Raw genomic sequence first — 57,003 nt, 5'->3', positions numbered from 1 at the left:
GTAAACCAAAGACTGGCCGTGGAATACGAGCCCATATACAGAGGGGCCGAGGAAAGCTATATCCGTGCAAGGTATTTTGATGAAGCTTATTCCTTTGATCCGGCTGCGAGCCTCGTTTTAAAAATCAGGGACAGCAGCGGTACCGCAGAGCGGGAATTCCCTATGTCACTGGGAAAAGATGTCTATCAGACAGACATCAGTTTTCTGGATCCCGGAAGTTATTCTTTTGCGGTGGAGTTACAGGATGGCAGTCTGAGACAAACGGGCAGCTTTAGTTTGCAGCGGGCATCTGTTGAACAGCAACCGCTTCCCTCCGATGTGGACTGGCTATCTAAACTGGCCCTGGAGAATAATGGGAGTGTGATTTTCCCGGATCGCCCCGAAGTGCTTACCGATAGTCTGCTCAATGCGGAACGCTATCGTCCCGTACAGAAAAGCCGCAGGAATATCGTATCTTTGCTGGAATATTATTGGCTGATGGCTCTTATTCTCGCAGCCTTTGCTGCCGAATGGTTTATCAGGAAATACAACGGATTACTATAATTAAAATATACTATGGATAAGTTACCTAAAATTGCCTTGCCGGCAATCGTTATCATTATTGTACTGACAATCTTAATTTCAAAATCTGCCATAACCATTGGCTCCGGAGAGGCCGGTGTACTATACCGTACTTTCGGGGATGGGGTGGTTATTGACGAACCTCCGCTGGGCGAAGGTTTCCACCTGGTAGCGCCCTGGAACAAGGTTTTTGTCTATGAGGTAAGGCAGCAGGAAGTTTTTGAAAAAATGAAAGTGCTTTCCAGCAATGGACTGGATATTCAATTAGATGCGTCTGCATGGTTCCAGCCGAACTACGGAGACCTTGGAAAGCTGCACCAGGAAAAAGGGGAAATGTATAAGGAACGCATCCTTTTGCCCGCCATCCGCTCTGCCGCACGCTCGGTAGTAGGTAGATATACCCCGGAGCAACTCTATTCCAGCAAAAGGGATGCCATACAGAACGAGATTTATCTGGAAACCAAAAAAATAGTGGAAGACCAGTATATCCAGCTTAATGAAATACTGGTAAGGGACGTTACCCTGCCGGAAACCATTAAGAACGCCATTGAGAGAAAACTCAAGCAGGAGCAGGAATCCCTGGAATATGAATTCCGACTGATAACTGCAGACAAAGAAGCACAAAGACAGCGTATTGAGGCACAGGGGAAGGCAGATGCCAACCGAATCCTGAGCGCATCCCTAACAGATAAAATCCTTCAGGACAAGGGAATAGAAGCAACTCTGAAGCTCTCGGAATCTCCCAATGCAAAAGTTGTGGTTGTAGGTTCAGGAGAATCAGGGCTGCCTATTATCTTGGGGAATAATTAAGTTTTAGGATTTTTATCTTTAAGATTTAAGTTATATTTTTGGCCTCATTATGAAACAAACTTTTTTACATCATCACTTCAATACTTGCACTCAGGCGAGGTAGGAAGGTATGATGTAAAATCAAGATGTTTCCAAACCCGTTTGAGTATTCAAGCGGGTTTTTTTGTTTTTAAAGCGTTATCGGGTAGTACTATGAGTAAAATTAAAATTGCAATTCAAAAAAGTGGCCGTCTCAATGAAGATTCCCTGGCGATATTAAAGGACTGCGGGATCTCCATAGATAACGGTCGGGATCAGCTAAAGGCTGCCGCCCGAAACTTCCCTATGGATGTGCTCTACCTGCGCAACGGGGATATTCCTCAATATTTACGTGACGGGGTAGTAGATATTGCCATCATAGGCGAAAATGTACTCTTTGAAAAGGGAGAAGATATTGGAGTAGCCGAAAAACTTGGTTTTTCAAAATGCCGGGTTTCCCTGGCCGTACCAAAATCAGATTCCTATGAAGGGATAGAGGATTTGGCTGGAAAGCGCATTGCTACATCTTATCCGAATACTGTGCAAAAATTTATGGATAAGGCCGGCATAAAAGCAGAACTGCATATCATTAATGGGTCGGTTGAAATCGCTCCTAACATCGGCCTGGCGGATGCCATCTGCGATATTGTATCCAGCGGCAGCACCCTGTTTAAAAACAACCTGAAGGAAGTGGAAGTACTGTACCGCAGTGAAGCGGTGCTGGCTGTTTCCCCCGGGATTGGAGCCGAACAAAAAGCAATTTTAAGCCAATTGCAGTTCCGTATCCAATCCGTCCTGGAGGCACGCAAAAACAAATATGTACTGATGAATGCACCCAATGATAAACTGGATACGGTCATTAAACTCCTGCCAGGGATGCGGAGCCCCACCGTTCTGCCCCTTGCGGAAGAAGGCTGGAGCTCAGTACATACCGTGATCAATAAAGACACTTTCTGGGAGGTTCTGGACCAGCTTAAAAAGGCAGGGGCTGAAGGTATTCTGGTCTGCCCTATTGAAAAGATGATTTTATAGCATGGCAACTATGCAATACATAAAAAACCCTGAAAAGGCGGATTGGGAACAATTGCTGCAAAGGCCGGCAGTAGATTCCTTTCAGTTGGAAGACCAGGTCCGGGAAATATTCAATGCTGTTAATGATGAAGATGATGCAGCTATAAACCGGTATACCCGGAAATTTGATGGCCTGGTCCCGCAGGAAATCGCCATGAGTCAATCCGATATTACAACCAGGGCTGCTTTAACGGAAGGGTCGCTCAAAAAGGCCATAGACCTTGCGTACCGGAACATTACGGCTTTTCACCGTGCGCAACAAACCAAAAAAGTAAGGGTGGAGACCAGCAGGGGGGTGGAATGCTGGATTGAGAAAAAGGCTATTCAGAAAGTGGGTTTATATATCCCGGGGGGTACTGCTCCCTTATTTTCTACAGTACTCATGCTGGGTGTTCCGGCTCAGATAGCAGGGTGCCAGGAAATAGTGCTTTGTTCCCCGCCCGGGGCCGAAGGAAGGTTGCACCCGGCTATTCTTTATGCGGCTCAGCTCTGCGGCGTTACTACTGTTTGCAGCGTTGGGGGGATACAGGCTATTGCAGCAATGACTTACGGGACGGTTAGTGTTCCGGCGGTTTATAAAATATTCGGACCGGGGAATCAATATGTCACCGCTGCCAAGCAGTGGGCCAGCCGCCTTGGGGTGGCTATTGACATGCCTGCAGGTCCCAGCGAACTTATGGTGGTTGCAGACGATACTGCAAACCCGGACTACGTAGCCGCAGATTTGCTGAGTCAGGCAGAGCACGGCAAAGACAGCCAGGTAGTCCTCTTAAGTGATTCTGCAAAACTGCTGGAGGCAGTACATCAGGCCCTGCCCGCACAATTACAGGCTTTGCCAAGAATAGAAATAGCGACCGCGGCAATTGCCAACAGCCGTTCCATCTTACTGCCATCTAAAAATGAAATTGCAGAAATGGTTAATGAATATGGCCCGGAGCACCTGATTATTTGCCATAAAGATGAAGGGTTTCTGCTGGAGGCTATCGTAAACGCCGGCTCCGTCTTTCTGGGAAATAACACCCCTGAAAGTGCAGGCGATTACGCCTCCGGCACTAATCATACCTTGCCAACCAATGGTTATGCCAAGCAATACAGCGGGGTAAACCTGGATAGCTTTATGAAAAGCATCACCTATCAGCGCCTGAGTCCTGAGGGGATTCAGCAGATTGGTCCCTCAATTGAAATAATGGCAGCCGCCGAAGGGCTGCAAGCCCATAAAAATGCCGTAACCCTGCGCCTTGAAAATGCAGGTAACACAAAATGAAGTAGCCGGAAATCCTATGGAATCGATAGACAAATTGGTGCGCCCTACCATTAAAAGCTTAAGGCCGTATTCATCCGCCCGGGACGAATTCAGTTCTGCAGGCGGGTCCATGACTTTTCTGGATGCCAATGAGAACCCATTCGAGAATGGGGTAAACCGATATCCGGACCCGCATCAGCGGAAATTAAAGAAGGTGATAGCCAGCCTGTGGAAGGTCTCTCAAGAGCAGTTGTTGCTTGGAAATGGAAGCGATGAAGTACTGGACTTGTTGTTCCGGGTATTTTGCGAACCTTATAAGGACGCTATCGTAAGCTTACCGCCTACATATGGTATGTATAAGGTCCTGGCTGGAATAAATGCCGTTAAAAATATTGAAATACCACTGGATAAGCATTTTCAACCGGATGTTTCTGCCATATTGAAGCAGGCAGGCCCTGAAACTAAAATGCTGTTCCTGTGTTCACCAAACAACCCCACTGGAAACACGCTCTCCCGGGACCTGGTAAGGGAATTGATACAGGGTTTCCCGGGCCTGGTGGTGATAGATGAGGCCTATGTCGATTTTTCCGAAGAAGGCAGTTATACTGAATTATTGGAGGCACACCAAAATCTGGTGGTAACCCGTACCCTTTCCAAAGCTTATGGGATGGCAGGGATACGGCTGGGTATCTGTATGGCATCCCCGGCGATCATTTCATACCTCAAATTAATAAAGCCTCCGTATAATGTTAATGAATTGACCCAGCAGTTTGCCATTAACCGCCTGGCTGACACAGCAGCAATTGAGAAAGAAATTGGAATACTTAAAGCAGAGCGTGAGCGACTGAGGTCCTTACTGGAAGCCGTACCATTTGTCCGGTATATTTTTGCAAGTCAGTCCAATTTTTTATTGCTTCGGGTAGATGATGCCGGCCTGCGATATAAGCAGCTGATCGATGCTGGAATTGTGGTTCGCAACCGCTCTACGCAGCACGGCTGCGAGCAGACGCTGCGCATTACCATCGGGACCCGTGCAGAAAACGACCGCATCCTAGAAACCCTGAATAAACTGTCTCAAACCCCTTCCCAATGAAAGCAAAGAAAGTATTATTTATCGACAGGGATGGAACCCTTATTCGGGAACCGGAAGACCAACAAATCGATTCCTTTGAAAAATTGGAATTCTACCCTGAGGTTTTCAGATTTCTGGGCAGGATTGCCCGGGAAATGGAATACGAACTGGTTATGGTAACCAATCAGGACGGCCTGGGAACCGATTCGTTTCCGGAAGAACAGTTTTGGCCGGTACAGCAGTTTATAATCGACAGTTTTCACAACGAAGGAGTAAACTTTAAAGACGTTTTTATCGACAAAACCTTTCCGCACCAGGGGGCAGATACCCGTAAACCGGGAACGGGGATGCTTCAGGAATACCTCACAGATGCGTACGACATGGCCGGGAGCTATGTGATAGGGGATCGCCTGACCGATATGGAGCTGGCTAAAAACCTTGGGGCCCGGGGGCTTTTTATCAACAACAATGAGGGGTTGGGCTTGGATGAGCTGGCCCACAGCCCGGATGCCCTCTCGGATGTAATTGACTGGGAAGGCTCCAGCTGGGAAGGCTTATATACTTTTCTTAAACTCGGAAGCCGTACGGCCCTTGTAAACAGGAAAACGGCAGAAACTGATATTCACATAGAATTAAACCTGGACGGCAAGGGGCAAAGTCATATCCAAACCGGCCTGGCATTTTTTGACCATATGCTGGACCAACTGGCCAGGCATGGCCAGATGGATCTCATTATACAGGTTAAGGGGGATCTCGAGGTTGACGAACACCATACTATTGAAGATACCGCAATCGCACTGGGAGAGGCTGTATACCAGGCCCTCGGCTCTAAATTGGGGATTGAACGATACGGCTTCTGCCTGCCCATGGATGATTGTCTGGCGCAGGTTGCTCTGGATTTTGGTGGCCGGAACTGGTTGGTATGGGAGGCCGAATTTAACAGGGAGATGATCGGGGATATGCCAACGGAAATGTTCCTGCATTTTTTCAAATCGTTTACCGACGCGGCACGCGCCAACCTAAATATTCAGGCGGAGGGCACCAATGAACACCATAAGATTGAAGCTATCTTTAAAGCTTTTGCAAAGGCCATAAAAATGGCAGTAAGGCGCGACCCGGATAAGATGGTTTTGCCTACAACAAAGGGAATGTTATAGCTAAATAGCCGCGGGTTCTGTTTATGAAAGTCATAATAATTAATTACGGGGCGGGAAATATTCAAAGCATTCAGTTTGCTTTTGAACGCCTTGGGGTACATGCCGGGTTGTCATCAGACCCTGAAGAGATCAGAAAGGCAGATCGCGTTATCTTTCCCGGAGTGGGGGAGGCCTCCAGTGCGATGCATAAATTGAAACAAAGTGGGCTGGAAACACTCATTCCGGAGCTCAAGCAACCCGTTCTGGGGATATGTCTGGGGATGCAGTTAATGTGCCATCACTCCGAGGAAGGAAACACCACTGGGCTTTCCATTTTCGATGAGGAGGTCATTCGTTTCGGTTCCGGATTAAAGGTGCCGCAAATAGGGTGGAATAAGATTGAAAAGCTGAAATCCCCATTATTTAAAGGGGTTCAGGAAGGTGCTTTTGTCTATATGGTACACAGTTATTATGCAGCTGCAGGAACAGATACCATTGCCAGCAGTACCTATGGGTTAGAATACAGTGCGGCCCTGGCCAGGGATAATTTTTACGGAGTTCAGTTTCACCCCGAAAAAAGCAGTAAGGCCGGAGCCCGAATCCTGCGTAATTTTTTAGAATTAACAGTATGAGGTTATGCGATTGATCCCTGCCATAGATATTATAGGAGGCAAATGTGTCCGGCTCACCCGTGGCGATTACGCAACGGAAAAAGTTTATAATGAAGACCCCCTTGAAGTTGCCCGCCATTTTGAAGGAAGTGGAATTGAGTACCTTCACCTGGTTGATCTGGACGGTGCACGCTCCAGTCATATTGTAAATTACAAGGTGCTGGAGGCTATATGTTCCGGCACTTCTTTAAAAGTTGATTTTGGCGGAGGCCTTAAGTCTGATGAAGACCTGCGCATTGCATTTGAGTGTGGGGCAAGGCAGGTTACAGGAGGTAGTATAGCGGTTAAAGAACCCGAGACTTTCCTGTCCTGGCTACAGAGCTATGGGGCGGCTAAAATCATTTTGGGGGCGGACGTCAAAAACGGCAACATTGCCGTTTCGGGATGGCAGGAAGGATCTTCCAGCAGCCTGATCCCTTTTGTGCAAAAATTCCAGAAAGAAGGCATACAGTATGTCATTTGCACAGATGTGAGTAAGGATGGTATGCTACAGGGACCGGCAACCGAATTGTACAGGGAATTATTGGAGGCGACCCATGAAAGCAATGGCACTGAGGCATCCGGCAAAGCAATTAAACTAATTGCCAGTGGGGGGGTTAGCTCTGTTGAGGACCTCAGGGCACTAAAGGAAACCGGATGCGAGGGAGCCATTATCGGGAAAGCGTTATACGAAGGGAAGATTTCATTAAAACAACTACAGCGCTTTATTTCAGAAAACTGAAGCAATGGAAACGGATTGGGCAGAAGAATTCAAAAAACAGGCAGATTACCGGATTTCAGAATCGGTACGGATGCTGGAGATATGCCTTAAGGGGATTGATAATGATTTTTTCTGGCACCAGGATAATGAAAATACAAATTCCATAGGTACTCTGCTCCTCCATTTAGAGGGGAATATCAGGCAGTACATACTCAGTGGGCTGGCAGCTAAGAAAGATACCAGAAACAGGGATTTGGAATTTAGCAATAGCAGTAAAGAAGAGGTTTCACAGGTCTGGGATAAATTAGCTGAAACCATAAATGAAGCGAGGGAAATTATCAGTTCCTCTTCCGCAGAAAGGCTTTTGTCCTACAGTTTGGTTCAGGGTTTCTCACTGAGCGGACTGGGAATGGCAATGCACGTAGTGGAACACCTGAGCTATCATACCGGACAGATTGCCCATATGGTAAAGGTTCGAAATGGGAAAGCCCTTGGGTTTTATAAGGGAATTGACTTAAACACCCGTAATTCAAAATAGGGAATGCTTACAAAGAGAATCATACCCTGTCTGGACATAAAGAATGGCAGGACGGTAAAAGGGGTAAATTTTGTGAATCTAAGAGATGCCGGAGACCCGGTTGAACTGGCCGCTGCCTATGCAGAGGCCGGGGCTGATGAGCTGGTGTTCCTGGATATTTCCGCAACTGAAGAAAGGCGCAGGACTCTGGCTCAGCTGGTTCGGCATGTGGCCGAAAGAATTGATATTCCGTTTACGGTTGGAGGTGGTATTTCCTCTTTGGAAGACGTGGAAGTACTACTACATAACGGGGCAGATAAGGTTTCGGTAAACTCTGCCGCCGTGCGTAATCCGGATTTGATCGACACCCTGGCTTCGCGTTACGGGTCTCAGTGCATAGTTGTAGCCCTGGACGCAAGGGAAGTAGAGGGAAAGTGGAAAATACACCTGGTAGGAGGCAAGGTGCCAACGGAGCTCGATCTTTTCGAGTGGGCCCGGGAAGTAACCGACAGGGGAGCCGGGGAATTGCTTTTTACAAGTATGGACCACGATGGTACCAAGGCCGGCTTTGCAAATGATGCCCTCAGAAAGCTGTCTGAGCTGGTCAACATCCCCGTTATTGCCTCTGGCGGGGCCGGGAACATGGAACACTTTGCAGATGCATTCCTGCAAGGAAGAGCAGATGCAGCATTGGCTGCAAGTGTTTTTCACTTTAAGGAAATACCCATAATCGATTTGAAAGAATACCTGGATAAAAGAGACATCCCGGTACGGATTTAAACTATTTTATGAATATGGAAGCGATTGATTTTAATAAAGGAAAGGGGCTGGTTCCGGCTATTATTCAGGACTCGCAAACCGGCAGGGTACTGATGATGGGTTATATGGATGAAGCGGCCTTTGCACATACCCAAAAGACCGGTCGCGTTACTTTTTTCAGCCGTAGTCGCAAGCGCTTATGGACCAAAGGCGAGGAGAGCGGAAATTTCCTGAATGTAAAGGAAATAAAGCTGGATTGCGACCGGGATACCCTGCTGATTAAGGCCATACCCGAAGGCCCGGTATGCCACACCGGGCAGGATACCTGCTGGGGAGAAACCAATAAGGCCGATGGAGTATTTGTAAAGACCCTGGAGGATCTGATCGCCTCCAGACAGGAGGTGGCCCGTTCGGAAACAGCCTCTGACAGCTATGTTGTTTCTCTATTTCGCAAAGGGATCAACAAGATTGCCCAAAAAGTAGGGGAGGAAGCCGTGGAAACGGTTATAGAGGCTAAAGATGATGATGATTCCCTTTTTTTAAATGAAGCATCAGACCTCTTTTTCCACCTGCTTATATTGCTGCAGGCCAAAGGTTTTCGCATGCAGGATATTATAGGAATATTGGAAGAGCGCCACCAGGAGAGACGTTAAGATTTCTTAATTTCTTGATCCCCATGGCGTAAATAGTTTATTTTTAGGACAGCTATGGAAAAAAGAAGTGGATTTCGTTTTACAGCTTATCAAAAACCGGAACTTTCCCCTTTTGAAAAGCTCTTCGATATATTTCAGGAACTCATCACCCATACTTCCGGGGACGTGGATGAGGCCCTGGACTGGCTTCGGGAGCTGGACAAGGAATACGAGCTAACCGATGAGGACTACACAATTGATGACTTTATAGAAGACCTCAAGGCTAAGGGTTTCTTACGTGAGGAACCAAAATTCGGGCCTGAGGGTGAAGGGGAAGGAGAAGAGGGAGGCCCCTCGCTTTCGATCACCTCTAAATTAGAACGCATGCTGCGGCAGCGGGCACTGGATCAGATTTTTGGTAAACTCAGGCGGAGAGGCTCGGGAAACCACCGAACCGGAAAGGCCGGCAGGGGAGATGAACATACCGGAGACTTCCGGGCTTACCGCTTCGGAGATGGGCTGGAGCATATATCCATGACCGAAAGCCTGAAAAATGCCCAGGTCAACCACGGAATGGACCAATTCCGGCTTGATGAAGGCGATTTGGTAGTGGAAGATACCCACTTCAAAGCCCAGATGAGTACCGTGCTTATGATTGACATCAGTCACAGCATGATCCTCTACGGGGAAGACCGGATCACACCGGCCAAAAAGGTTGCCATGGCCCTGGCAGAACTGATTACAACCCGCTACCCCAAAGACACCCTGGATATACTGGTTTTTGGCAATGATGCCTGGCCCATTACCGTAAAAGAACTTCCGTATTTGAAAGTAGGTCCCTATCACACTAATACCGTTGCAGGATTGCAGCTCGCTTTGGACCTGCTAAGACGCAAACGCAATACCAATAAGCAAATCTTTATGATAACAGACGGCAAACCTTCCTGTTTGAGGATGCCCGATGGAACCTATTATAAAAATAGTGTGGGGCTGGATGATTTTATTGTGGAACAATGCTATAATATGGCCAGCCAGGCCCGCAAACTACATATTCCGATAACCACCTTTATGATTGCCAGGGATCCCTATCTCATGCAATTTGTCCGCCATTTTACGGAGGCCAATAAAGGAAAAGCCTTATTTACAGGTATAAAAGGTTTAGGGGAAATGATTTTTGAAGATTATGAACAAAACCGCAAAAGGCGACTTCGCGGATAAACATAAAACATTTGATAATTACATGAAGGAAAAGAAACTTACCCCTCCCGCCATAAAGACCCTGGCTGAACTCAGAAAGTCAGGTTACCAGTCCCGCTCCATCAAGGATGAGCTCAGAGCCAATTTGATTGATCGGATCAAAAGTGGGCAGGAAAGCTTTCAGGGGGTATGGGGTTACGAAAACTCGGTTATTCCGGAACTTGAACAGGCCTTGCTTTCCAGGCACCATATTAATTTACTGGGCCTCAGGGGGCAGGCCAAAACAAGGCTGGCCAGGCTGATGGTAAACCTGCTGGATGAATGGATACCAGAAATTGCCGGGTCTGAAATACACGACGACCCATTAAACCCTATCTCGCGATATGCCAGGGAACAACTGGCAGAGCATGGAGAACAGACCCCTGTTAGCTGGTTACACCGCAGCGAGCGATTTTATGAAAAACTGGCAACCCCGGATGTCACGGTAGCCGATCTGATCGGGGACGTGGACCCAATCAAGGCAGCGAATTTAAAACTATCCTATGCAGATGACCGGGTGGTGCATTTCGGGATGATCCCCAGGGCCAACCGTTGTATTTTTGTAATCAACGAACTGCCAGATTTGCAGTCGCGTATTCAGGTGGCCCTCTTTAATATACTGGAAGAGGGTGATGTCCAGATACGCGGATTTAAAGTCAGGCTCCCGCTGGATTTACAATTTGTTTTCACAGCAAACCCCGAGGATTATACCAACCGGGGAAGTATAGTCACCCCTCTTAAAGACCGAATTGGCTCCCAGATCCTGACGCACTATCCTGAAGATATCGCCACAGCCCGAAAGATTACGGCTCAGGAGGCTGCCCTGGACGGACCGCAGCTGGAACGGATACACCTCCCTGAGATTTCACGCGACCTCTTGGAGCAAATCAGCTTTGAGGCCCGTAATAGCAGCTATGTTGATGCCAAAAGCGGGGTTAGTGCAAGAACGAGTATAACCGCCCTGGAAAACCTGATAAGTACGGCCGAACGACGAATGCTCAGGGCCGGGCTGGAGCGAACCACTGTCCGCCTGTCGGATTTCCTGGGAGTGATCCCATCGCTCACGGGTAAAATAGAGTTGGTGTACGAGGGGGAACAGGAAGGCGTGGATGCCGTTGCGCTCAATATTATTGAAGAGGCTATAAAGACTATTTTTTCGAACATATTTCCCGAGATCAGAAAGCTCGAACGAAAAGACCAGGATTCCCCATATGATGATCTGGTTTTGTGGTTCTTTGAAGGGGCTGGGGTAGAAATTGCGGATGCAGCTTCAGAGGATCAGTATACCAAAGCCCTGGACCGCGTAGAACCCCTGGATAAGCTGGTAAGGGAGTATCAACCAGACCTGAAGCAAGCAGACAGCTACTTCGTTAAGGAGTTAGTCCTATGGGGCTTAGTGGGCTATGAGAAGCTCAGTAAGAATCGTTTTGATGAAGGTTACCAGTTTAAAGACCTTTACGGGAGCTATATAAGCGGCTTATAATTCATTATAGACTACCAAACATTCTTTGTACTAAAAAACCCCGGGATATTCCCGGGGTTTTTTCTCTGCCACAACACAAGGGTTTCCCGGCTAGGATGGCCAGGAATCAATATTTTCATTTATCTGATCAAAATTAAATGCCCCCACTTCCTTTTTACGGTACCAGAAGGCAATCAGTGTTGCCATCATCAGAATACCCTGAAGTAAAAGCGTAAGTAAACCAACCGGTAGAAAGGTATCCGGAAGGAGGGTTACATCATAATCATTAAAACTCAACAGGATGTAAAGGGTTTCCAGGCCCTTGAACAAATGGATGAGCAGCAGGGCGTATACCCCGTATTCGAGATTTCTAAGGGAAGTATCTGCGTATTGGGAGTGCTTTATTTTCTCGTTCAGAGCATTAAGGTATGTTACCTGCAGAATACTGACCAGCGGAAATATGTAATTGTCTATTTTCTGGAAGTAAAACTGATTGCTGTACAGACCATAAAAATTAAGGATAGTCAGAACCAGCAGGAGGATGTAATTTAAATACAAACAGGTCTTCCAGGAAATCAACTGTTTTAAGGTATTGTTCGAATTATGGGGATTCACAGATTTGGGAACTTTTATTTCTCTTTAAGAACGGGAGTGCATTCCGGATATTACAAGCTTTTCGATGAACCGCCAGCGATGTTGCGAACAGGCAAAAAGCTGTTGTGAAAACGAGGTGTAGGTTAAAAGAATCCCAAAATTATTTGCGTTTCATCGGATATGCACGGAAAAAAGTCAGGCTCCTCCAGACCCATTCCAGTGGGCCATAGTAAAATCGTTTCAACCAAACTTTACTGAAGCCCATTTGCAGGCCAATAATCAGCAGGGCCATCAGAAATACATACGAATTGCGGATAGAGGTAAGATACCCCAAGCCCCAACCGTAGAAAATAAAAGTACCTAAAAGGCTTTGGGCTACATAATTGGTAAGGGCCATCCGGCCATAGGCAGCAAATGCATTCAGGAATTTGGATAGCCTTGAATGTGTAAAAAGCAATACAAAACTGCATACAATAAGGGCTGTCATGCCCAGGTTGCTCAGGTCCATGGCTGTAAGGGCAAACATGGCTTTCCAGCTATCGAAGGCTACAGCAGGGCCCATTTGTGAGAAAAGAACGCCCATCAGTACAGTACCGACCAGAAAAACACCCAGTGAAATCCAGAAAACGAGCCAGATTTTCTCCCGATAATCTTTAAAGTTTCTAAAAAATTTAATGCGCCCTACCCATAATCCTATCAGAAAAAACGCAAAGGTGAGATAACCGCGACCGAATATGCCCACCTGGAAATCCAGTTTCATCAGGTGCCCGGATGTAGCATTGCTCTGGAAAACTTCCCATAAGCTTCCATTTTGAAGCAATTCATAATAGGACAGGATCAAAGGATTGTTCGGGTTGATCAAACCTTCCATGAGTAAATCAGGTCCCTCATTAATCCAAAAGACAAGGTATCTGCCGATACCTAAAAATAAGAAACTGGCCAGTGCCAGTATCCAGTCCGATTTTATCCGGTAAAATGGAATCAGTAAAAGTCCCAGTATGGCGTAGATGGTAAGGATGTCACCCCTGTAAAATAAATGGTGCAGATATCCGATTGCAAGCAACAGGCAAAGTCTCCATGCAAATCGAGAGGCAAAATTTTCCCCTCGGGCGTTTGCACTATCCATCTGAATAAAAAAACTCAAACCGAAAAGAAAAGAGAATAAGGCGAAAAATTTACCCCTGAGAAAAAGAAAGACAAACACATTTACCAACTGATCGGCTATCCCTGTTGCAGTTGCCGCGAAAGCATCTTCAGGGGCTGGCCCCCCGATATAATTTTCCACCATATGCACAATTACGATCCCTGCCAGTGAGAAGCCCCGAAGCGCATCAACTATGGCTAATCGTTGTTTGGTTGACCCTGAGATTTGTCCAGTCATTTTTTAGGTGTTTATTATTAGAGGCAGGCAGCGGGTTATTGTTACATGATTCTCTTAAATTTATAAAAATACAAAGAGGAAACCTCGCTTATGGATACCATCGAAAAACATCACTACCTGCTTCGCCTGGAATTTCTGGGTTTCCGCTACAGTGGGTGGCAGCAGCAGCCCGGAGTAAAAACGATAGAAGGCATGTTGCATAAAACCATTCGCTTTGTACTCCCGAAAAGATCGGTAAAATTGCTGGGGGCCGGGCGGACAGATGCCCTGGTATCTGCGGAAGATTTTGCGGTGCAAATGATAGTAAAGGGAAAAGCGCTGCCAGATTTACCACTGCTGGCTCAAACCCTGAATGAGAATTTACCCCCGGATATCCGCCTGCAATCCCTTGAAGCGGTTTCACGCGAATTCAACGCTATCCGCGATGCAGGAGAAAAAACGTATCGTTATTATTTTTGCTTTGGCGAAAAGCCGCACCCCTATGCAGCTCCCTTTTTTGGATATTTCCGCGGGCCATTGAATCTTGAGGATATGCGCAAAACTGCCACCCTTTTCAATGGCAGGCACAATCTTAGGTCATTTATCGCAGGGGCGGGTGAAACAGGAACATATGTGCGGACCATTGAAAAATGCCAGGTAAGGGAGAACCTGGATTTTACAGCGGTTTTCTTTCCGGCTGTATCCTATTTTCTGGAAGTGACAGGAAAAGGCTTCGGCCGCTATCAAATCCGTATGATGATGGGAGCCCTGGCGGCAGTTGGCAGGGGGGAGCTGGGCCCCGCGGACGTAAAGAACGCCCTGTCAGATCCTGATAGCCTCCAATTGAAAAATCTTGCCCCGGCCTCCGGATTGCAGCTTAGGTGTGTCAAATTCAGCAAAAGCTCCGTATAGATTCTTATCTTTAAAAAAAGCAGAAATATGTCTAAAAAAAAGGCAAGCCGCATTCGCATTCGGGCCCCAAAAATTTCCAAGAGAGGTCGCAAACTTGGCAAAGCGCCGGGAACAGTTACCTATATGGGAAACAGGGAAGGGGGCACTTCCAGCATTCAACAAATTGTTTATAACGATGAATTCCTCGAGAAAAAAAACATAACTGCTGATGATGTACATAAGGGGCCGGCTGAAGGGCTGACCGAGTGGATTAATATTACAGGACTCAGTGAGGAAGCAATTATGAGCAGGTTGGGAGATCAAATAGGCTTGAATGCCCTGGTAGTTGAGGATATTGTGAATACTGAACAACGCCCCAAAGTGGATGAATACGAAGACCACATTTTCGCAGTTTTTAAAATGCTGTACCTCAATGGGGATCGCAAAATCGTAAAGGAACACGTTGCCCTGGTTCTGAAGAAAGGACAGGTTTTTCTCTATCAGGAAATAGAGGCTGATGTCTTTGGAGGGGTGCGCGAACGGATAGAGGGAAAATCAGGAAGAATCCGCAGCCGTGGGGCAGACTACTTGTTTTTTGCACTTATTGATGCACTAATAGACAATTATTTCCTGGTCCTGGACGCAATGGAGGAACAAATAGACGAGCTGGAAAATGAGGTATATACTACTCCTACCGCCCAAACAGCAGCAAAAATTCAGACGATCAGGAAAGAAGTAATTACATTAAGGGGATGGATGGCACCTGTTAAGGAGCTCGTAAACCGCCTGATTGAAAGTGACTCTGAATTGATAGGCAAAGATACCCGGGTCTTTCTAAGGGATGCCCTGGACCACTCCATAGAAATCAACGAAAACCTCCAAATACATCGGGAAATGGCTTTTAGCCTAATGGATATGTATATGAGTAATGTCAGTAATCGTATGAATGAGGTGATGAAGGTACTCACCATAATGGCATCTATCTTTATACCCCTCACCTTTGTAGCGGGGATCTATGGTATGAATTTTAAGAATATGCCTGAACTGGAAACAGAAAATGGTTATTTCGTAGTGCTTGGGGTTATGCTGGCACTCTTTATAGGCATGATTATCTACTTCAAAAACAAGCGCTGGCTCTAAGGTTTTCTTAGGATATTGTTAAGAAGGGTTAAAAATGTTAAAATGCTTGTTTTCAAGTAGATATCTATTATATTTATAAGTGATAGTTGAATACAAACATTGCAGAATGCAATGGCTAACTTACAAATCTAAAACCTTTAATTTAATATGAATTATTTAAACATTGACGAGAATAAAATTCAACCAGTAGTAAAAGAACTGAATTTCCTTCTCGCCGATTATCACTTATATTACCAAAAACTCAGAAATTTTCATTGGAACGTACAGGGAAAAAACTTTTTTGACTTACACGAAAAGTTTGAGGAAATGTACGTGGATGCCCGTTCCAAAATTGATGAAATAGCGGAACGTATCCTGACCCTGAGATCGCGTCCCATGAGCAACCTGAGCACATACCTGAATGTTTCCTCCATCGAAGAGAGTGAGTCTGCTCTGACAGATACTGAAATGGTGCGGGAATTGTTGAAAGCACACGGTTTGTTGCTCAAAAGAATGAGTGCAGTGGTAGAGGAAGCCACAGAAATCGGAGACGAGGGAACTATAGACCTCATTGGCGCCTATATCAGAGAGCTGGAGAAAACCAGCTGGATGCTGGACGCCTGGAATACAGACAAAGTAGATAAACTGCTTGAAAGCATAGCCTAATCTGAGGTAGACAACTTGAAAAACGCTCCAAATGGAGCGTTTTTTTTGTGATCAATCAAATAAATCCGATGAGAGATACCTGTCACCCCGGTCGCAGACGATTGAAACAATAACCCCCTGTTCGAGACTTGCTGCCAGACGGAGAGCTGCAGTGGCGGCACCTCCGCTGCTCATACCTGAAAAGATCCCCTCCTCAGAAGCCAGCCTGCGCGCCATGTTTCGAGCCTCGGCTTCGGAAACTTCCAGTATGGAATCCACAACTGAAGGATCGTAAATTTTTGGGAGATAAGCTTGTGGCCATTTTCGGATACCCGGAATACTTGCCTCATCGTCCGGTTGTACTCCAATGATTTGGAGGTTCGGATTGCGCGATTTCAGGTATCTGCCCGTTCCCATGATCGTTCCGGTAGTGCCCATAGAGGAAACAAAATGGGTTACTTTCCCCTTGGTATCATCCCAGATTTCCGGTCCGGTAGTTTTAAAATGTGCTTTCCAGTTATCCGGGTTTGCAAATTGATTCAGCATAAAGTATCCGGAATTTTCAACCTTTTTCTCTGCGTAATCCCGGGACCCTTCTATTCCCTCTGAAGCCGGGGTAAGGGTAACCAGAGCACCGTATGCCCTCATGGTTTGCACCCTTTCCCTGGTTGCATTTTCAGGCATCACCAGTTCAATATTCAAATTCACCATTTTGGCAATCATTGCCAGGGCAATACCGGTGTTTCCACTGGTAGCCTCGATCAGTTTAGTATTCGGGTTAATCTCTCCCCGTTCCAGGGCCGAACGGATCATATTGAGGGCTGGACGATCTTTTACGCTTCCTCCGGGGTTTTGTCCCTCCAGCTTAAAATACAATTGCACCCCTGGTTTATTCAGTAGTCTTTTTGATTTTACCAGGGGCGTATTACCAATAAGTTCCAGTACGCTTGAGGGCATTGTTCTACTTGGTTTTGATGCTGATTTCCGGATTGTGGAATACTTTTGAATTGGCCGGTACAGACGCTGTTAACCATGCATTTCCCCCAATCACTGAATTGGCGCCAATTACGGTTTCTCCACCCAGAATAGTTGCATTGGCATAAATGGTAACGTTATCTTCAATAGTGGGATGCCTTTTGGTTTGTTTCAGGTTTTTAGCTACATAAAGGGCGCCCAGAGTAACGCCCTGATAGATCTTTACATTGTTTTTTATCACCGCTGTTTCTCCAATTACAACGCCGGTGGCGTGATCTATAAAGAAGGATTCCCCGATCTGTGCCCCGGGATTGATATCTACCCCTGTTTTCTGGTGGGCATATTCCGTCATAAGGCGCGGCATCATCGGGAAGCCACTTTTATAAAATTCATGCGCCAGCCGGTAAATAGCGATTGCGTAAAAGCCCGGGTAAGCCATGTAAACCTCTTCCAGGGAGAGGGAAGCTGGGTCACAATCAGAAATAGCCTGGGCATCCAGATTCAGTTTCTCGAGAATCCGAGGCAATTCCTGCACATATCCCTGCCAAATATCCCGGCAGGGCTGGTTTACCTCCCAACAGGCTAAATCTACCAGCTCGTCAAAACGGTTTTCGAGGACATCAAGATTTCCGCTAACGGAAGTTTCGCTGTCAAAGAGGGTCAGGAATAACAAATCTGTAAATTGTTCAGTGCGCTGCTTAAGCCTGAAGCGCAATCTGGAGTGTGCCTTATGGCTTTCAATTTGCCTGATAACTTCCTTTTTCCACATAATAATTGATAAGGTCTTTCAAATGTAGCCATTATTGAAAAAGAGAATGGATCAAAAAGGTTAACTTTAATTAAAAATTTTGCCGCTCCCGGCGGCTGGTATTTCTATATAAAAGCGATCCATGAATAGTCCGGTAATATCTGAAGAAGCTCTTGAGTTCTTAAAGAAACTGAAAGAAAATAATAACCGCCAGTGGTTCGAAGCGCGGAAAAAGGAATTTAAAAAACATCAAAATGCTGTAAAAGAATTCTATACAGCCCTCTCTGACCGGCTAAGGGAGCACGATGAGATAGACAAGGTCAAGCTTTTCCGCATTTACAGGGATGTCCGCTTTTCTGCCGATAAAACTCCCTACAAACCGCATTTTGCAGGTTCCTTTTCACGAATGGGGGAAGCGCTCAGGGGAGGCTATTATTTGCGGATTCGCCCCGGGGAATCTTTTATAGCCGGTGGCTTCTGGCAGCCTAATAAAGAAGATTTGCTGCGCATTCGCAAAGAACTGGAGATGGATGCCGCATCCTTCCGTCATTGCATCGGGCAAAAAGGATTCAGGGAAATCTGGGGGCAACTTCAGGGAGAGGAAGTCAAAACTGCTCCCAAGGGTTTTGACAGGAATCACCCGGATATTGACCTGATAAGAAAAAAAGCCTTCATATTTACAAGGGAATTCAGTGATAAGGAAGTACTGGCTCCTGATTTCATGGTCCAGGTCAATGAGAGTTTCAAAGCTATCCGGCCGTATTTTGACCTGATGAGTGAAATCCTCACCACAGATCTTAATGGGGAATCCTTATTGAGCTAAAACAGGGGGGTGTAAGCCTTGCAGCTGGTCTTTGAGCCGTTCAATGACCATATTCATCATCCTTTTGTTCAGGGCCGAGGAATTTTGAATATAAGTTTCGTATTCAGCCACTGTAAACTGCCCAATAATCATACCCTTGAGGGAGTTTCGGAATTTTATATCTTTCTGAATCGCATTTTCAATGTACCCCATTTTCTTTTCAGGACTCATCTCAAAAAAATGCCCTTTGTGTTTTGTTGCATAATTGCGGAACGCCGCCAGCAACAATTCGTTTTGCAATTTAAGAACGGGTCTTAGCGTATTGTTCTGAAAATACTCATCTGCAGACATTTCAGGACTGATCTTGACATTCTTTAAAACCGGGCGAATACGCAGCAGATCGGATGACCTAGTACTCATGAGAAGTAGTTTTTTTAAAATTACATATTTCCGGGAGTGGCGAAGAGCTTGTAAATTATAGTTGTCAACGGGGTTATGAACACAAGACATACCGGCAATACAGGAAGTTGGTCCTGATTAGTGCCGAATTGGAGTTAGGATCGCCTCCATGGCGCAAAACCCCCTTAACTTTAAAACCAGTGCTCCAGAAACACGAGGGTAAGTGCAATTATCAGTTTTACGATGGCTTGCATTGTTTGTTCTTGTTTAGGTTATTCCAATTTATGATATTAATTATCAGCTCATTATCATTTTATGAAAAGTTTATTTTGAACTTAACAAACTTTAAGATTTCGCAAAAATCCTCGATAATCGAAGTTTCATTTCGGCTTGTGGAAAAGTGAAAATATCTTTGAAAGAAAAAAATGAGATTTCACACCCGGAAATGGGTCAAGCCAGAAGACCTGAACCCAAATGGCACTTTGTTCGGTGGGCGCCTCCTCTCCTGGATTGACGAGGAAGCAGCCCTTTACAGCATTATACAGCTGGAGAATAAGCGAGTGGTCACTAAATATATGTCAGAAATCAATTTTATGAGTTCTGCCGCCAAAGGAGATATCGTGGAGATTGGGATTGAGGTAGTTTCCTTCGGGCAGTCTTCCCTGACCCTGAAATGTGAAGCCCGCAATAAGATGACCAGGGAAACCATCGTTACCGTAGATCAGTTGATAATGGTAAACCTGGACAAAGACGGCGCTCCCAAGCCACACGGGAAAACAGAGATAGAATACGTAAAGGATCGACTAGAGAAGGAAGATTAGTCCTGCCCCCAGCTAGCAGCAATGGCCTGTACCTCGTCCAGGACCCTGAGCAGGTTTCCTCCCCATAGTTTGGCTATTTCCTCTTCGCTATAGCCCCTTTTGACCAATTCCAGGGTTACATTGAAGGTCTGGGAAGCATCCGACCAGCCTTCTATTCCGCCGCCCCCGTCAAAATCGGAGCTGATACCCACATGGTCAATCCCGATAAGATTTACCATATAATCTATATGGTCTGCAAAATCACTTACATTCACCGCAGCTGGCACACCGGTTCGCTGGCTGGCCAGGGAATCTGCCAGTTCCCGCACGCGGGGATAGTTCTCCATATACGCCTCCTGCTGATCGTCTGTTAACTGATTAAATTCTGACCTGCTATACCATTCCAGGCCCAGGGAATCTGCAACCTGGGCTCTCAATTGCTTCATATATTCCGAGCGAAGGGCACTTTTTTCTTCATTCAGGTAGGAGGAAAAGGCAACCGTCTGTACAACACCCCCATTTTCCTTAAGTTTCAATAATTGTTCATCATCCAGATTCCTGCTGTGATTGCAAAGGGCACGGGCCGAAGAGTGGGAGGCAATTAGAGGGGCTTTGGAAAGCTCCAGCATTTGCATGATTGCTTGTTTTGAAGGATGTGAGATGTCAATCATAATACCCAGTCTATTCATCTCAATAACAGCCTTTTTACCCAGCTCACTTAAACCATTGTGTAACCATACGCTGTCTGCTTCCCCCGTATTGGAATCCGAGAACTGGCTGTGCCCGTTGTGGGCCAGGGAAATATAGCGGGCACCCATGTTATGGTAGGCCTCAAACAGACTCAAATCCTCCCCAATGGGATATGCGTTTTCAACCCCTATCATCGCAACTTTCTTTCCGGACTGATGTATCTTACGAACCTGTTCCGAATTAAGCGCAAGCCCGATCTGCTCTGGGGCTATTTCCTCACAGAGGCTGTGAATGGCTTCGAACTTGGACATAGCGTTAGCTGCTGCCCGCTCATACCCGGCTGCATTGAGCGAATCCTGTCCGGTATAAACAATGAACCAGGCCACGTCCAGGCCACCCTCTTCCATTTTAGGCAAATTAACCTGGGTGCCCAGGCGCTGGGTGTAGTTTACGCTATCTGTGAAATTTTTGACATTGATGTCTGCATGGGTATCTATGCTGATGACTTTCTCGTGTATGGACCGGGCTTTTTCCATTACATTTTCGGTATTCTCGTTCTTTTCCTGTCCGCATGCTGCAAGCAGTATTACAAGGGGGAGGAGCAAAGACTTTCTCATTTATAAAAATTTAACCAACAAGTATTAACGGTTTTACAACAGAATTGGAAAGATAGGGAACAAATAATTGTGGGCGGCCAACCAATTACGGATTTTTAGGGGAATAATGTATTTAATCGATAAAAGCCAACCTTTAATCCCCCAAAATGCCGCTTAAATCCAAAGATTTACTTGACCAGATTGAAGACCTGCAACTGGCACTGGAGCACTTTTCCTTTGCGAATATGAAATCCGAAGAGGCTATGCAATTAAAAAGTACTTTTCAGGACTTTCGAAAGCGTCTGGAGGATCAGATCTGGAAACCGGAGGGCAGACTGCCCAGCCCGGCCACGGAAAGTGATTCCCCCAATTCAGAATCCAAAAATGAATCGGCTCTTTTGATTGCCACTGTAAGCCATGAAATGCGGACCCCCCTCAATGGAATTATCGGATTTACAGAATTGCTGGAGGAGGCCAATTTGGGGAAAGGACAACAAGAATATGTAAATGCTATACGTTCGGCTTCCCAGTCTTTATTGGAAATCGTGAACGACCTGCTGGAATATTCAAAATTGTCAGCAGGCCTGGATAAAATTAACAGCATAGCCTTTGAACCGCTACGCCTGATAAATGAAGTCGGGTATTTGTGCCGTACGCTTATTGTTGAATCGGACGTTCATCTGGAAATACAACTGGAATCGGATTTCCCCAGGGTTCTGAAAGGTGATCCTTCCAAACTCTCACAAATCCTGATAAATCTGCTGGGCAATGCCATAAAATACGTTAAGAAGGGCAGGATTACCCTCAGGGTTTCTCATAAAATCAGGGGGCAGCAATGTGAAATGCATTTTTGCATTGAGGACACCGGTGTTGGCATTGCATCCGAGGAGCTCCCTTATATTTTTAATATTTATCACCAGGGAAAGCAACCCATATCTTCAAACAGAAAAGGCCTGGGCCTGGGGCTTTCTATTGTAAAAAAACTAATTGAACAACAAGACGGGAAGGTGTCCGTCAAAAGCCGGCCCGGAATCGGAACTACTTTCAAGCTCGCCATTCCTTACAGCATTGTCCATACAGAGGTTAAAGCAACCCCTGAGGAGAAGACGCTGCCAAAAAAGGAACTGGAAGGGCTTCGGGTATTTGTTTTTGAAGACAACCCGCTTAATCAGAAGCTAATAGAGACCCGCCTTAAATCCTGGGGGTGCCAGGTTACCAGTACCGACCGGGTGGAATACGGGTTAGGCCTATTGAAAAAACTGGAGACAGATATTATTCTGATGGACCTGAGAATGCCCGGAATGGATGGATACCAGGCCAGTGCGCAAATACGAACCCATCAAAACCGAAACATCCGCAAAATTCCAATTATAGCGGTCACGGCAGATTTCACTGCCGAAGATAACCGCCAGTTTACGGAGTCCGGGATCGATGATGTGATCTTAAAACCGTATAGTCCGGATGAATTGTTTTCTAAGCTAAAATTCTATTCCACAAAATCGAACAGTGAAGCCACGGCAACTGAACCAACCCGCCCGGACAGAAGCACAGAGATTACTGGGCATAGCAGGGATATTGACCTGAGTAACCTGCTGGACGAATGTTCCGGGGACCTCGATATGCTGGAAGAGCTTCTGGGACTGTTTGACAATAATATCCTTGAATTTCTGGGAAAGGTGAAATTATTTCTGGAGACCTCAGATTACAAAGGTATTGCCGGTGCTGCCCATAAAGTAAAAGCAGGATTAAAACTAGTGGAAGCAGAGAAACTCGTAGAACTAACTGAAACGATGCATCAACTAGCCAAAACCGGTACAGGCCTGCATGAAATTCGCAGGGCATTCGAGATGTTTATCAATGAATACCCCCTGTTTCATGAAGAAATAAAGACCGCTTTCCAACACTTAAAAGATTCTGAATGAACCCAGGCAAACTACTTCTATTGGCCGACGATGATGAAATGTTATCCACGCTCCTTAAATACCGTCTTGAAAAAGGAGGGTTCCAGGTGGTTCTGGCCAAGGATGGACGGGAGGTGAAAGAATTCCTGAGCCGGCAGTTACCTGATATTATCGTTAGCGATATTATGATGCCTTACTTCTCGGGGATAGAATTACTGGAGTTCCTTCGAAATGAAATGGGCTCCAACATTCCTGTGATTATTGTTTCAACAGCAGGCAATGAATCCAACATTCTGAACGCCTTTGAACTGGGTGCAGATGATTTTATAACCAAACCCGTTAGCCCTTCTGAACTCCTGGTTCGGGTAGGGAAACTCCTGAGAAGCTAATCGTATTTGAAATATACAGTGCTTACATACCAGTTTTTACCCCTTTTGGAACTACCTGTTCTTGAAACGGGCCTCTTATGGAAGCTGTGTATCCTCTTTTCCGGAATAGCGGGACTGTATTTCCTGCTTATTTTCAGGTTGCGTAACCGTATTTCGGCCCGAAAGGAGGCTATTATCCAACAAAAAAGGATGCTGGCACCCATGATCAGTAATTTCCTTTTTTACGAGCAGCAGGCTGATCGGGAGGAGCAGGAAGAGTACATCCGAATGAAAATAGAGATTCGGGAATTACTTAAGAACCCACTGAACCGGGAAGTCATCACAGAAGTTTTGATGGACCTTAAAATGGATGTGTCCGGGGATGCCCGTACAAAGTTGCTTGAACTATATGTGAATCTGGGATTGCAGCAGGACGCCTTTGAGATGCTCAAAAGCAGGCGCTGGGAACGGATATCAAAAGGGATTAATCAACTTGCTGAAATGCAGGTGGTTGAATCCTATATATTCATACGAAAGTTTATCAACCATCGCCGGGGAACTATCAGAAAACAGGCACAACTTGCCACGGTAAGCCTTAATGAGGAGGGGATTAAATATTTCCTGGATAAGGCCCGCTACCAAATCTCCGAATGGCACCAACTGAAGCTCCTGGAAATTCTCAGGCAAAAGCAGGATTATATCCCCCCCAAATTCCATAACTGGCTCACCTCTGAGAATAAAGACGTGGTCCTTTTCAGCCTGAGGCTGATCAGGCATTTCCGCCAAAGCGAGGCAGAAGAATTAATCATCACCCTGCTCAGACATCGTTCGCCCATCATTAAGTACGCAGCCCTGGAATGTATCCGGGATTTTGGTTTTATAAAGGCACGTCCTCATTTAAAAGTATTGTTCAAAAGGTCCGGAGAGGAATTAAAATTGCTGATTCTGGATGTACTGGCACATTTCGGGAATTCAGAAGATGTGGTTTTTCTGAAAGAGAAGGCGGCTAAAGACTGGAATTTTGTGGTTCGAAGCAAGGCCCTCTCTGCCATTAATGCCATAATACCCGGCGCAATTCTCCCTCAAAATGACCTTGAGAAGGGATTTCCCCAAATGGATACCGAGGCAACTGAGCAGGAGGATTTAGAGCCTGATTTGTTAACCGATGCACAACAAACTGCTGTAACAGCCTTCGATGAAGAAGAATTACAAGAACAAAAGCCCGAAAAAATGCATGAGGATCCCCAGGCAGCTACAGAGGCTGATGCTACTAAAGAAGTCAGTGAGGCAGAACAGCCCTGTGAAGATGAAGAACAACCAAATCAGACTGATCCCGTTGCAGCACAGGAAGATGCGCAGAACCCGCAGCCCTGGGATATTGAAGATGAAACCATATTTGATCAGTGCTTTCTGGAAGAATTGAATGAAATCCTATCCCATACTGAAGACGATCCGAACCAGCGGGAACTCCCGCTGGAGTTTTTACCCCTGGTTACCCATAACATCAACCCAACTCCCATGAAACCATCAAACAATCCTGCTGACCACAACCACCTTATGCAAATAGAGGTCATGGACCCGCTCGTGGTGGAACCCGATAATTACAATGAGCAGCTCAGGGAAACACTATCCGGGGATTATCCAGAGCTAGCTGAGATATTTGACCTCAGCTTTATCCCCTGGATAACCAATAAAGCGGAAGCGCTATCTGCAGATGAGGAAACGCAGACTGAAGCAGTAGTGGAGCAGCAAGTGTCGGAAGAGGCGTCTATAGAAGCGGAAACAGCAGTGAACATGCCCCTAAAAGAGATTTCTGAGGCTCAGCCCGTACAATCCATAAGGGAAGAACAGAAGGAAAAAGAGCCATCAGATTCCGGAATAACAGCAGATTCAGCATATGGTGATTCTTCGGTGGTTCCCTCTGAGGAAATCGCAGGGAATACCGACGGGCCTGAACCCGCAGATGAAGCATTTGAAAAGGTTACGGAGCACTCTGAAGAATCCATGGATCCGATTGATTTTATGGATGAAACTTCTCAGGCAGAAGAAGTGGGAAATGAAATGGAGCCAGCAGAACAGCAGATGCCCCATTTTTCAATTTTCCAGGAATATTTCCGGAAATACGATACCGAATCAAAATTGATCATGCTTGATGAAATAGCAGCTATTGGGGAAAGAAAGGAGTTGCTTTTCCTCCAAACCCTGTTTAAGGATCCGAATCGAAAAATAGCGCGCAAAGCCCAAATGGTTAGCCAGCAACTACAAAAGAATCTGAAGGGGCAACTGCAGGCACAGACAAGTTCCGAAACGGCTCAGGTTCCTGAAGAGTCAGTAACGAGCGGAAAGGTGAAAGATAATTCTAATGAAAAAAGGAGGATGCCTAAGCCCGGGAAGGCCGCATCAAGACCATTTGTAAGCGGAGGCCATTTGGATTTCACACCCCATTTTGACCAAACCGTCGCAATTTCAGATTCCCGTGAAGGGCATTCGGTCAAAAGAAACAAAAAAAACAAAAAGAGGAAGCAGAAAAATATTGACTGGCCTCTGATCTGAACCACTGAATGGATACAAATATTTATCAAATATTACTGGAGTATATAAACATCGTTTTCCTGGTGTTTACAGGATTTTTGTTTGTATTCTTTACCCTAATGGGCTATTTATCTGCCCGGAATTCCATCCATTACCGGCACAAGAACAGTTTTGGTGATATCTCCAGAATAATGGGTTCGCCTCTGGCTCCAAGCATTACTATTATCGCCCCTGCATACAATGAAGGCCTAACTATTGTTGAGAACATCCGTTCTCTGCTTTCCCTGCAATACGTCAACTATGAGGTAATGGTCATAAACGACGGGAGTAAAGACGATACCCTCCAGAAAATGATAGAAGCCTATGATCTGGTACGGGCAGACCGCAAAACAGATCCTGACTTAAAATGCAAACCCATCCGGGGGGTCTATAAGTCAAAACATTCCTCCTTCTCCAAGTTAACGGTTATCGATAAGGAAAACGGTGGGAAATCGGATGCGCTCAACGCGGGCATCTTCCTGTCAGAGAGTAAGTACGTAGGCTGTATAGATGTGGATTGCCTGCTGATGCCGGAAGCCTTGTTGCACGTGGTTAAGTCCTTTTCACAAAGATCCAAAAAAAGGGTAATTGCAGTAGGAGGCGTTATCCGGATTGCCAATTCCTGTAAAATCACCGGGGGAACCCTGGAAGCCATCAGACTGCCAAAAAATTGGCTGGCGCGTTTCCAGTTACTGGAGTATACCCGTTCCTTCCTGTTGGGAAGGATGGCATGGGGGCGAATAGACAGCTTGCTGATCATTTCCGGGGCTTTCGGGTTTTTTGATAGGGAGATAGCCCTTTCTGTTGGCGGTTACGATACCGAAACGGTTGGGGAAGACATGGAAATTGTTTTCAGGATGCGCCGGTATATGCATGAGCGCAAACTTCCCTATACCATAGAATACATGCCCGATCCACTCTGCTGGACAGAGGTGCCGGAAGACCTGGGGATTTTCATCAACCAGCGCGACCGTTGGGCAAGGGGCAACCTGGAGACCCTGTACCGACATAAGGATATGTTTTTTAACCCGAAATTCGGCCGCCTTGGGATGCTGAGCTATCCCTATTGGTTCTTTTATGAATGGCTGGCTCCGCTCCTGGAATTCCTTGGTTTTTTCTGTGTATTGCTTTTTATATATCTGGGGATTCTGAATACTGAATTCTTTATAGCCATCACCGCCATGGTTTACGGCTTCGCCATCATGTTCTCATTCTATGCGGTCCTCTGGGAAGTATGGTCCTACAATCAATACACCCGTACCAGGGACATCTTGTTGTTGTTGCTCTGCGCAATAATAGAGCCCATAAGTTTTCATCCTCTTGTGGTCTGGTCTGCAGTAAGGGGGAACTATAAAAAGTTATTTAATATTAAATCTGGCTGGGGATCGCAGGTCCGCAAAGGATTTGCCAAAGCATAATAATGAAGGTAATCAAACTACATACCACCCGCGAATCCAAATATACCCTTCGGGACTACACCCGTCTGGTCTTTGCGTTCTTTGGCTCGCTGGTCCTGATTGCTTTCTACCAGCAATTCAGGCTATATGCCGATGGGGTGCTGGATACGCTATTGAATAAGAACCTCTTGCTTTTATGGTTGCATCACTGCGGTTTTACGGCTATTCTGTCTTTGTTTCTTGTTTTTATTTTCAAGGGACTGGAATCAAAAAAAGCCGGCTGGGGCTTTAAATTTTCCGTTTTGGTTTTTATGGGTGTTCTGCTTCTGGAAGTGTTGCTTACGGAATACTATACGGAACACTACGAAATCCTCGGGAAAGGATTTTTGGAGCGCTACTTGTACTTCGAAAACACGGGCTCCTTTTTGATCCAGGCCTGTATTGGGTTACTGATCCTTGGAACAGCTTTCAGGACATTGTATAAGGTCACGGATAAATTGTATACGGTTATCGGAAAAATGTATCCCTTTACAATCATTCTTTTTACGCTATTCCTCGCCACCCTCTTTTCTGATAAGAAGGAAGTAAACCTGAACAAAACCCAATACCTCTTTACCGATTATTTCAACGAGCTCACCGGTTCAAGGGTCTACAGGGGAGAAGACCCCTATCCGCTCTGGAAGCCCTGGAAGCCATCGTCCAGCCTTCTGAGCAGGCTTGACTGGCCCGAAACGCCTCCTAATATTGTTTTGCTGTCTATTGAAGGCCTCAGCAATGACTTTGTAGGGGAAAAGGCCGCTTTAAGGATTTTCACGCCTTTCCTGGATTCCCTTAGCAGGCAGTCCCTTTATTTGGAAAACCACCTCAGCAATATAAAGGAATCTGCCAATTCACTTCCGGTAATCAGTGCTTCTTTGCCCATGGGGGAGGCAAATTTTACAAAGCTCCGAAACAGTCCGAACCGCCTCAGTCTGTTCGCTATACTAAAAAAGAACGGATATCGCACTGCTTTTCAGTTCGGTGGGAATTTATCATTAAAAGGCTGGGGAAAGTTTTTATTTGAGGAACGGGTAGATGAAATTATCGACCGCAAGTCTTTCGGGAATGACTTTGACGTGCTGCCCGAAGATGCAGCAGTAAGCTCCCTCGGCTATCCGGATACGGAGCTCTACAATCGCTACTTGGATAATCGCATAACCACAGGGGAGCCCCGTTTTGATTATTTCCACAACCTGAGTTCTTCTTTTCCGTACCACTTCCCCAATAAGGAGACGATACTGAAGGAAGTACGGCAAATGCTGGAAAAAAACGATTTTGATTCCAAAAAGAGGCGTTTTATCAGAAGGAATCAGGAACTTATTGCATCCATGCGGTATGCAGACAGAAGCCTGAAGGATTTTATTTCGGCTTTTTCAAAGCGGCCGGAGTACCAGAACACTTTATTGATCATAACCGGATCTCATCATTCCAATGAATTCCCTGCATCAAATACCCTGGAGGAATACAGGGTGCCATTCTTCTTTTTTGGTCCGCTGCTTAAAAAACCAGAAATCATTGAAAATATCAGTTCACATATGGATATTGCACCCGGGCTTTTAGGTAATCTCGGAGAACAATATGGCTTGGAATTACCCGAAAAAGCCTCCTGGCTGGGGCAAGGTTTTGAATTGGACACCCCGGAACGCCCTAAAATGATTCCGCTTTACCGATTTGACGGGAGCTTGCGGGATATGGTCAATGATGGAATTTTCCTGAACGGGAACAGAATCTATAAAGTGGAGGAGGGACTAAAGCTCACGCGTCAGGCTTCAGGGAGCTTAAAAGATTCCATAAAGGACATAGTGAAAGACTTCAGGGCTATCGGCAGCTATGTTACAGCTTCCGATAAGATTATCCCTGCCTCAGCCGTACCCTTTGAGAAAATCTTCATAAAACCGGATAAAAAACAAATGGTATGGATTCAGAGTGTTTTTAACAGCCGGGATTTTGACGATGCCTATACCATTGCCCGTGAATTAGCCCTGGACGGGGACCGGGAAAAAGCTTTGCTTATGTGTAATTACATCCTGACTGAAGTTCCCGGGCATGTAGATACGGAAATTCTGATGGGTCGGATCAATGCCTGGAACGGACAGTACGATGAGGCTATTGCCATCCTGGAACAGGTTGTTCAGAAATATCCGGTCTACGATGATTGTTACTCGGCACTGCTGGATGTTTATTTCTGGTCTGACCAAAACGGCAGGGTCCTTTACCTGAAGCCCTTAATAGACAAGCACATGCCCGGGAATTCAAGACTGAAAGCAAAGATGAAGTTGGCCATGGAGCATTTGGCGAAGCAGCAGGCCAGCGAGGCCTCTGCCGGATCTAAAAAGGAGAGCCAGGAGCTCATTGCCAAAACCACAGAACGATGAAAGGAATAAAAACAATACTTATCGCATTGGCGTTACTGCTAAACCTTCAGGCAAATGCACAGCAGGGGGCTTACGATCCTGACCGTGCCCTGAAGTATGCTCAGGGGCTTGCCTTTGAGGGGCATTATTCAAAAGCCAGGGATACCTTAACCCGCATCCTTTCGGATTATCCGGACTATGCAGACATTGAAAACCTGCTGGCCAAGACCTATAGTTGGGACGGGCAGTATGACCTTGCCCGCAGGCACTTTAACCGGCTCACATCCCGGGAACGCCAGCAGGAAGACATATGGGTAGCAGCTGTTAAAAATGAGTTATTTGCGGGAAATACTTCCATTGCCCTGGGACTCGCCAATAAGGCCCTGATATATCTGGGATCCAGTCCGGAGGTGGAAAATATACGGGAGGACCTATTGTCCCGCTCGTCTGAGAATGCAGAATCCACTGCAGTTCAGGATAGCATTCAAACTGGAAATAGAGGGTATCAAAACTGGATAACCCTAATGAGTGCAGCAGAGGTATTTGATGAATTTTACGATCCCATGCTATACGCTGGGGTTGAATACCAGGGTATTACGGCATATGGAAAGATTATACCGCGGATCAATTACAGCAATCGTTTCGGGGAAAATGGCCTGCAGTATGAAGTCGATTTGTATCCAAAATTCTCAAAAACATTTTATGCTTATTTGAACTATGGGTTTTCAGAGGCCGGAATTTACCCGAATCACCGGGCAGGAATGGAATTGTATGCAAATCTGCCCAATGCACTGGAAGCCTCTGCGGGGGTTCGTTACCTGGACTTCCGTGAAACCCAGGCCATGCTGATTACCGGTTCGTTCGGACTTTATAGGGGAAATTACTACCTGAGCCTGAGGCCTTTTGTAACCCTTATTGATACCAGAGACCCGGGGTTTAGCGGGAGTTTTCTCGCTCGAAAGTACCTGAAGGATCCGCTGCACTTCCTCAGTATTCGCGGCAGTTATGGTTTTAGCCCGGAATTGCGTCAATTGCGATCCGGGGGGACATTGTTAGCCGAAACCGCTTTATTTGTGGAGTCTCAGCAGCTTTTATTGGAATATCAGTTCCATGGGAATTCTTCAAAACAAGCCTACAGGGCAGAACTGGGCCTGAGCAGGCAGGAATATATTTTTGATCCCGGATCTTTTTTCTGGGTTTTCCGTGCGGGATTCAACTTTTTGCTTGGTTTTTAAGCCTGCAATACCACCGTCAGAGGCGAATTGTCAACAAAAAAAAAGGGCTACACCACAAAATATTGGGGAAAAAATATAATAGTACTAGGTTTAGTAGCGTTAAAGATTCATCCACAATCTTAAGCCATTTAACCGATAAACCGATCTTAACATGTTATACGACACCTACGGCGAGGAATATCTGACATTTCTTCGGGAATTGAATGAAATCCTAAGTATAAATGAACTCGCAGAATTGGACTATCTATAGTCTGAGGAAGCGGATAACCCAAATCTCAACAATATGGCAAATCAAAATCAGGACAATGCAGCCTATCTGGATTTTATCCAGAACTTAAATGAAATATTGATGGATTATAATATCAGTCGCTTAAATTGCTCTTAAACTGATATTAATATACTGATAACAGAAGCGGCCCCTGATGAGGCCGCTTTTTTATTTATCCTAAATACGCTTTGAGAAGCTTCGAACGGGAGTGGTGCCGTAATTTGCGTATGGCTTTTTCCCGAATCTGCCGTACCCTTTCCCGGGTCAGATCAAAGGTTTGTCCAATTTCGGCCAGGGTCATCGATTGCTGATCCCCGATTCCGTAGTACAGTTTAACAACATCAGCCTCTCTGGGAGAAAGAGTTTCCAGGGCTCTGTTGATTTCTGTGTTCAGGGACTGCCGCATAAGGGACTTGTCCGGTTTTGGAGATTCCCCGGACCTGAGTACATCATAAAGATTGGAATCTTCGCCCTCTTTCAGAGGCGCATCCATAGATACATGACGTCCTGAATTTTTAATGGATTGTTTTACCTCGCTAACGGTCATATCCAATTCCTTGGCAATTTCTTCAGCAGAGGGTGGTCTTTCATGTGCCTGTTCCAGATAGGAAAAGGTCTTTTTGATTTTATTGATGGACCCAATTTTGTTCAGTGGTAGCCTTACAACCCTTGATTGTTCCGCCAGGGCCTGCAGGATGGACTGCCTGATCCACCATACGGCATAGGAAATGAACTTAAAACCCCTTGTCTCATCAAAACGCTTTGCAGCCTTTACCAAGCCGACGTTTCCTTCATTTATGAGGTCGGGTAGTTTTAATCCCTGGTTTTGATATTGTTTTGCAACAGAAACCACAAAACGCAGGTTCGCTTTCGTTAATTTTTCGAGAGCGGCCTGGTCTCCGGCTTTGATTCTCTGTGCAAGTTCTACTTCTTCATTGGCTGTTATCAGATCTATTTTACTTATATCCTGCAGGTATTTATCGAGGGATTTGGACTCCCGGTTGGTCACCTGCTTGACAATTTTAAGTTGCCTCATGTACGTATTTTGGATTATAGGTTAACATCCTCTCAGTATACACTTTTATTATCATTTTTCCAAAAACAATCAGGAAATCTTATACATTAATTATGAGTAATTTTGAAAACTTTAAGAATTAAATGGTATAATCGACGGATATAATAGGGTATCAATTCCCTATTTATAATAAATATGAGTAAAAGAGCTCTTAAAAAATACCTGGCCGAGCTTGGCCCAGCCGAACTTTCTGAACAAATCCTGGACTTATATGAACGTTTTCCGGTAGTAAAGACCTATTACGATTTTGCATTCAACCCCAAAGAGGATAAATTGATTCAGGAAGCCAAGAGCCGCATAGGGGAGGAGTATTTTCCAAAGAGGAGAAAGAAGGCCAAAGCCCGGCGATCTGTTGCCCAAAAACTGATAAAGCACTACACCACCCTGGGTATGGAGCCTTTCTTACTGGCAGACCTTATGGGGTATAACCTGGAAACGGCCCTCAAATACGAAAAAACCAGGAACTGCCCGGCAGCTTTTTACACAAGTATGTACAAATCATGCCGGGAATGGGTGACTTTTATGGTTCAGGAAGGGGTCTACCCTGAATTTCAAGAGCGCTTTATCAGCTATATGCGGGCCGTTCAAGCCGGTAACTGGCCCAACTCCTATGACTTTGCTGCATTGGAAGAACAACTTTAATACAGGCATCAAATGGCTATTCTCATCCTGCGAAACGATACCAAATCCCAGCAATGGAAAAATGCGCTGTCAGCAGTTGCTTCGGACATCCGGATCTATACCCTCGCTGATGCCTACCCTCCCGAGGAAATAAAAATGGTAGCCGTATGGAAGCATCCCAAAGGATCTCTGAATGCATTCCCAGAACTTCAGGCCATCCACAGCCTCGGTGCCGGGGTGGATTTTATCTTTGAAGATACAGGCATTCCGGCCGACATCCCTATTATTCGGGTGGTAGATCCTTTCCTGGCTGCAGATATGGCAGAATTCGTACTCGCACAGGTAATGGCCAGCCTGAAGAGGTTGCTTGCCTATAAAACCGATCAGCTTCACAAACACTGGAAACCGCAGCCCTATAAGAGAATTAGAGAGGTAAGGGTAGGCATTATGGGGCTGGGGACGTTGGGGAAAGAAACAGCCAGCCTATTGAAAAAATCTGGTTTTGCGGTTAGTGGCTGGACCCGCAGTTCCCATCCTGAGGAGGAAATTCCTTTATTTGCGGGGGAAGCTAAACTGCAACCTTTCCTGAATCAGACCGATATCCTGGTTTGCCTGTTGCCTTTGACCGAGCAAACCCGGGGCATTTTGGGCAAAGATTGCTTTGACCAGCTTCCTAGTGGAGCCTACCTGATCAACGTTGCCCGAGGCCCTCTGGTCAGAGATGAGGAACTGATAGCCGCCCTGGATAAGGGGCATTTGTCGGGGGCCAGCCTTGATGTTTTCCATCAGGAACCCTTACCGGAATCGCATCCCTTTTGGCATCATTCAGGTATTCATATTACCCCTCATATTGCCAGTGTATCCGATCCGGCCTCGGTTGCTCCGCAGATCATCGAAAATTACAGAACAATTTTAAAGGGGGAAGTTCCTGTAAATCAGGTGTCGAGGAAGCTGGGCTATTAATCCTTTCTGAATTCCGGGGTCCGAAATTTCTTCAAAGCACAAAAAACGGCTAGTTTTGCAAAATTAGGCCGGTTATAACGGAATGGCCTGCCGCGAACACCTTAAATACCAATTTTTTGCGTACCAATACCACATACAGCGAAAAAACACTGTACGATTACCAGCTGGAAGACCTCAACAAGATCTTTGCCTGTCTCGAGGAATCCCCGGATAACATAAACCTGCTCTATCAGCTCCCTACCGGAGGAGGGAAAACAGTGGTTTTTTCGGAAATAACCAGCAGATACATTGCCAAACAACAAAAAAAGGTGGTGGTACTGACGCATCGGATCGAGCTGAGTAGTCAAACCTCCAGGATGTTAAGTGGTTTCGGGGTCCGGAACAAGATCATCAACAGCGAAGTAAAGCATTTGGACGAAGAAGAAGATGACCACCAGTGTTTTGTGGCCATGGTGGAAACCCTGAACAACCGATTGCAGGAAAAAGCAATAGAGTTGAAAGGGGTGGGCCTGGTAATTATAGATGAGGCCCATTATAATTCCTTTAGGAAACTCTTCAAATATTTTGAGGATTCCGTGATCCTGGGCGTAACAGCCACCCCCTTAAGTTCGAATATCAAACTTCCGATGAAGGATCATTATAAAAAACTGATCATCGGAGAGTCCATAGAATCACTTATTAAGAAAAAATTCCTGGCCCGGGCAAATATGTACAATTACGATGTAAGCCTGAAATCGCTGAAGTTGGGGATAAGCGGGGACTACACCGTAAAATCTTCCGATAGCCTGTATAGCAACCAGAACATGCTGGGCAAACTGATCGGGGCCTACGAGGAACTCGCCAAAGGCACCAAAACCCTTATTTTCAATAACGGGATCAGTACATCCAAATATGTTTATGAGACCTTTAAGCGGGCCGGCTATCCCATCAGGCACCTGGATAATAAAAATACCGCTTCAGAGCGGAGAGAGATACTGGAATGGTTTTCCAATACCCCTGATGCCATCCTGACTTCCGTAAGCATCCTTACTACTGGTTTTGACGAGCCTTCGGTGGAAACCATTATCCTGAACCGTGCTACCCGTTCCCTTACCCTCTATTTTCAGATGATTGGAAGGGGGTCCCGGATTACGGAAAACAAGGAGGAGTTTAACGTGATTGACCTGGGGAACAATATCGCCCGCTTCGGACCCTGGGATGCCCCGGTAGACTGGCAGGAAATTTTCCACTTTCCGGATTTCTTCCTCGAAAACATCCGAAATGATGAGGAAATTGAAAGGGAGTTTGTTTACGAAATGCCCGATTCGCTCAGGGAAGAATTTAAGAATTCAGAGCAGATAGACTTTGATGTTAAAGCCGAATATAAAAAAGTGTTTGCAGAGGGGAAGAAATCCAAGCTGGTCCTCGAGCGAAGTATAGAGCAACATGCCCGCATTTGCATGGAAAACAGCGAGGATGTTTTTGAGGCGCGTATTCTGGCGAAAAAACTCAAGGAAGAGATCGAGTATCGTATCAAACAGTATTCCTACTGTATCATGAATAACACCAAAAATTACAAGGAATGGTTGCAGGAGGACTATGAGCGTAGATTACGCCTGCGCATTTCACAATTGTTCGCAGCCCGAATGTAACTTTTTTCCCGGCCCGAATGCTTAAAAGATCCAAATTACTGCTGATTGGAAAAACCTGGCCGGAGCCTAGTGCCACTGCTGCTGGTGTGCGCATGATGCAGCTGCTGGGATGGTTTAAAGCCAGGGGATACCGTATAACTTTTTGCTCAGCTGCCACCCGGGGCCCGTATAGCTGTGATCTGGAGGCAATGGGAGTCAGAACCCGGGAGATTGCGCTAAATGATCCTTCCTTGGATCAATTCTTAAAAGAAGAGGGCTTCGATATTGTGGTTTTTGATCGGTTTATGACCGAAGAACAATTCGGATGGCGGGTAATGACGATACTTCCGCAATGCATTCGTATCCTGGATACAGAAGACTTGCATTCCCTCCGCAATAGCCGGGAACAGGCCTTTTTGAATAAACAACAGTGGAACCAAACTCTCTGGACGGCTGACCCTGTTTTTTACCGGGAAATGGCCAGTATCTTCAGGTGTGATTACAGCCTGATCATCTCGAGCTATGAATTACAGGAGTTACAACAAACCTTTCCGGTACTTGCGGAGCGACTGCAATATCTGCCTTTTCAATTTAGTAAACCCAAGGAGTCACAGCCGGGCTTTGAAGCCCGTAAAGACTTTATTTTTGTGGGAAACGGAAAGCACCTCCCGAACCTGGATGCAATAGAGTTGCTGTTGGAAAAAATCTGGCCGGAACTACGCAGTAAAGTACCGCATGCGGAATTGTTTATTTACGGAGCATACCTCCCCGACAGGCTAAAGCGAGCTGCCGTTAAAAAGAATAATCTGCACGTGATGGGCTGGGTGGAAAACCTGGCACCTGTAATGCAGGGGGCAAGGTTGCAACTGGCACCCCTGCGCTTTGGGGCAGGCGTAAAGGGAAAAATACTGCAGGGCCTAAGATTGGGGCTCCCTACCCTGACTACTGCGATTGGGGGTGAGGGAATATACAACGCGGCAACTTCTCGCTTATTGAGTGCGGATACGCCAGAAACCTTTATAGTAGCAGCTGAAAAGCTCTATCGGGATCAGCAGCTATGGGGGCAGGCACTTCATTTGGCCGGCAAGGCTGCAGAAGACCATTTTCAGGCTCCGCAAGTCTTTGGCTCCCAATTCATTGAAAAACTTCAGCAACCCCGGCCCGAATACCCCGGTACGGAAAGCGGCCTGCTGGCCAGCCTGCTAGGTAAAAAAGCTTTTGACAGCAGCCGGTACCTTTCTAAATGGATCAGTGAGAAAAAACAAAAAGGGCCGGTTGAAAGGGAGAATCCGCTATAGCCCTTATATTTATAGTCAATTAGATAACAGGAAGATGAAACGAGAAACACCAGAATGGAAAACCGTTGGCAATTTTGAGGATATTACCTATAAGAAATCCAATGGAGTAGCCCGGATAGCCTTTAACCGACCGGAAGTTCGCAATGCGTTCAGGCCCAAAACCACCAGAGAATTATATGAGGCCTTTTACGATGCCCAGGAAGACACCTCCATAGGGGTGGTTCTCTTATCCGGAGAAGGGCCTTCGCCCAAAGATGGGGGTTACGCCTTTTGTAGCGGGGGGGATCAGAAAGCAAGGGGGCATAAAGGCTATGTGGGGGAAGACGGGTATCATCGCCTCAATATCCTGGAGGTGCAGCGCCTGATACGGTTTATGCCCAAAGTAGTAATTGCCGTGGTCCCTGGTTGGGCAGTAGGCGGGGGGCACAGCCTGCATGTGGTCTGTGATTTGACCCTGGCTTCCAAAGAACACGCCATCTTCAAACAAACCGATGCCGATGTTACCAGTTTTGACGGGGGCTATGGATCTGCCTACCTTGCGAAAATGATAGGTCAGAAAAAGGCACGTGAAATATTCTTCCTGGGGAGAAACTACAATGCAGAGGAGGCCTTTCAGATGGGGATGGTCAATGCGGTTATCCCACATGATCAACTGGAGGCAACGGCCTATGAATGGGCACAGGAAATCCTTGCCAAATCGCCTACATCTATTAAGATGCTGAAATTTGCAATGAATCTGACCGATGACGGGATGGTGGGGCAGCAGGTATTCGCCGGGGAGGCCACACGACTGGCTTATATGACAGATGAAGCCAAAGAAGGACGCAATGCATTCCTTGAAAAGCGCAAACCAAATTTTGGCAAAAATAACTGGATTCCTTAATCGGCTGCCTTGGCAACGGAGGATCATAAACTAAAAAGAGCCCTGATTTGGAACCAGGACTCTTTTACGAGAACACTATATGAAAATGAAAAAAATTAACTCCGTTTGTTTTGTTTTACATGGTAAACCTAGCTCCATTTTTTAAACTGCACTACTTTTTGTTGTGAAACGGCGCTGAGATGTGGTAAGCGGAACAAACCGGGTTATTTTTTCAAATTCTGACCCTTTATTTCTATTGAAAAGCCTGCATCAGTGCAGCGAAGAAGGCGTCTGCTTCAAAATCCGGTTCTTCGGCCAGCCCGGTGCGAACCACCACCAGCTCTTTTGAAGGAATTATAAATACATGTTGCCCCTGATAACCATTGGCAGAATACAGGTCAGCCGGGGCACTGGGGTATGCCCCGTTGCGGTTTAGCCAGAAATGGGCCCCGTATATCCCGTTGGAACCCTGGGTTGGCCGGCTTACATAGTCTGTCCAGGCAGGGTCAAAAAGCCGGTCACCAAACCAATCCCCTTTTCTTAAGTATAATAAGCCAAACTTTCCCCAGTCGCGGGTTGAGGCCCATCCATAGGATGATCCCACAAAGGTTCCTGAAAGATCTGTTTCGAGTAGCATGCTATACATCCCGATGCGGTCGATAAGGGACGCATACGGAAAGTTCAGATACTCCTGATGCGAATCAAACTGCTTTTTCAGGAGACCAGACAAGAGGTTGGTGGTTCCAGAGGAATAGTTCCAGATATTTCCGGGAGTGCCCGCCAGTTTTTTTTCAGCCTGTACCGCGGCCATGTCATCACTTAAAAAAAGCATACGCGTTACATCGGATATCTCAGAATAGTCTTCATCCCAGGCCAGGGAACTTTGCATCCGCAGCAACATGTTATAAGTGATCGTATTGCGATCATCCTGCTGCCAGGATTCAAGATCTGCAGTAGCCGAAAGATTGAGCTCGTTTTCATATTGCAGAATGCCATAAAGGGTAGCCAGGACACTTTTGGTCATAGACCACCCCAGGACCGGGGTAGTTGCATCGATGTCTCCTTTATATCGTTCAGCCAGTAAGTATCCTTTATACAACAGGAGCAGGCTTCGGGTCCGCTGCTTTTCCGGATTGCTGAAGGCCTGGTTTATGGCCATCGTAAGTTTTTGGTAATTAACCTCCGGGAATACAGTGTCCAGAGCATCGCCATTTCCTTCCGGGTAGGGGAGTGGCCTGGCCTGCTGTTTGCGATCCGGCTTCAGGTAATTTCGGGAAGTGGTTTGTCCTTCACTTAAAAGGGCAGCCCCCAGGCCCTCCCGGTAGATAGCCTTCTTTGTCTGTAAACCAAAGACACTGGCGGTTGCCGCTGAATCGTTCTCTATAGCTACTGAGGCCAGGGAAATCAGGGGAACCTGCAAATCGTTTATGCGAATACTATCCGGGTTTCTCCCGGCCAAAAACGCATTTGAGGCCATATTTTTAGCTGCATAGCCACTGATTATGGCGAGTTTCGGGTATTGCAGATAGCCAATGGTCCCGATGGACACTAACAGCACCAGGCTGATTCCTGCCATTATTCTTTTTTTTGGTTGCATGTAGATACTTATCTTTAGTCAAACGAATATAAGCAATTGAGATATGTCCAACAGTGGGCTGGTTATTCCCGAACGGAGCCGGGATATCGGAGATTTTTTAGTAGGCCGGTTACTACCCTTCCGTCGCAAGAGGATGATTGGGCCTTTTATTTTTGTGGACCACATGGGCCCTGCCCAATTGGGACCTGAAAAATACCTGGATGTGGGCCAGCATCCGCACATTGGTTTGTCTACCCTTACCTACCTGCTGGAAGGGGAAATTATCCATAAAGACAGTTTGGGTACCGAACAAAGTATAAAGCCAGGGGCGGTGAACTGGATGACCGCTGGTAAAGGGGTTACCCATACCGAACGCAGCCCGGATGACCTGCGAAACGGTAAAACCCATACCCTTCACGGCTATCAGATTTGGGTTGCCTTGCCCCGCGAACTGGAGAATATACCTCCCGAATTTCATCACTTTTCAGCAGAAGAATTGCCCATGTGGGAGGAGGGGAAGGCCCAATTCAAGCTGATCGCCGGAAAGGGTTTCGGACGGCAATCTCCGCTTCCTGTGCATTCCGAGCTCTTTATGTTGGAAATTAAAACAGAAGGGGCAGAAAAGCTGGCATTACACCAGCATTTATTCGGTGAGATCGGGATAATAGTAGTAGACGGAAAACTGCATGCCTGTGATCAGGAGATTGAAAAAGGGAACATCCTCTATGCCAAGGCTGCCGATAATTGTAACATCAGCCTGGAGAAAGGAAGCCATGTGCTGGTATTTGGAGGGGAACCCTTTCCCGAACCCCGTAATATTTACTGGAATTTTGTGCATTCAGAGCAGGAGCAGATACAGGTGGCTAAAAAAAGCTGGAAAGATAAAACCTTTCCAATGATGGAAGGCGAGATGAGTTATGTTCCGCTTCCCAAATAACAAGCCCTCTTGAAAAGTCATGCGGAAAAACTTACTTTAGACCTGTGCGGGCATTTTATTTCAATATCGTTTTAAGCTTAACAGCTGGTTTGTTGCTGGTTTCCTGTGGTAAGAAAGGGGAAGCCCTGGTCTGGCACGAAATGGAAGTGACGGCAACGGCCTATAATTCAGTACGCTGGCAAACCTCCGATGATCCCTCCATTGCTGCCTGGGGCGACACCTTGATTCCAGGTATGAAGTGCATTGCTGTTTCCAGGGACCTCTTAAAACTGGGGCTAGCAAGGGACACTCCGGTAAAAATAAGCGGTATGGATGGCACCTACCTTGTAAAAGATAAAATGAACGCCCGATTTAAGAAGCATATTGATATTTATATGGGCATGGATATCCAGAAAGCAAGGGAATGGGGTCGAAAAAAAGTAACCATTAGCTACGGGCTGAAACCGCAAATAAGCGAAACAGAATGAACGCGCAAATTTTTACCGCCAGACGAGACATGTTAATAGGGCGAATACTTCTTTTCCTTTTGCTGTTGGCGGGATATTCCTGTAAATCCTATGCCCCGCTGATGGTTGAGCGTCCAATTGAGTTCAATGAAGAGAGGCTGGAACTTACCCGGGCTTATTTAAGCGACCGCTACGGGATCGTTCAGCAAGACGCGAAAATTACGCCCAGGATGATAGTGGTACACTGGACCGCCATACCGACCCTGCAGGCATCCTTTGATGCCTTTAAGGCCCCGAGGCTTCCCGGTAGTCGTGGCGATATTACGGCTGCCGGGGCCCTGAATGTCTCCGCGCACTACCTGATTGACAGGAACGGTACCATATACGACCTGATGCCGGATACCCTTATGGCCCGGCATGTGATTGGCTTAAACCACTGTGCCATCGGGATCGAAAACGTGGGAGGTACCCCTGGTACCCCGCTAACAAAAGAACAATTAAAGGCAAATGAATGGCTGATCCGGGAATTAAGCGGAAAATATCCCATACGCTTTCTTATCGGACATTATGAATATACCCGCTTTGAAGGCCACCCCCTGTGGAAGGAACGGGACAGTGCTTACAGAACCGAAAAAACGGATCCGGGAACGGACTTCATGCAAAAACTCCGGAGCGCTTTGCGCGACTTAAATTTGGAAGCTGCACCGGCAAAAACCACTGATTTATGAAATTACTTATTAGCATTTCCATCTGTTTATTGTTTCTGACCGGGGCTTATGGGCAGGAAGAAGATTTTAGTGCAAGATTTTACGAGAGTTATGAAAACTACAGGGAAGCTGCCCTGGGAAAAAGGCGGATCAAGCATGCTCAGTTACAGCCGCTTATTGACCGTTTTGCTTCGCTTGAGGGATTTGAGGTGCGCAAGGTTGGCAGTTCCATCGAGGGCCGTGACCTCAGGTTGATAAGCCTGGGCAGGGGTGAAACAGATGTTTTTCTCTGGTCTCAGATGCATGGGGATGAGCCAACGGCCACCCAGGCCATTTTCGACATCCTCAATTTCTTTGCATCAGGCACCTTCCAGGACGAAAAGCAGGCTATCCTGGATTCGGTTCGGTTGCATTTCCTGCCAATGCTCAACCCGGACGGGGCGGAGTTGTTCCGCAGAAGAAATACACTCGGGATAGACATCAACAGGGATGCATTGCGCCTGCAATCTCCCGAAGGGCAAACCCTCAAAAGGGTTCGTGACAGCCTGCAGGCAGAGTTCGGGTTCAACCTGCACGACCAAAGCACCTATTACAACGCAGAACGAACCGACAAACCTGCTACCATTTCCTATCTGGCGCCGGCTTACAATTACGAAAAGGATATTAACGAGGTAAGGGCCAACGCCATGCGCGTAATTGCCTATATGAATGATATTATCCAAAAATACGCTCCCGGGCAGGTTGGGAAATACAACGATGATTTTGAGCCGCGTGCCTTCGGGGACAACATTCAGAAATGGGGGACCTCAGCCATTTTGATCGAATCCGGAGGGTATCCGGATGATGTGGAAAAACAGGAAATCCGCAAATTGAATTACACCTCCATCCTTTCTGCCATCTACACCATAGCGCGTGGCAATTACAGGAAGATCAGCCTGCAGGCCTATGAGGCTATTCCCGAAAACGACCGGAAACTATTTGACCTGAAGATCGAGAAGGTCAATTATCCCCTGTTGGGCCAGGAATACGTAATCGATATTGGCATTCAACGACCGGAGGTGGACCTGGAAGGCCACAACAGCTACTGGAACAGCAGCCGTATCATCGATATGGGGGATTTATCTACCTATTATGGATATGAGACCCTTGAGGCAGGGGAATACCGTCTGCAGCCCGGAAGAGTATACCCGGAGGTGATGGCGAATACGGAAGCAGTAAAAAAACTGGATTTCTGGGAGCTGCTGGGACAGGGATACACCTATATCCGATTGGAGAAAATCCCAAAAGACCTCATTTATTCCCCCTTTCCCATGAATTTGGTCTCTAAATCCTATCAGACGCCCATGGAGCAATTTCATGTGGGGGATAATCCAACCTTTGTACTGTGGAAGGATTCAGAGCCGGTTTACGCGGTTATCAACGGTTTTCTCTATCATATCCCAACAAAGCAGGGAGAAGGAAAAAACAGTATGATCTTCAGATAAGGAGGCTAGCCCCATTATTTAGTAACCAAAACTGATATGGATTTGCTGTCCGTTCAGGAGCAGGGCGGTAAGCATGCTCAACAGGGTTAGAACAATAGCTAAAAAAACGGTCAGAACTATTTTTCGTACCGCGTTTGAGAAGGCCCCTATGGCACTTTGCTGAATAATTTGATTGATTACATCCATGATGTTGCGTATTTAATGATTCTTAGTTTTCGTTTTCAGGATGTAAAGGCGGGTTGTATACTCTTAAAACAAGGTACTGCGGAAAAACCCTACTTCGGGAAGGCTTTTCGGGATGTGCTACGGGTATTATCCGACCAATGGCCGGTAAACGAGAATTTGGTATAAAAAAAGCCGGTATGAATACCGGCTTAATGTAAAATATGTTCTAGAGCTTTACTGACAGCCGCCTGTAAATCCGGTAGCATTGAATTTAGTCTGAACGGCACCCTGGCGATTTCCGGACTGTACCTGAATGGCCAGGTTATTTTCCCCGCTACCATCTCTTTTAGGGCTGCAGTATTCAAAGAGGTAATAGCTGTTGGCCCTTTCGGATACTTTTTGCGAAAGCTGGTTAAAGGTAGTTTCCAGCTCTTCCTTATTTCCAGCAAAAACACTGAATGTCTTTCCGATTTCCTCCAGGATCTGGCTGTCGATCTCCGCGCCCAGGCCAATGGTGAAAAAGGAAATATTGCTGTCTGCATCTTCCACCTTATCAAGGGCAGTCTGTTCGGGATAGCGCGAGGCCTGGTCTGTTCCATCTGTAAAGATCACTACAGATGCTGCCCCAATGGTTTCGTTCTGAAGGCTTTCATCCACCAAATCTTCTGCTATATTGGATGCCTTTATGACTGCCCCGTACAGGTCAGTTGAGGGATCGTTGCTGATATCGGGCTGTATCCCATCAATGGCCGCCAATAACTCCGCCTTAGAAGTGGTCAGGGGGTTCAGTACATGCAGCACGTCTTCCCCGTCAAACCAATAGATGGCCATTTTAAAGGATTCTGTCTCGTTGGCAGGCATTACGTTGTTGACAAAACTACTGGAAGCAGATTTCAATTCATTCAGGCTACTGCTCAGCACACTATTACTAAGGTCCAAAACCAGTAATGTATGATTTTGAAATATCTGGGAATTCGGGGAGATACGAGCCTGAGATTCCGAAGCAGAGATGGTGTTGAAGCAGTCGTCATTGCGTCCCTGTTCGTAAATCGTAAACTGGTCTGCTGTCAGGCCCGCAACCGGATTTCCCAGGTCATCAGATACACGGAAAAAAATGGATACTTTCCCTGGAAGCGTTGTAAACTGGTCCTGAATGGCGAGGAGTAATTCATTTGTTCCCAGGTCCAGACAGTCATCCACAGGGGTACCTAAACCAAGGTCTCCCTGGCCATTGATATCAAAACGAACGTCATCGTCTGAATTTCCACAGGAAATAATTAGGATAAATAATAAAAATTGAAGTGAAATACGGGTAAGCCTTTGCATTTTCATATAGTGATAATTTCTCTGAGAACGGATAATTGACCATCCTAGTATTTGAGGGTGCAAAATTCTTTTGGGCACTATTTTTTAAGCTGCAAAACTAGATGATCAATACTATTTCCAACAGAATGTTAAAGGGAAGGACCTGAATATTTTTTTTGATACCTTTAATGTTCAAAGCGAATTTGCTCAATTTTAATCATTAAAGCCCATAACTGAAGTTATGGAAGTATGGGAAGACCCTTACAGCCACAACATCATAGTTCAAAAAAAATGAAAATATTGCTATTTGGAATCACCAGAGACATTATTGGCGACGGCAGCCTGATGCTGGCCGAAGAGGATTCCAAAGGTCTGAGCACGGTTGGTGAGCTTAAGGCTCAACTGAAAAAGGAATATCCGGAGCTGGATGATTTAAGCTCCCTTGCCGTAGCCGTAAACCAACAATACGCCACAGATGAAGAGTCGATCAATGGATCGGATGAAATAGCCCTGATTCCTCCGGTAAGCGGAGGCTAAGAAGAAATACAGAAATTACAGTATGCTGATAGATAATCACGACAGAGTCATCAATTACGTGCGCCTTGCGGTAACGGACCGCTGTAATCTGAGGTGTAATTATTGTATGCCTGAGGAGGGAATTGCCTTTTCTAAAAGGAATGAGCTGTTGAGCATATCGGAAATGAAGCGGCTTTGTGATATCCTGATAGGGCAGGGGGTAGATAAGATCAGGCTTACGGGCGGAGAACCATTTGTTCGCAAGAACCTGATGCAATTGCTCGAACATTTGGCAAAGCAAGAAGGGCTGAGAGAGTTATCCATAACCACCAATGCTACACTGATAGGCCCCTATATACAACAGCTTGAGGATTATGGTGTTAACAGCATAAATGTGAGCATGGACGCCATACAGCCCGAGACTTTTGCCCGCATCACCCGTCGGGATTACTTTGAAAATGTTCGCGAAAACCTGATGCGCCTGATTGATTCCAAGATGGATGTACGCGTCAATTTTATAGTGCTGGAAGGACAAAATGAAGAAGATATCTATCCAATGATGGAGTTTCAGAAAGCATATCCGGTCAGGGTTCGCTTTCTGGAAGAAATGCCCTTTAATGGAGGCAGCAGGAACTTCAGAAAGCTCAAATGGAACCATAAAAGGATTTTGGACCATATCCGTGAGGAATATCCGGATTTTGAAAAACTCCCTGCTCCCCTTACTTCTACCTCTGTAAATTACCAGGTAAAAGGCCATGAAGGGTCTTTCGGGATCATTCCCTCATTTAGCCGCACCTTCTGTGGGAGCTGCAATCGCCTGAGGATCACAGCAACCGGAGATGTCATCACCTGTTTGTATGGAAAACCCGTAACGAACCTGCGCAGACTCTTGCGCTCCGGACTGGACGAAGCCTTTGTACAGGACGAATTGATCAGCGCTGTTCGTTCCCGGGCCAGGGATGGCTTTGAAGCCCAGGAGCGCTTCGGCTCCATATTTGGCAGCTCCATGACCTCTATTGGTGGTTAACAATAATAAAATTAAATAACGCAGTATGAATCAGAATACCAAAATCTACGGATTGGTACTGGCAGGAGGGCACAGCAGGCGTATGGGCACCGATAAGGGCCTTTTACACTATCACAATAAGCCCCAGAGAGAATTTTTATACGAGCAGTTGCAAAATATTTGTGATGCCGTTTTTATGAGTATCCGTCCGGAGCAGCAAGCAGAGCTCCCCAGGGGATTCAGGCATATTGTGGATGAGAATATGTATAGAGGGCCTTTAAACGGATTGTTATCCGCCCACCACAGCTTTCCTGAAGCGGCCTGGCTGGTGGTTGCCTGCGACCTGCCCCTGGTAAATGAAAAAATCCTGAAGTACCTCTTGGAAAGGCGTAACAAAAAAGCAATGGCAACTGCTTTCGCCACGCGTAAAACAGGACTGCCCGAACCCCTTGCTGCTATATGGGAACCACAGGGCCTGAGGCAGGCTGAAATTTATATGAAAACTGCGGCAAGCAGTTGCCCCAGAAAATTTTTGCTTAATGTGGAAACCACCTTGGTTCACCCGGAAGATGATTTGTGGGTGGCCAATGCCAATGAACCTGAAGAGCAGCAGAGACTACTTGCCAAATTGAATATTATATGAACCGCTATGATCGGCAGATACGGTTAAAAGGATTCGGTGAAGATGGCCAGCAACGACTGCGGAAAGCCCGGGTATTGGTAGTAGGGGCCGGTGGGCTTGGTGTTCCCGTTTGTCAGTACCTCAATGCAATGGGGATTGGGGCCATAGGAATTATGGACGGCGATTTTATCGAAACTTCCAATCTGCACCGGCAACCCCTATACACCCCATCGGATGTCGGCAAACAGAAGGTTACTGTGCTTTCGGCTTTTTTGAGCAAACAAAATCCTGAGACCGAAATAATCATTTACGACACCTTTCTGCATTCAGGGAATGCAACGAGCATTTTCTCGGAATATGACCTTGTTATCGATGCCACAGATAACCTGTCTACAAGATACCTGATTGACGATGCCTGTGTTATCTGCAATATTCCCTGGGTATACGGGGCCCTGCATGCCTATGAAGGGCAAATAAGCGTCTTTAATTACTGCGGGGGCCCAACATACAGATGCTTGTATCCGGAGATGCCTGCTGAAGATGAAATCCCTGATTGTAATACCCTGGGGACCCTGGGCATCCTTCCGGGTATCATTGGCAATTTACAGGTACTGGAAGCAATAAAGGTTTTGTGTGATATGCAGGAGGTCCTCAGTGGCAAACTAATGATTTACAATGGGTTGAATCAAAATATATATCAGCTTTCCTTTACTAAAAATAAAAAATTGATCCGACCGGATTTGAAATCCGGTAACTACGGAAGGGAGTCTGGGTGTGAACTTCCCGGGGCTATTGAAGTCAATAGTTTTGTAGCGCAAACGAGAGCTGCGAATCACATCCTGCTCATAGACGTGCGTGAACCGCGGGAATACGAGGTAGGCCATCACCCAGGTGCTATAAACATACCCCTGGGGAAATTAGAGGAATCCCTTCCGGATTTGGAGAAGACGGAACAGGTATACCTGATATGTCAATCCGGAAAACGCAGTTATCAGGCCTACAGGGAATTAAGCCCATTATACCCGAAAACAGTTTTCAGCTGGATTACGGGAGGGATGGAGGAATTAAAAGCCCTTCTCAGATAGAAAGAATGTGCGATAAGGGACAGGATCCCCAAAAAAACAGTATGATTTGACACCCTTTGCTGAGGCTTACAATTTGGTAATAAAGCATAACCGTAGCTTTGGGACCGAACTGCTTCCATTGGAGGAAGCAGTTGGCCTGTATCTGGCTGAGGAAATCTTTGCAGATCGGGACCTTCCCCCCTTCGACAGGGTGACCATGGATGGTATCGCTATTCATTCCGATGCCTTAAAAAAGGGCCTGAAAAGTTTAAAGGTTTCAGGAACCGCCAGGGCAGGGGAGGCGGTTCAGGAATTACCAAAAAAGGATGAGTGTTTCGAGGTGATGACCGGGGCAGTCCTCCCCAAAGGGGCGGATACTGTTATCAGATATGAGGATATCAGTATAAGAGCGGGGTTAGCCACGCTAGACAAACCCGTTCAGGCGGGTAGAAACATTCATCGCAAGGGTACTGATGCTTTGAAAGATAGCGTGTTGATTCCTAAAAATACACAAATCAGCCCGGCAGAAATTTCTATTTTGGCCTCAGTGGGAAAGAGCAGTCTGCTGGTGCACAGACGGCCAAAAGTGATTCTGGTTTCAACGGGGGATGAGTTGATAGACCCCGATCAGGTACCCGAGCCACATCAAATTCGGAAATCGAATATTTATGCCCTGTCTGCCGCCCTTGAAAAAGAGGGAATAGTCGCAGAAAAAATTCATTTACCCGACCATCCCGGAACCATTGAGAAACAACTTAGAAGCGCTCTCGAGCAAGCAGATGTTCTGATGCTCAGTGGGGGGGTATCCATGGGAAAATTTGATTATTTACCAGGGGTTTTATGGGATCTGGGAGTACAAAAGGCCTTCCATAAAGTAGCACAGCGCCCCGGAAAACCCTTTTGGTTCGGGGTCCACCCCAAATTGAAGACTACCGTGTTTTCCTTTCCGGGGAATCCTGTATCCACTTTTCTGAATTATCATTTGTATTTTAGGGATTGGTTACGGGCCGGAATGGGAATACAAACAAACACAAGTATGGTAGAAATGGGGCAGGAATCGGCCAATCTGACAGACCTGACGCATTTTAAACTGCTGCGAATTGAGTTGGAACAGGGATCGTTAAAAGGGGTTCTGGTCCCTATGAATGGATCGGGGGATTTTTTAAGCCTTTCCAGGGCCCATGGCTTTGTAAAACTGGAACCCTCCGATAAGGAATACCCGGCTGGCTGCAAGTTACCCTTCATCCCCTTTAAAACAAACTTCTTGTGACACATGAACTGATACATATAGTTGATGCTTATAAAAAAGCAAAGGCCTCAGGCATCAAAACCGTAATGGCAACTGTGGTGGAACTTGAAGGGTCTTCCTATCGTCGTCCGGGGGTTCGCATGCTCTTGTTGGAAAACGGCGGCACCTATGGGGCGGTTAGTGGCGGATGTGTGGAAAAAGAAGTCTTTCGACAGGCTGCAGATGTTTTTCAAACGGGGACGCCCAAAATGATGACTTATGACGGCCGGTATCGGTTGGGTTGTGAGGGTATTTTGTACATTTTGATTGAACCCTTTAGCCCCGAAGAGAATCTGCTTCGGGATTTTGAAAAGCAAATAAGCGCTCGCAAACCCTTTGAACTTCATACTTATTACAATACTAAAACAGGCAGTAGAGCAGGTATGAAAACCCTATTTCTGCTCAATGGTAAAAAAGAGGATAAAACAGATGCCCTGCATCCGGAGGCAGACCTGAAGGTTTTCAGGCAAACCTATAAGCCCAGAATGCGGATTGTGCTTTTCGGGGGGGAACACGATGCAGTGGTCTTGTCATCCCTGGCCGCCAGCATGGGATGGGAAGTTCTGGTAGTTGTTGCAGCTGATGAAGCCCAGGCTGCCGATAAATTCCCGGCGGCTGACTTCTTTTTACCAGTCATTCCGGAAACTGCGGACGTGAGTATGGTGGATGAACAAACAGCTGTTATGCTGATGACCCATAGCTATGTAAAAGACCTTAAATACTTACTCAGACTGAGCAGTACACGGCCCTCATACCTTGGAATCCTGGGGCCGGCAAACCGAAGGGAGCGTCTTTTGAATGAATTACTGGAAAGGATTCCGGAGGTTTCAGGAGAATTCTTTGATAAAATCTACGGCCCTGCAGGGATCGACCTTGGGGCTGAAGGCCCACAAGAAATAGGAGTTTCCATATTGGCTGAAATACTGGCCGTCTTCAGATCAGTCCAACCGGTTTCCCTGAAAGAGAAATCAACAGCTATCCATTCCCGATGAATACCGCAATCTCCTGTGTCATTCTTGCCGCCGGGGCCTCGAGCAGGATGGGCAGCCCAAAAGCCCTGCTTCCCTGGGGTAAGCAGAGTGTCTTGCGCCACCTGCTGCAGCAGGCAAAAAAAGCGGGCCTCGAACAACTCATAGTGGTAAGTGGGGCCAATCAACAGGGAATTGCGCAAGAATTACCAGCAGGAACCGCAAAACTCTGCCATAATTCCAGTTGGATAAATGGCATGGGCAGCAGTATTCGTCAGGGGGTTATATGCACAAAGCAATATTTTCCGCAAGCAGAAGGCATACTGGTCTTGCTGGCAGACCAGCCCCTGGTGGATGAACAATATGTCAACAGGATGCTGCAGCATTTTCACCAAAACCCCGAATGTATTATTGCCACTGAATATACTGAAGGAGCAGGCGTCCCCGCCCTGTTTCCCCGAAGGCACTTTAACGAATTGGCAAATCTGAAGCCCGGCGGCGGCGCAAAGGCCCTGATACGCAATTGCAGTCCCGGGGAGCTGGTTTTACTGCAGGCAGGAGATGCCGGCAGGGATATGGATACCCCTGAAGCCTATGGCGAGCTCAAACGAATTGCAGGCTTAGAATAATTAGCATTATAATTATGAGAAAATACATTCTGATTACCTTTTTACTTACTGCCTTCCCAACCGGTTTAAGCCTGTACGGACAGGAAATGGGCTTTGAGCAGTACAATCCGAAAAGCACTCTGGTGGTGCCGGAACATCCCGTAAAGCGGGCTAAATTCCCTTTTGTTGATATCCATAGTCATCAATTCAGGATGCCATCAATGGACCTGTCGGTATTGGTACGGGCCATGGATAGCCTGAACCTTGCAGTTATGGTAAACCTCAGTGGGGGTTCCGGGGAAAACCTCAAAGCCGCTGTAGAAAATGTAAAGGCACATTATCCGAATCGTTTTGTGGTGTTTGCCAATGTGGACTTCAGTGGGGTAGGCAACCCGGGATGGGGCCAGAAAGCAGCTGCCCAACTGGAAGAAGATGTGAAAAACGGAGCGTCCGGGCTCAAAATCTATAAAAGCCTTGGGTTGCGCAACAGGGATATCAATGGGAATCGCATAGCAGTAGACGACCCCCGCCTGGATCCCATATGGGCGAAATGTGCAGAATTGGGTATTCCGGTCCTGATCCATTCTGCGGATCCCAAATCTTTCTGGGACCCTATGGATGCCAACAATGAGCGATGGCTTGAGTTAAAAACCCGCCCGCGTCGCAAACGTACTGATACGGATCCGGCGCCCTGGCAGCAGATTATAGACGAACAACACAGGATGTTCAGGAAACATCCCAGAACTAATTTTATAAATGCCCATATGGGCTGGTACGCCAACAACCTGGGCCACCTATCTGAACTAATGGATGAAATGCCCAATATGAATGTGGGAATTGGGGCGATAATAGCAGAATTGGGGCGGCAGCCCAGGATGGCCAGGGAATTTTTTATAAAGTATCAGGATCGTATCCTTTTTGGAAAAGATGCCTGGAACCCATCTGAATTTCCTACCTATTTCAGGGTTTTGGAGACGGCAGATGAATATTTTCCATATTATAAAAAATATCACGCCTTTTGGGCCATGTACGGGCTGGACCTGCCAGATTCTGTACTAAAGAAGGTCTATTACAAAAATGCGATGCGTTTGCTTCCCGGTATAGATGCCTCCCTTTTTCCTGAAGACTAAGAAATTCAGGTGGTTTTCTGATCATCTGCCCTTCAGGAAGTGCTGTTGATCGATTAAATGAGTGCAGCCGTACTAAAGCGCCAAATGTTGCGTTAAAGGGATAAATTTCAATCATTCATTCTATGGAAACAATCAAACGATATTTAATAGCAGGCCTCATGGTCGGCTCACTGCTTACATGCCTGCTTCAAAGCTGTAGTACGGATGCAGATGAACAGGAAATAGCTGTTGAAGACCAGCTTACACAGCAGGAATTACAAACAGTTCTGGAAACAGATCAATGGACAGCGGTTGCCGATACAGCTCTGGCTGAAATTTACCAGAACGGCAACAGCACATCCGGAAAAAGTGCGGCTAATGAATGTTACCAGGTGGTTTATTCTGAAACCGGCTTTACTGCTACTTTCGGAAATTGTATGCTCAATGGAACGGATAACGTCAATGGGACGCTGGTGGTAACCTACAGCACTAACCCCGATATAGCCTCTTATACAGCAACTTTTGATGGATTTTTTGTAGGTGCAATAGAATTGAATGGTACCCGTACCTATACCCTGGTTATGGGTGAAAACCAAAACAGTATTTCCCTTACGGTGAACAGTGAAATGACCGTTACTCTGGAAGACCAGAGTACGATCATAGAAAGCGGGACCAAAACCCTTACTGTTACTTTTGGAGAAACCCTTTCAGATATCAGCTTTAGCATTACCGGTAACTGGATGCTGCAAGTAGGGGAGAATACCTATTCAGTAACGATCCTTGAGCCGTTAAATGGCAATTTTGAATGTGAATACCTGCTTAGCGGGATCATGGACCTGAACAAAAATGGACTTGAGATTGAGGTAGACTTCGGAGATGGAAGCTGTGATGATATGGCTCAGTTGACTTATCCCAATGGAGCAAAAGAGAATATTTCGCTTTAAGGCAACGGCAATAATTTAGCCCACACAATAATTCTTAAGAGGCCCGAAAAAGGGCCTCTTTTTTTATGCCCCGCACTCAGATTGCCAATTCGCCAAAAAGGGCTTATTTTGAATAAAAGAACAGTATGAGCTTAAAAGGACAGTGTATTTTGGTAACCGGAGCCTCCCGCGGGATCGGAGAAGCCATTGCCAGGGAATTGATGAAGCAGGAGGCCAGGGTTGTGGTTCATTATAATTCCGGGGAAGAAGCTGCTTCTGAACTGGCAGCGAGTTTTCCAAAGACCCAATCCATTGCTTTACAGGCGAATCTGGAAGAAACAGAAGACATTAAAAGGCTGTTTAATGAAAGTATTGCCGGGCTGGGTAAGCTGGATAGCATTGTTTTGAATGCCGGCGTCTTTATTCCCCATCCTGTTTCCATGGAATTCGGCCAATGGTGGGAGATATGGAAAAAAACTATAAATATTAACCTGAATGCAGCAGGCTTGCTGACCCGGTTGGGACTTGATCATTTTAAAGAGCAAAAAGGAGGCAGATTCCTGTACATAGGAAGCCGGGCGGCCTTCAGGGGTGAAACGGAGGAATATCTGGCGTATGCCGCTTCAAAGGGTGGGCTTACGTCCCTGGCCCGCAGTGTTGCGAGATCCTACGGCAAGATGGGGGTTACCGCCTTTACTATTGCCCCTGGCTTTACGAAAACAGAAATGGCGGTTTCATTTATGAAAACACATGGAGAGGCCCGGGTACTAAAGGAATTGGCCCTCGGCGAATTAACCTTGCCAGAACACATTGCCCCCCTTGCGGCCTTCATTTGCAGTGGCATGATGGATCACGCCACAGGCACTACCATCGATATTAATGCCGGGAGTTATATGCATTGAGCGGTCTGCGGAACCAAAATGGTTGGCGATGCCTTTTAAACCATTTTAAAATTGCAAGGGGCATCGTAAATTTAGCAAATGAAGAAACAAAAAATAGTTATTGTAGGAGCGGGGATCAGCGGCCTGATTGCAGCTACCGTGGCTGAGCAACACGGTTATGACCCATTAGTCCTGGAGGCATCCGAGCGGGTTGGGGGCCGTGTTAAAACAGACTTTACAGAGGGTTATTTACTGGACCGGGGCTTTCAGGTGCTATTGACCGCCTATCCCATGGCACAAAAATATCTGGATTACGGAGCCCTGAACCTGCAGGCTTTTAAACCCGGAGCACGGATTTTGGGCAGGGGTAGCAGCAGCCGGCTCGGGGATGCTTTAAGAGACCCTGGTTTTTTGCTCCCAACCCTGTTTTCAGGAGCGGGCAGCCTTAAGGATAAATGGAAAGTATTTCGCCTGCAGCGCGCTCTTTCAGGGCTGCAGATCCGGGAATTATTCGAAAGCCCTCCGCAAACCACATTGGCTTATCTGAAAGACCTCGGTTTCAGTGAGAAAATCATAAATCATTTTTTTAAGCCTTTTTTTGGCGGGATATTTCTGGAACCTGAATTACAGACCGATGCACGTATGTTCCGATTCGTATACCATATGTTTGCGGCAGGCTATGCCAGTATACCTGAAGCGGGAATGGAAGCGATTCCCAGGCAACTGGCAGGTGGCCTGCAGCGCTCTGAGATTCGTTTTGGAACAGAGGTCAAAAGAGTGGAGACTGGTCGGGTGATTCTTAATTCTGGGGAAATCATAGAGGCAGAAGGTATTCTGATCGCCACAGATGGTCCCCTGGAGATAAAAGAAGGACCTTCTGTAAAATGGCATTCCTGTCATACCTTATATTTTGAAACAAAAGACAGGTTGTATCCGGAGCCGTGTATCAGTCTGGTACCGGGCGAAGATAGGCTCATCAATACCATACATTACCCTACAGCCCTTAGGCCAGCCCGGAAAGGACCGCACGAATTGCTTTCAGTTACAGTGATCAGGCCTCATCAGTTCAGCACCGACGAACTGGCTGTTGCTGTTCAGAAAGAGTTAGATGGGTTGGGGATTTCCGTTATTCGTTTCTTAAAACACTATCACATTGAGAAAGCCCTGCCGGTAACCGGCCTTCCTGTAATGAACCTGCCAGCCGAACGACTTAAAGTACAGAATGGGGTTTTCCAGGCTGGGGATTATTTGCTCTATCCATCTCTGAACGCCGCAATGCAAAGCGGGGAATTAGCCGCAAAAGCCCTGATTGCTTCTTTAGACTGAATTTGTCTAAACTTTTGTTAATTATAAATAACAGGAAATAGGGAAATAGTAACTTGGGGGCAAAGGAGAAAAAGACTTATTTTTTTAACTTTTTCACAAACTGAAGTTGAATTTAGCTTAATTAAAACGATGGATTTACTGCAGCGAGCTTCTGATTTTGAAAATCGCAAATGGTCGGGAATCACTACAAGTGACCGTGTCCAGGCCAGTCGTGATTTAAAGCAGCTTATATTGGAAATCAATGAGGTCTACAAAAGTAACCGAGATCAGCACCTGATGGAGGTTATGAAACGTTTGACCGAAATTAAACGCAAAGTAGAAAAGCGACTTAAAGGTCGCCTGGAAGTATAATAATTTTAAAATTGCATTGAAAAAGAAAAACCGCCTGTTCAGGCGGTTTTTTTTATAGTGGGTACCGAGATTATTCCGGCATTACAACTGTATCAATAACGTGTATTACCCCGTTTGAGGCCTCTACATCGGTCATTGTTACGGTGGAAGTATTTCCTGCTACATCAGTGAGGATAACGGATCCGTCTTTCAGGCTCAGGGTAATGCTGCCTCCCTGTACGGTTTCAACCGGGAAAGCATTGTTGTTATCCTGAATTGCCTTTACAACGTCTGCGGCCATGTATTTACCGGATACGACATGATAGGTAAGGATTCCTGTGAGGGTTCCTTTGTTTTCAGGCTTCAATAAAGTTTCTACTGTTCCTTCTGGCAATTTACCAAAAGCGTCATTGGTAGGGGCAAACACGGTAAAAGGTCCTTCCCCGTCCAGGGTCGTTACCAGATCTGCAGCTCCGAGGGCAGCAACAAGGGTGGAGAAAGCTTCATTTCCACTGGCTACCCCAGCAATAGTTGGTGGTGCTTCAGTTACGGCTTCTGTTGCCATTTCTGTTTGTTCAGCCATATCTGTGGCCGCATCGTCAGCACTTTTCTTTTTTTCTTGTGCACAGGCCAGGGATAACATTCCTGCCAAAGCCAGGGTCATTGATGTTTTTAAAATTTTCATAGTCCTTTTTTAGGTTTTAGATGTGAATATTTATTTCAGTCTAAAGGTAAGTACCGAAAGCAGGCACTGTTCTTAATATTTGTTTAAATAATGTCATATAAAGTTAAACATTCCATAATTTCAGGTTATCGCAGCGGATCTTTCATATTTAAGTCAATCTTAACCATAGCCCGCTTGATTACTTGAATATCTTTTAGTAGTTTACTGCTTTGGATTTACCCTGTACAGGGCTATTTGAGATATCCTCTCAGTCATTTTTATCAGGCAGATTGCGCAACCGAATCAGTTGGCATCAAAAAGTATTTCGATAATTATTCAAAATATTAAAAAAACAGAAAATGAAATTTACAAGAAAAGCATCCGCACAATGGAAAGGGAGCGGCAAAGAAGGGGGAGGGACCCTCACAACCGCCAGTAAAGTTCTCGAAAACACGCAATATTCGTTTAATACCCGTTTTGCTGACGGTAAGGGTACTAACCCTGAAGAACTCGTTGGGGCTGCCCACTCCGGATGTTTTGCCATGCAGCTTAGTTTTTTGCTGGGGGAAGCCGGATATACACCAGACACCCTGGATGCAGAAGCTACCCTTACCTTTGAAGACGGGGCGATCACCCATATACAATTAGATCTTTCCGGAAAAGTTCCGGGGATCGATTCCGGCGAATTTGAAAAGATTGCCGGAAAAGCCAAGGAAATCTGTCCTATATCAAAACTACTGGATACAGAAATTTCCCTGAGCGTAACTTTAATATAAAACCATAAAAACACTATGAGTCAAACCGTAAAAGCATACGGAACAAAAGGAGCAGACAAACCCTTGCAGGAATTGGATATTAAGCGTCGCGAGCCCAATGATGAAGATGTACATATTGAAATAACTTATTGTGGGGTATGCCACAGCGACATTCATACTGCCCGTAACGAATGGCATAATTCTACCTACCCCGTTGTCCCCGGCCATGAAATTATCGGAAGGGTACGGGAGGT

General features: G+C 46.2%; 58 protein-coding genes (2 of these 58 only partly in view). 47 read left to right on the top strand and 11 right to left on the bottom strand.

The genetic code is table 11. The features are described 5' to 3' along the window. The 13 genes from ACT6NU_RS13660 to ACT6NU_RS13600 form a co-directional block, all read left to right on the top strand. Nucleotides 1-543 carry the end of a vWA domain-containing protein gene (locus ACT6NU_RS13660; protein ID WP_445382230.1) on the top strand. Its footprint begins 1,485 nt before the window's first position, so the window shows 543 of its 2,028 coding nt (coding positions 1,486-2,028); the start codon falls outside the window, past its left edge; the stop codon is at nt 541-543. 12 nt (nt 544-555) lie between these two features. Then, the gene (locus tag ACT6NU_RS13655) at nt 556-1,371 is read left to right on the top strand and encodes a prohibitin family protein (RefSeq protein WP_445382229.1); all 816 of its coding nucleotides are present in this window, start codon (nt 556-558) and stop codon (nt 1,369-1,371) included. A gap of 192 nt (nt 1,372-1,563) precedes the next feature. After that, nucleotides 1,564-2,421 (top strand): ATP phosphoribosyltransferase, encoded by an 858-nt coding sequence (gene hisG, locus ACT6NU_RS13650; RefSeq protein WP_445382228.1) that lies wholly within the window; start codon nt 1,564-1,566, stop codon nt 2,419-2,421. Nucleotides 2,422-2,431: 10 nt separating this feature from the next. Continuing rightward, nucleotides 2,432-3,724: a histidinol dehydrogenase gene (hisD, locus tag ACT6NU_RS13645; RefSeq protein ID WP_445382227.1), complete on the top strand. Its 1,293-nt coding sequence runs from the start codon at nt 2,432-2,434 to the stop codon at nt 3,722-3,724. Next, on the top strand, nt 3,705-4,796 hold the full coding sequence (gene hisC / locus ACT6NU_RS13640; RefSeq protein WP_445382226.1) for a histidinol-phosphate transaminase: 1,092 nt from the start codon (nt 3,705-3,707) through the stop codon (nt 4,794-4,796). Before hisD ends, hisC begins: the two co-directional genes overlap by 20 nt. After that, on the top strand, nt 4,793-5,932 hold the full coding sequence (gene hisB / locus ACT6NU_RS13635) for a bifunctional histidinol-phosphatase/imidazoleglycerol-phosphate dehydratase HisB (protein WP_445382225.1): 1,140 nt from the start codon (nt 4,793-4,795) through the stop codon (nt 5,930-5,932). The genes hisC and hisB overlap by 4 nt, the downstream gene beginning before the upstream one ends. A gap of 23 nt (nt 5,933-5,955) precedes the next feature. Continuing rightward, complete coding sequence (hisH, locus tag ACT6NU_RS13630; protein WP_445382224.1) at nt 5,956-6,543, top strand: imidazole glycerol phosphate synthase subunit HisH; 588 nt, start codon at nt 5,956-5,958, stop codon at nt 6,541-6,543. A gap of 4 nt (nt 6,544-6,547) precedes the next feature. Continuing rightward, nucleotides 6,548-7,303, top strand: a complete 756-nt coding sequence (gene hisA / locus ACT6NU_RS13625) for a 1-(5-phosphoribosyl)-5-[(5-phosphoribosylamino)methylideneamino]imidazole-4-carboxamide isomerase (RefSeq protein WP_445382223.1) — start codon at nt 6,548-6,550, stop codon at nt 7,301-7,303. Nucleotides 7,304-7,307: 4 nt separating this feature from the next. Next, nucleotides 7,308-7,820, top strand: a complete 513-nt coding sequence (locus tag ACT6NU_RS13620; RefSeq protein ID WP_445382222.1) for a DinB family protein — start codon at nt 7,308-7,310, stop codon at nt 7,818-7,820. A 3-nt stretch (nt 7,821-7,823) separates the two neighbouring features. Further along, nucleotides 7,824-8,579, top strand: a complete 756-nt coding sequence (hisF, locus tag ACT6NU_RS13615; protein ID WP_445382221.1) for an imidazole glycerol phosphate synthase subunit HisF — start codon at nt 7,824-7,826, stop codon at nt 8,577-8,579. A 14-nt stretch (nt 8,580-8,593) separates the two neighbouring features. After that, nucleotides 8,594-9,211 carry a bifunctional phosphoribosyl-AMP cyclohydrolase/phosphoribosyl-ATP diphosphatase HisIE gene (hisIE, locus tag ACT6NU_RS13610; protein ID WP_445383869.1) on the top strand — a complete coding sequence of 206 codons (618 nt, stop codon included), beginning with the start codon at nt 8,594-8,596 and terminating at the stop codon, nt 9,209-9,211. Between the two features lie 54 nt (nt 9,212-9,265). After that, on the top strand, nt 9,266-10,408 hold the full coding sequence (locus ACT6NU_RS13605; RefSeq protein WP_445382220.1) for a vWA domain-containing protein: 1,143 nt from the start codon (nt 9,266-9,268) through the stop codon (nt 10,406-10,408). A 22-nt stretch (nt 10,409-10,430) separates the two neighbouring features. After that, nucleotides 10,431-11,909, top strand: a complete 1,479-nt coding sequence (locus ACT6NU_RS13600) for an AAA family ATPase (protein ID WP_445382219.1) — start codon at nt 10,431-10,433, stop codon at nt 11,907-11,909. 90 nt (nt 11,910-11,999) lie between these two features. On the opposite strand, the gene ACT6NU_RS13595 is transcribed toward ACT6NU_RS13600, so the two are convergent. Further along, nucleotides 12,000-12,503, bottom strand: coding sequence for a hypothetical protein (locus ACT6NU_RS13595; RefSeq protein ID WP_445382218.1), 504 nt, complete (start codon nt 12,501-12,503; stop codon nt 12,000-12,002). A 139-nt stretch (nt 12,504-12,642) separates the two neighbouring features. Then, complete coding sequence (locus tag ACT6NU_RS13590) at nt 12,643-13,863, bottom strand: DUF418 domain-containing protein (RefSeq protein WP_445382217.1); 1,221 nt, start codon at nt 13,861-13,863, stop codon at nt 12,643-12,645. Nucleotides 13,864-13,953: 90 nt separating this feature from the next. On the opposite strand from ACT6NU_RS13590, the gene ACT6NU_RS13585 reads away from it, so the two are divergent. The 3 genes from ACT6NU_RS13585 to ACT6NU_RS13575 all read left to right on the top strand — a co-directional run bounded on the left by ACT6NU_RS13585 (nt 13,954) and on the right by ACT6NU_RS13575 (nt 16,518). Continuing rightward, nucleotides 13,954-14,754, top strand: a complete 801-nt coding sequence (locus ACT6NU_RS13585; protein WP_445382216.1) for a tRNA pseudouridine synthase A — start codon at nt 13,954-13,956, stop codon at nt 14,752-14,754. Nucleotides 14,755-14,781: 27 nt separating this feature from the next. Continuing rightward, nucleotides 14,782-15,873 carry a magnesium/cobalt transporter CorA gene (gene corA, locus ACT6NU_RS13580; protein ID WP_445382215.1) on the top strand — a complete coding sequence of 364 codons (1,092 nt, stop codon included), beginning with the start codon at nt 14,782-14,784 and terminating at the stop codon, nt 15,871-15,873. Nucleotides 15,874-16,020: 147 nt separating this feature from the next. Then, a complete protein-coding gene (locus ACT6NU_RS13575; RefSeq protein WP_445382214.1) occupies nt 16,021-16,518 on the top strand; it encodes a Dps family protein in 498 nt (165 codons plus the stop codon). Nucleotides 16,519-16,569: 51 nt separating this feature from the next. Here ACT6NU_RS13575 and cysM read toward each other — a convergent pair whose 3' ends face one another. Together cysM and epsC are read right to left on the bottom strand one after the other, a co-directional pair. Next, complete coding sequence (cysM, locus tag ACT6NU_RS13570) at nt 16,570-17,454, bottom strand: cysteine synthase CysM (protein WP_445382213.1); 885 nt, start codon at nt 17,452-17,454, stop codon at nt 16,570-16,572. 4 nt (nt 17,455-17,458) lie between these two features. After that, nucleotides 17,459-18,241 (bottom strand): serine O-acetyltransferase EpsC, encoded by a 783-nt coding sequence (gene epsC, locus ACT6NU_RS13565; RefSeq protein WP_445382212.1) that lies wholly within the window; start codon nt 18,239-18,241, stop codon nt 17,459-17,461. Between the two features lie 121 nt (nt 18,242-18,362). On the opposite strand from epsC, the gene ACT6NU_RS13560 reads away from it, so the two are divergent. Continuing rightward, nucleotides 18,363-19,043 (top strand): DUF2461 domain-containing protein, encoded by a 681-nt coding sequence (locus ACT6NU_RS13560; protein ID WP_445382211.1) that lies wholly within the window; start codon nt 18,363-18,365, stop codon nt 19,041-19,043. Here the strand turns inward: ACT6NU_RS13560 and ACT6NU_RS13555 are convergent. Next, entirely contained in the window at nt 19,032-19,442 is a 411-nt protein-coding gene (locus ACT6NU_RS13555) for a glyoxalase (protein WP_445382210.1), read from the bottom strand. The genes ACT6NU_RS13560 and ACT6NU_RS13555 overlap by 12 nt on opposite strands. A 404-nt stretch (nt 19,443-19,846) precedes the next feature. On the opposite strand from ACT6NU_RS13555, the gene ACT6NU_RS13550 reads away from it, so the two are divergent. After that, complete coding sequence (locus tag ACT6NU_RS13550; RefSeq protein WP_445382209.1) at nt 19,847-20,242, top strand: acyl-CoA thioesterase; 396 nt, start codon at nt 19,847-19,849, stop codon at nt 20,240-20,242. On the opposite strand, the gene ACT6NU_RS13545 is transcribed toward ACT6NU_RS13550, so the two are convergent. Then, complete coding sequence (locus ACT6NU_RS13545; protein ID WP_445382208.1) at nt 20,239-21,528, bottom strand: dipeptidase; 1,290 nt, start codon at nt 21,526-21,528, stop codon at nt 20,239-20,241. The two genes, ACT6NU_RS13550 and ACT6NU_RS13545, sit on opposite strands and share 4 nt — an antisense overlap. 146 nt (nt 21,529-21,674) lie before the next feature. Between ACT6NU_RS13545 and ACT6NU_RS13540 the strand changes: the two genes are divergently transcribed. Genes ACT6NU_RS13540 through ACT6NU_RS13515 form a run of 6 tightly spaced genes read left to right on the top strand, consistent with a single transcriptional unit; the run spans nt 21,675 to nt 31,372 of the window. Beyond that, a complete protein-coding gene (locus tag ACT6NU_RS13540; protein ID WP_445382207.1) occupies nt 21,675-23,429 on the top strand; it encodes an ATP-binding protein in 1,755 nt (584 codons plus the stop codon). Beyond that, nucleotides 23,426-23,797: a response regulator transcription factor gene (locus ACT6NU_RS13535; protein ID WP_445382206.1), complete on the top strand. Its 372-nt coding sequence runs from the start codon at nt 23,426-23,428 to the stop codon at nt 23,795-23,797. Before ACT6NU_RS13540 ends, ACT6NU_RS13535 begins: the two co-directional genes overlap by 4 nt. Before the next feature lie 6 nt (nt 23,798-23,803). Beyond that, the gene (locus ACT6NU_RS13530) at nt 23,804-26,329 is read left to right on the top strand and encodes a hypothetical protein (protein WP_445382205.1); all 2,526 of its coding nucleotides are present in this window, start codon (nt 23,804-23,806) and stop codon (nt 26,327-26,329) included. 8 nt (nt 26,330-26,337) lie between these two features. Beyond that, complete coding sequence (locus tag ACT6NU_RS13525) at nt 26,338-27,765, top strand: glycosyltransferase family 2 protein (protein ID WP_445382204.1); 1,428 nt, start codon at nt 26,338-26,340, stop codon at nt 27,763-27,765. A gap of 2 nt (nt 27,766-27,767) precedes the next feature. Then, the gene (locus ACT6NU_RS13520) at nt 27,768-30,158 is read left to right on the top strand and encodes a sulfatase-like hydrolase/transferase (protein WP_445382203.1); all 2,391 of its coding nucleotides are present in this window, start codon (nt 27,768-27,770) and stop codon (nt 30,156-30,158) included. Continuing rightward, a complete protein-coding gene (locus ACT6NU_RS13515) occupies nt 30,155-31,372 on the top strand; it encodes a YaiO family outer membrane beta-barrel protein (protein ID WP_445382202.1) in 1,218 nt (405 codons plus the stop codon). The genes ACT6NU_RS13520 and ACT6NU_RS13515 overlap by 4 nt, the downstream gene beginning before the upstream one ends. A gap of 440 nt (nt 31,373-31,812) precedes the next feature. Here ACT6NU_RS13515 and ACT6NU_RS13510 read toward each other — a convergent pair whose 3' ends face one another. Next, nucleotides 31,813-32,676 carry a sigma-70 family RNA polymerase sigma factor gene (locus ACT6NU_RS13510; RefSeq protein WP_445382201.1) on the bottom strand — a complete coding sequence of 288 codons (864 nt, stop codon included), beginning with the start codon at nt 32,674-32,676 and terminating at the stop codon, nt 31,813-31,815. A 174-nt stretch (nt 32,677-32,850) separates the two neighbouring features. Between ACT6NU_RS13510 and ACT6NU_RS13505 the strand changes: the two genes are divergently transcribed. The 5 genes from ACT6NU_RS13505 to ACT6NU_RS13485 all read left to right on the top strand — a co-directional run bounded on the left by ACT6NU_RS13505 (nt 32,851) and on the right by ACT6NU_RS13485 (nt 38,090). Further along, nucleotides 32,851-33,357 (top strand): DUF6155 family protein, encoded by a 507-nt coding sequence (locus ACT6NU_RS13505; protein WP_445382200.1) that lies wholly within the window; start codon nt 32,851-32,853, stop codon nt 33,355-33,357. A gap of 12 nt (nt 33,358-33,369) precedes the next feature. Continuing rightward, nucleotides 33,370-34,299 carry a 2-hydroxyacid dehydrogenase gene (locus ACT6NU_RS13500; protein WP_445382199.1) on the top strand — a complete coding sequence of 310 codons (930 nt, stop codon included), beginning with the start codon at nt 33,370-33,372 and terminating at the stop codon, nt 34,297-34,299. A gap of 116 nt (nt 34,300-34,415) precedes the next feature. After that, on the top strand, nt 34,416-35,930 hold the full coding sequence (locus ACT6NU_RS13495) for a DEAD/DEAH box helicase (protein WP_445382198.1): 1,515 nt from the start codon (nt 34,416-34,418) through the stop codon (nt 35,928-35,930). A 17-nt stretch (nt 35,931-35,947) separates the two neighbouring features. Beyond that, complete coding sequence (locus ACT6NU_RS13490) at nt 35,948-37,207, top strand: glycosyltransferase (RefSeq protein ID WP_445382197.1); 1,260 nt, start codon at nt 35,948-35,950, stop codon at nt 37,205-37,207. A 34-nt stretch (nt 37,208-37,241) separates the two neighbouring features. Beyond that, nucleotides 37,242-38,090, top strand: a complete 849-nt coding sequence (locus ACT6NU_RS13485) for a 1,4-dihydroxy-2-naphthoyl-CoA synthase (RefSeq protein ID WP_445382196.1) — start codon at nt 37,242-37,244, stop codon at nt 38,088-38,090. Nucleotides 38,091-38,322: 232 nt separating this feature from the next. On the opposite strand, the gene ACT6NU_RS13480 is transcribed toward ACT6NU_RS13485, so the two are convergent. Further along, a complete protein-coding gene (locus ACT6NU_RS13480; RefSeq protein ID WP_445382195.1) occupies nt 38,323-39,645 on the bottom strand; it encodes a serine hydrolase domain-containing protein in 1,323 nt (440 codons plus the stop codon). A 64-nt stretch (nt 39,646-39,709) separates the two neighbouring features. Between ACT6NU_RS13480 and ACT6NU_RS13475 the strand changes: the two genes are divergently transcribed. Genes ACT6NU_RS13475 through ACT6NU_RS13460 form a run of 4 tightly spaced genes read left to right on the top strand, consistent with a single transcriptional unit; the run spans nt 39,710 to nt 43,219 of the window. Then, on the top strand, nt 39,710-40,582 hold the full coding sequence (locus ACT6NU_RS13475; protein ID WP_445382194.1) for a pirin family protein: 873 nt from the start codon (nt 39,710-39,712) through the stop codon (nt 40,580-40,582). Between the two features lie 44 nt (nt 40,583-40,626). Continuing rightward, nucleotides 40,627-41,049, top strand: coding sequence for a 3D domain-containing protein (locus ACT6NU_RS13470; protein WP_445382193.1), 423 nt, complete (start codon nt 40,627-40,629; stop codon nt 41,047-41,049). Continuing rightward, on the top strand, nt 41,046-41,756 hold the full coding sequence (locus ACT6NU_RS13465) for an N-acetylmuramoyl-L-alanine amidase (RefSeq protein ID WP_445382192.1): 711 nt from the start codon (nt 41,046-41,048) through the stop codon (nt 41,754-41,756). Before ACT6NU_RS13470 ends, ACT6NU_RS13465 begins: the two co-directional genes overlap by 4 nt. Then, entirely contained in the window at nt 41,753-43,219 is a 1,467-nt protein-coding gene (locus tag ACT6NU_RS13460; protein ID WP_445382191.1) for a M14 family metallopeptidase, read from the top strand. The genes ACT6NU_RS13465 and ACT6NU_RS13460 overlap by 4 nt, the downstream gene beginning before the upstream one ends. Nucleotides 43,220-43,237: 18 nt before the next feature. Here ACT6NU_RS13460 and ACT6NU_RS13455 read toward each other — a convergent pair whose 3' ends face one another. Together ACT6NU_RS13455 and ACT6NU_RS13450 are read right to left on the bottom strand one after the other, a co-directional pair. Then, nucleotides 43,238-43,405, bottom strand: a complete 168-nt coding sequence (locus tag ACT6NU_RS13455) for a hypothetical protein (protein WP_445382190.1) — start codon at nt 43,403-43,405, stop codon at nt 43,238-43,240. A gap of 213 nt (nt 43,406-43,618) precedes the next feature. Next, entirely contained in the window at nt 43,619-44,716 is a 1,098-nt protein-coding gene (locus ACT6NU_RS13450; protein WP_445382189.1) for a vWA domain-containing protein, read from the bottom strand. Between the two features lie 264 nt (nt 44,717-44,980). On the opposite strand from ACT6NU_RS13450, the gene moaD reads away from it, so the two are divergent. From moaD to ACT6NU_RS13390, 12 genes are all read left to right on the top strand, one after another. Continuing rightward, on the top strand, nt 44,981-45,226 hold the full coding sequence (gene moaD, locus ACT6NU_RS13445) for a molybdopterin converting factor subunit 1 (RefSeq protein ID WP_445382188.1): 246 nt from the start codon (nt 44,981-44,983) through the stop codon (nt 45,224-45,226). Between the two features lie 22 nt (nt 45,227-45,248). Continuing rightward, entirely contained in the window at nt 45,249-46,232 is a 984-nt protein-coding gene (moaA, locus tag ACT6NU_RS13440) for a GTP 3',8-cyclase MoaA (protein ID WP_445382187.1), read from the top strand. Between the two features lie 25 nt (nt 46,233-46,257). Further along, complete coding sequence (locus ACT6NU_RS13435) at nt 46,258-46,854, top strand: NTP transferase domain-containing protein (RefSeq protein ID WP_445382186.1); 597 nt, start codon at nt 46,258-46,260, stop codon at nt 46,852-46,854. Next, nucleotides 46,851-47,918 carry a ThiF family adenylyltransferase gene (locus ACT6NU_RS13430; RefSeq protein ID WP_445382185.1) on the top strand — a complete coding sequence of 356 codons (1,068 nt, stop codon included), beginning with the start codon at nt 46,851-46,853 and terminating at the stop codon, nt 47,916-47,918. The genes ACT6NU_RS13435 and ACT6NU_RS13430 overlap by 4 nt, the downstream gene beginning before the upstream one ends. A 46-nt stretch (nt 47,919-47,964) precedes the next feature. Next, complete coding sequence (locus tag ACT6NU_RS13425; RefSeq protein ID WP_445382184.1) at nt 47,965-49,167, top strand: molybdopterin molybdotransferase MoeA; 1,203 nt, start codon at nt 47,965-47,967, stop codon at nt 49,165-49,167. Further along, nucleotides 49,164-50,177, top strand: coding sequence for an XdhC family protein (locus ACT6NU_RS13420; RefSeq protein WP_445382183.1), 1,014 nt, complete (start codon nt 49,164-49,166; stop codon nt 50,175-50,177). Before ACT6NU_RS13425 ends, ACT6NU_RS13420 begins: the two co-directional genes overlap by 4 nt. Then, nucleotides 50,174-50,782 (top strand): nucleotidyltransferase family protein, encoded by a 609-nt coding sequence (locus ACT6NU_RS13415; RefSeq protein WP_445382182.1) that lies wholly within the window; start codon nt 50,174-50,176, stop codon nt 50,780-50,782. The genes ACT6NU_RS13420 and ACT6NU_RS13415 overlap by 4 nt, the downstream gene beginning before the upstream one ends. A 14-nt stretch (nt 50,783-50,796) precedes the next feature. After that, the gene (locus tag ACT6NU_RS13410) at nt 50,797-51,891 is read left to right on the top strand and encodes an amidohydrolase family protein (RefSeq protein WP_445382181.1); all 1,095 of its coding nucleotides are present in this window, start codon (nt 50,797-50,799) and stop codon (nt 51,889-51,891) included. Nucleotides 51,892-52,013: 122 nt separating this feature from the next. After that, entirely contained in the window at nt 52,014-52,814 is an 801-nt protein-coding gene (locus ACT6NU_RS13405; RefSeq protein ID WP_445382180.1) for a hypothetical protein, read from the top strand. 125 nt (nt 52,815-52,939) lie between these two features. Further along, the gene (locus tag ACT6NU_RS13400; protein ID WP_445382179.1) at nt 52,940-53,695 is read left to right on the top strand and encodes an SDR family NAD(P)-dependent oxidoreductase; all 756 of its coding nucleotides are present in this window, start codon (nt 52,940-52,942) and stop codon (nt 53,693-53,695) included. A gap of 78 nt (nt 53,696-53,773) precedes the next feature. Beyond that, nucleotides 53,774-55,000 carry a protoporphyrinogen/coproporphyrinogen oxidase gene (locus ACT6NU_RS13395; RefSeq protein WP_445382178.1) on the top strand — a complete coding sequence of 409 codons (1,227 nt, stop codon included), beginning with the start codon at nt 53,774-53,776 and terminating at the stop codon, nt 54,998-55,000. 129 nt (nt 55,001-55,129) lie between these two features. Further along, nucleotides 55,130-55,351 (top strand): hypothetical protein, encoded by a 222-nt coding sequence (locus ACT6NU_RS13390; protein WP_445382177.1) that lies wholly within the window; start codon nt 55,130-55,132, stop codon nt 55,349-55,351. 70 nt (nt 55,352-55,421) lie between these two features. Here ACT6NU_RS13390 and ACT6NU_RS13385 read toward each other — a convergent pair whose 3' ends face one another. Continuing rightward, complete coding sequence (locus ACT6NU_RS13385) at nt 55,422-56,015, bottom strand: fasciclin domain-containing protein (RefSeq protein WP_445382176.1); 594 nt, start codon at nt 56,013-56,015, stop codon at nt 55,422-55,424. A gap of 338 nt (nt 56,016-56,353) precedes the next feature. Here ACT6NU_RS13385 and ACT6NU_RS13380 point away from each other — a divergent pair, with 338 nt between their 5' ends. After that, entirely contained in the window at nt 56,354-56,770 is a 417-nt protein-coding gene (locus ACT6NU_RS13380) for an OsmC family protein (RefSeq protein WP_445382175.1), read from the top strand. A gap of 15 nt (nt 56,771-56,785) precedes the next feature. Further along, nucleotides 56,786-57,003, top strand: the 5' portion of a protein-coding gene (locus ACT6NU_RS13375; RefSeq protein ID WP_445382174.1) for an NAD(P)-dependent alcohol dehydrogenase. 835 nt of this gene lie beyond the right edge of the window; only the first 218 of its 1,053 coding nucleotides appear in the window; its start codon is at nt 56,786-56,788; its stop codon lies beyond the right edge, outside the window.

It is taken from the genome of Robiginitalea rubriflava (genome assembly GCF_052540725.1).
This window is presented reverse-complemented; position numbering and strand designations above follow the sequence as displayed.

Excerpts from the sequence above, each read along its gene's own strand:
- ACT6NU_RS13655 (WP_445382229.1), top strand. The coding sequence starts at position 556 with ATGGATAAGTTACCTAAAATTGCCTTGCCGGCAATCGTTATCATTATT.
- hisG (WP_445382228.1), top strand. The coding sequence starts at position 1,564 with ATGAGTAAAATTAAAATTGCAATTCAAAAAAGTGGCCGTCTCAATGAA.
- hisD (WP_445382227.1), top strand. The coding sequence starts at position 2,432 with ATGCAATACATAAAAAACCCTGAAAAGGCGGATTGGGAACAATTGCTG.
- hisC (WP_445382226.1), top strand. The coding sequence starts at position 3,705 with ATGCAGGTAACACAAAATGAAGTAGCCGGAAATCCTATGGAATCGATA.
- hisB (WP_445382225.1), top strand. The coding sequence starts at position 4,793 with ATGAAAGCAAAGAAAGTATTATTTATCGACAGGGATGGAACCCTTATT.
- hisH (WP_445382224.1), top strand. The coding sequence starts at position 5,956 with ATGAAAGTCATAATAATTAATTACGGGGCGGGAAATATTCAAAGCATT.
- hisA (WP_445382223.1), top strand. The coding sequence starts at position 6,548 with ATGCGATTGATCCCTGCCATAGATATTATAGGAGGCAAATGTGTCCGG.
- ACT6NU_RS13620 (WP_445382222.1), top strand. The coding sequence starts at position 7,308 with ATGGAAACGGATTGGGCAGAAGAATTCAAAAAACAGGCAGATTACCGG.
- hisF (WP_445382221.1), top strand. The coding sequence starts at position 7,824 with ATGCTTACAAAGAGAATCATACCCTGTCTGGACATAAAGAATGGCAGG.
- hisIE (WP_445383869.1), top strand. The coding sequence starts at position 8,594 with ATGGAAGCGATTGATTTTAATAAAGGAAAGGGGCTGGTTCCGGCTATT.
- ACT6NU_RS13605 (WP_445382220.1), top strand. The coding sequence starts at position 9,266 with ATGGAAAAAAGAAGTGGATTTCGTTTTACAGCTTATCAAAAACCGGAA.
- ACT6NU_RS13600 (WP_445382219.1), top strand. The coding sequence starts at position 10,431 with ATGAAGGAAAAGAAACTTACCCCTCCCGCCATAAAGACCCTGGCTGAA.
- ACT6NU_RS13590 (WP_445382217.1), bottom strand. The coding sequence starts at position 13,863 with ATGACTGGACAAATCTCAGGGTCAACCAAACAACGATTAGCCATAGTT.
- ACT6NU_RS13585 (WP_445382216.1), top strand. The coding sequence starts at position 13,954 with ATGGATACCATCGAAAAACATCACTACCTGCTTCGCCTGGAATTTCTG.
- corA (WP_445382215.1), top strand. The coding sequence starts at position 14,782 with ATGTCTAAAAAAAAGGCAAGCCGCATTCGCATTCGGGCCCCAAAAATT.
- ACT6NU_RS13575 (WP_445382214.1), top strand. The coding sequence starts at position 16,021 with ATGAATTATTTAAACATTGACGAGAATAAAATTCAACCAGTAGTAAAA.
- cysM (WP_445382213.1), bottom strand. The coding sequence starts at position 17,454 with ATGCCCTCAAGCGTACTGGAACTTATTGGTAATACGCCCCTGGTAAAA.
- epsC (WP_445382212.1), bottom strand. The coding sequence starts at position 18,241 with ATGTGGAAAAAGGAAGTTATCAGGCAAATTGAAAGCCATAAGGCACAC.
- ACT6NU_RS13560 (WP_445382211.1), top strand. The coding sequence starts at position 18,363 with ATGAATAGTCCGGTAATATCTGAAGAAGCTCTTGAGTTCTTAAAGAAA.
- ACT6NU_RS13555 (WP_445382210.1), bottom strand. The coding sequence starts at position 19,442 with ATGAGTACTAGGTCATCCGATCTGCTGCGTATTCGCCCGGTTTTAAAG.
- ACT6NU_RS13550 (WP_445382209.1), top strand. The coding sequence starts at position 19,847 with ATGAGATTTCACACCCGGAAATGGGTCAAGCCAGAAGACCTGAACCCA.
- ACT6NU_RS13545 (WP_445382208.1), bottom strand. The coding sequence starts at position 21,528 with ATGAGAAAGTCTTTGCTCCTCCCCCTTGTAATACTGCTTGCAGCATGC.
- ACT6NU_RS13540 (WP_445382207.1), top strand. The coding sequence starts at position 21,675 with ATGCCGCTTAAATCCAAAGATTTACTTGACCAGATTGAAGACCTGCAA.
- ACT6NU_RS13535 (WP_445382206.1), top strand. The coding sequence starts at position 23,426 with ATGAACCCAGGCAAACTACTTCTATTGGCCGACGATGATGAAATGTTA.
- ACT6NU_RS13525 (WP_445382204.1), top strand. The coding sequence starts at position 26,338 with ATGGATACAAATATTTATCAAATATTACTGGAGTATATAAACATCGTT.
- ACT6NU_RS13520 (WP_445382203.1), top strand. The coding sequence starts at position 27,768 with ATGAAGGTAATCAAACTACATACCACCCGCGAATCCAAATATACCCTT.
- ACT6NU_RS13515 (WP_445382202.1), top strand. The coding sequence starts at position 30,155 with ATGAAAGGAATAAAAACAATACTTATCGCATTGGCGTTACTGCTAAAC.
- ACT6NU_RS13510 (WP_445382201.1), bottom strand. The coding sequence starts at position 32,676 with ATGAGGCAACTTAAAATTGTCAAGCAGGTGACCAACCGGGAGTCCAAA.
- ACT6NU_RS13505 (WP_445382200.1), top strand. The coding sequence starts at position 32,851 with ATGAGTAAAAGAGCTCTTAAAAAATACCTGGCCGAGCTTGGCCCAGCC.
- ACT6NU_RS13500 (WP_445382199.1), top strand. The coding sequence starts at position 33,370 with ATGGCTATTCTCATCCTGCGAAACGATACCAAATCCCAGCAATGGAAA.
- ACT6NU_RS13490 (WP_445382197.1), top strand. The coding sequence starts at position 35,948 with ATGCTTAAAAGATCCAAATTACTGCTGATTGGAAAAACCTGGCCGGAG.
- ACT6NU_RS13485 (WP_445382196.1), top strand. The coding sequence starts at position 37,242 with ATGAAACGAGAAACACCAGAATGGAAAACCGTTGGCAATTTTGAGGAT.
- ACT6NU_RS13480 (WP_445382195.1), bottom strand. The coding sequence starts at position 39,645 with ATGGCAGGAATCAGCCTGGTGCTGTTAGTGTCCATCGGGACCATTGGC.
- ACT6NU_RS13475 (WP_445382194.1), top strand. The coding sequence starts at position 39,710 with ATGTCCAACAGTGGGCTGGTTATTCCCGAACGGAGCCGGGATATCGGA.
- ACT6NU_RS13465 (WP_445382192.1), top strand. The coding sequence starts at position 41,046 with ATGAACGCGCAAATTTTTACCGCCAGACGAGACATGTTAATAGGGCGA.
- ACT6NU_RS13460 (WP_445382191.1), top strand. The coding sequence starts at position 41,753 with ATGAAATTACTTATTAGCATTTCCATCTGTTTATTGTTTCTGACCGGG.
- ACT6NU_RS13455 (WP_445382190.1), bottom strand. The coding sequence starts at position 43,405 with ATGGATGTAATCAATCAAATTATTCAGCAAAGTGCCATAGGGGCCTTC.
- ACT6NU_RS13450 (WP_445382189.1), bottom strand. The coding sequence starts at position 44,716 with ATGAAAATGCAAAGGCTTACCCGTATTTCACTTCAATTTTTATTATTT.
- moaD (WP_445382188.1), top strand. The coding sequence starts at position 44,981 with ATGAAAATATTGCTATTTGGAATCACCAGAGACATTATTGGCGACGGC.
- moaA (WP_445382187.1), top strand. The coding sequence starts at position 45,249 with ATGCTGATAGATAATCACGACAGAGTCATCAATTACGTGCGCCTTGCG.
- ACT6NU_RS13435 (WP_445382186.1), top strand. The coding sequence starts at position 46,258 with ATGAATCAGAATACCAAAATCTACGGATTGGTACTGGCAGGAGGGCAC.
- ACT6NU_RS13430 (WP_445382185.1), top strand. The coding sequence starts at position 46,851 with ATGAACCGCTATGATCGGCAGATACGGTTAAAAGGATTCGGTGAAGAT.
- ACT6NU_RS13415 (WP_445382182.1), top strand. The coding sequence starts at position 50,174 with ATGAATACCGCAATCTCCTGTGTCATTCTTGCCGCCGGGGCCTCGAGC.
- ACT6NU_RS13410 (WP_445382181.1), top strand. The coding sequence starts at position 50,797 with ATGAGAAAATACATTCTGATTACCTTTTTACTTACTGCCTTCCCAACC.
- ACT6NU_RS13405 (WP_445382180.1), top strand. The coding sequence starts at position 52,014 with ATGGAAACAATCAAACGATATTTAATAGCAGGCCTCATGGTCGGCTCA.
- ACT6NU_RS13400 (WP_445382179.1), top strand. The coding sequence starts at position 52,940 with ATGAGCTTAAAAGGACAGTGTATTTTGGTAACCGGAGCCTCCCGCGGG.
- ACT6NU_RS13395 (WP_445382178.1), top strand. The coding sequence starts at position 53,774 with ATGAAGAAACAAAAAATAGTTATTGTAGGAGCGGGGATCAGCGGCCTG.
- ACT6NU_RS13390 (WP_445382177.1), top strand. The coding sequence starts at position 55,130 with ATGGATTTACTGCAGCGAGCTTCTGATTTTGAAAATCGCAAATGGTCG.
- ACT6NU_RS13385 (WP_445382176.1), bottom strand. The coding sequence starts at position 56,015 with ATGAAAATTTTAAAAACATCAATGACCCTGGCTTTGGCAGGAATGTTA.
- ACT6NU_RS13380 (WP_445382175.1), top strand. The coding sequence starts at position 56,354 with ATGAAATTTACAAGAAAAGCATCCGCACAATGGAAAGGGAGCGGCAAA.